This is a genomic window from Tabrizicola sp., assembly GCF_036781545.1.
Classification (GTDB): Bacteria; Pseudomonadota; Alphaproteobacteria; order Rhodobacterales; family Rhodobacteraceae; genus Tabrizicola.
Window position 1 is genome coordinate 1 of the sequence record NZ_DAIQAT010000011.1, and the last position, 49,906, is coordinate 49,906.

At 67.6% G+C, this 49,906-nt stretch carries 43 protein-coding genes; 16 read left to right on the forward strand and 27 right to left on the reverse strand.

The features are described from left to right. From V7Q39_RS03765 to V7Q39_RS03800, 8 genes are all read left to right on the forward strand, one after another. The coding region (locus tag V7Q39_RS03765) for a CocE/NonD family hydrolase C-terminal non-catalytic domain-containing protein (protein ID WP_333815082.1) at positions 1–585 on the forward strand (585 nt) is incomplete at its 5' end. A 91-nt stretch (positions 586–676) separates the two neighbouring features. After that, the gene (locus V7Q39_RS03770) at positions 677–1,786 is read left to right on the forward strand and encodes a succinylglutamate desuccinylase/aspartoacylase family protein (RefSeq protein WP_333815083.1); all 1,110 of its coding nucleotides are present in this window, start codon (positions 677–679) and stop codon (positions 1,784–1,786) included. 27 nt (positions 1,787–1,813) lie between these two features. After that, on the forward strand, positions 1,814–3,415 hold the full coding sequence (locus V7Q39_RS03775; protein WP_333815084.1) for a peptide ABC transporter substrate-binding protein: 1,602 nt from the start codon (positions 1,814–1,816) through the stop codon (positions 3,413–3,415). A 20-nt stretch (positions 3,416–3,435) separates the two neighbouring features. Next, positions 3,436–4,359, forward strand: coding sequence for an ABC transporter permease (locus V7Q39_RS03780; RefSeq protein WP_333815085.1), 924 nt, complete (start codon positions 3,436–3,438; stop codon positions 4,357–4,359). Continuing rightward, positions 4,349–5,209 (forward strand): ABC transporter permease, encoded by an 861-nt coding sequence (locus tag V7Q39_RS03785; protein WP_333815087.1) that lies wholly within the window; start codon positions 4,349–4,351, stop codon positions 5,207–5,209. Before V7Q39_RS03780 ends, V7Q39_RS03785 begins: the two co-directional genes overlap by 11 nt. Continuing rightward, complete coding sequence (locus tag V7Q39_RS03790; protein ID WP_333815088.1) at positions 5,199–6,179, forward strand: ABC transporter ATP-binding protein; 981 nt, start codon at positions 5,199–5,201, stop codon at positions 6,177–6,179. Before V7Q39_RS03785 ends, V7Q39_RS03790 begins: the two co-directional genes overlap by 11 nt. Next, positions 6,176–7,147 carry an ABC transporter ATP-binding protein gene (locus tag V7Q39_RS03795; RefSeq protein ID WP_333815089.1) on the forward strand — a complete coding sequence of 324 codons (972 nt, stop codon included), beginning with the start codon at positions 6,176–6,178 and terminating at the stop codon, positions 7,145–7,147. Before V7Q39_RS03790 ends, V7Q39_RS03795 begins: the two co-directional genes overlap by 4 nt. Beyond that, a complete protein-coding gene (locus V7Q39_RS03800; RefSeq protein ID WP_333815091.1) occupies positions 7,144–8,955 on the forward strand; it encodes a S9 family peptidase in 1,812 nt (603 codons plus the stop codon). The genes V7Q39_RS03795 and V7Q39_RS03800 overlap by 4 nt, the downstream gene beginning before the upstream one ends. Positions 8,956–9,097: 142 nt before the next feature. Here the strand turns inward: V7Q39_RS03800 and V7Q39_RS03805 are convergent, their stop codons facing one another. Beyond that, positions 9,098–9,412, reverse strand: a complete 315-nt coding sequence (locus tag V7Q39_RS03805; RefSeq protein ID WP_333815093.1) for an antifreeze protein — start codon at positions 9,410–9,412, stop codon at positions 9,098–9,100. Between the two features lie 208 nt (positions 9,413–9,620). Further along, on the reverse strand, positions 9,621–10,172 hold the full coding sequence (locus V7Q39_RS03810; RefSeq protein ID WP_333815095.1) for a DUF4202 domain-containing protein: 552 nt from the start codon (positions 10,170–10,172) through the stop codon (positions 9,621–9,623). Positions 10,173–10,286: 114 nt separating this feature from the next. On the opposite strand from V7Q39_RS03810, the gene V7Q39_RS03815 reads away from it, so the two are divergent. Continuing rightward, positions 10,287–11,309 carry an NAD(P)H-dependent flavin oxidoreductase gene (locus V7Q39_RS03815; protein ID WP_333815097.1) on the forward strand — a complete coding sequence of 341 codons (1,023 nt, stop codon included), beginning with the start codon at positions 10,287–10,289 and terminating at the stop codon, positions 11,307–11,309. Beyond that, a complete protein-coding gene (locus V7Q39_RS03820) occupies positions 11,306–11,989 on the forward strand; it encodes a 5-formyltetrahydrofolate cyclo-ligase (RefSeq protein WP_333815099.1) in 684 nt (227 codons plus the stop codon). Before V7Q39_RS03815 ends, V7Q39_RS03820 begins: the two co-directional genes overlap by 4 nt. A gap of 141 nt (positions 11,990–12,130) precedes the next feature. Here the strand turns inward: V7Q39_RS03820 and V7Q39_RS03825 are convergent, their stop codons facing one another. From V7Q39_RS03825 to V7Q39_RS03835, 3 genes are read right to left on the reverse strand one after another with little or no spacing between them, the layout of a single operon-like run. After that, positions 12,131–13,282 (reverse strand): CaiB/BaiF CoA transferase family protein, encoded by a 1,152-nt coding sequence (locus V7Q39_RS03825; RefSeq protein ID WP_333815101.1) that lies wholly within the window; start codon positions 13,280–13,282, stop codon positions 12,131–12,133. Then, the gene (locus V7Q39_RS03830) at positions 13,283–13,894 is read right to left on the reverse strand and encodes a DsbA family protein (RefSeq protein WP_333815148.1); all 612 of its coding nucleotides are present in this window, start codon (positions 13,892–13,894) and stop codon (positions 13,283–13,285) included. It abuts the gene before it with no gap. A gap of 53 nt (positions 13,895–13,947) precedes the next feature. Then, the gene (locus tag V7Q39_RS03835; RefSeq protein WP_333815103.1) at positions 13,948–14,472 is read right to left on the reverse strand and encodes a DUF721 domain-containing protein; all 525 of its coding nucleotides are present in this window, start codon (positions 14,470–14,472) and stop codon (positions 13,948–13,950) included. Between the two features lie 164 nt (positions 14,473–14,636). Between V7Q39_RS03835 and mutY the strand changes: the two genes are divergently transcribed. Continuing rightward, positions 14,637–15,680, forward strand: a complete 1,044-nt coding sequence (mutY, locus tag V7Q39_RS03840) for an A/G-specific adenine glycosylase (RefSeq protein ID WP_333815105.1) — start codon at positions 14,637–14,639, stop codon at positions 15,678–15,680. Between the two features lie 76 nt (positions 15,681–15,756). Next, the gene (locus tag V7Q39_RS03845) at positions 15,757–16,872 is read left to right on the forward strand and encodes an alkane 1-monooxygenase (protein WP_333815106.1); all 1,116 of its coding nucleotides are present in this window, start codon (positions 15,757–15,759) and stop codon (positions 16,870–16,872) included. Between the two features lie 71 nt (positions 16,873–16,943). Here the strand turns inward: V7Q39_RS03845 and V7Q39_RS03850 are convergent, their stop codons facing one another. The 6 genes from V7Q39_RS03850 to V7Q39_RS03875 all read right to left on the reverse strand — a co-directional run bounded on the left by V7Q39_RS03850 (position 16,944) and on the right by V7Q39_RS03875 (position 23,478). Then, on the reverse strand, positions 16,944–18,488 hold the full coding sequence (locus tag V7Q39_RS03850) for an acetolactate synthase large subunit (RefSeq protein WP_333815108.1): 1,545 nt from the start codon (positions 18,486–18,488) through the stop codon (positions 16,944–16,946). A 95-nt stretch (positions 18,489–18,583) separates the two neighbouring features. Continuing rightward, positions 18,584–19,621, reverse strand: coding sequence for a siderophore-interacting protein (locus V7Q39_RS03855; RefSeq protein ID WP_333815110.1), 1,038 nt, complete (start codon positions 19,619–19,621; stop codon positions 18,584–18,586). Then, positions 19,618–20,427: an ABC transporter ATP-binding protein gene (locus V7Q39_RS03860; protein WP_333815112.1), complete on the reverse strand. Its 810-nt coding sequence runs from the start codon at positions 20,425–20,427 to the stop codon at positions 19,618–19,620. Before V7Q39_RS03860 ends, V7Q39_RS03855 begins: the two co-directional genes overlap by 4 nt. After that, positions 20,424–21,455 (reverse strand): FecCD family ABC transporter permease, encoded by a 1,032-nt coding sequence (locus V7Q39_RS03865; RefSeq protein ID WP_333815114.1) that lies wholly within the window; start codon positions 21,453–21,455, stop codon positions 20,424–20,426. Before V7Q39_RS03865 ends, V7Q39_RS03860 begins: the two co-directional genes overlap by 4 nt. After that, the gene (locus V7Q39_RS03870; protein ID WP_333815116.1) at positions 21,452–22,495 is read right to left on the reverse strand and encodes a FecCD family ABC transporter permease; all 1,044 of its coding nucleotides are present in this window, start codon (positions 22,493–22,495) and stop codon (positions 21,452–21,454) included. The genes V7Q39_RS03865 and V7Q39_RS03870 overlap by 4 nt, the downstream gene beginning before the upstream one ends. After that, positions 22,492–23,478: an iron-siderophore ABC transporter substrate-binding protein gene (locus V7Q39_RS03875; protein WP_333815119.1), complete on the reverse strand. Its 987-nt coding sequence runs from the start codon at positions 23,476–23,478 to the stop codon at positions 22,492–22,494. The genes V7Q39_RS03870 and V7Q39_RS03875 overlap by 4 nt, the downstream gene beginning before the upstream one ends. A 323-nt stretch (positions 23,479–23,801) precedes the next feature. On the opposite strand from V7Q39_RS03875, the gene V7Q39_RS03880 reads away from it, so the two are divergent. Continuing rightward, positions 23,802–25,898: a TonB-dependent siderophore receptor gene (locus V7Q39_RS03880; RefSeq protein ID WP_443082486.1), complete on the forward strand. Its 2,097-nt coding sequence runs from the start codon at positions 23,802–23,804 to the stop codon at positions 25,896–25,898. Between the two features lie 35 nt (positions 25,899–25,933). Here V7Q39_RS03880 and V7Q39_RS03885 read toward each other — a convergent pair whose 3' ends face one another. Next, positions 25,934–26,830, reverse strand: coding sequence for a helix-turn-helix domain-containing protein (locus V7Q39_RS03885; protein WP_333815121.1), 897 nt, complete (start codon positions 26,828–26,830; stop codon positions 25,934–25,936). A gap of 290 nt (positions 26,831–27,120) precedes the next feature. On the opposite strand from V7Q39_RS03885, the gene V7Q39_RS03890 reads away from it, so the two are divergent. Both V7Q39_RS03890 and V7Q39_RS03895 read left to right on the forward strand, forming a co-directional pair. Then, positions 27,121–28,080, forward strand: a complete 960-nt coding sequence (locus V7Q39_RS03890; RefSeq protein WP_333815123.1) for a LysR substrate-binding domain-containing protein — start codon at positions 27,121–27,123, stop codon at positions 28,078–28,080. Between the two features lie 99 nt (positions 28,081–28,179). Next, positions 28,180–30,597 (forward strand): GcvT family protein, encoded by a 2,418-nt coding sequence (locus V7Q39_RS03895; protein ID WP_333815125.1) that lies wholly within the window; start codon positions 28,180–28,182, stop codon positions 30,595–30,597. A gap of 21 nt (positions 30,598–30,618) precedes the next feature. Here the strand turns inward: V7Q39_RS03895 and V7Q39_RS03900 are convergent, their stop codons facing one another. The 8 genes from V7Q39_RS03900 to V7Q39_RS03935 form a co-directional block, all read right to left on the reverse strand. Beyond that, the gene (locus tag V7Q39_RS03900) at positions 30,619–32,319 is read right to left on the reverse strand and encodes an ABC transporter ATP-binding protein (protein ID WP_333815127.1); all 1,701 of its coding nucleotides are present in this window, start codon (positions 32,317–32,319) and stop codon (positions 30,619–30,621) included. Between the two features lie 32 nt (positions 32,320–32,351). Next, positions 32,352–33,119 carry an ABC transporter ATP-binding protein gene (locus V7Q39_RS03905; RefSeq protein ID WP_333815129.1) on the reverse strand — a complete coding sequence of 256 codons (768 nt, stop codon included), beginning with the start codon at positions 33,117–33,119 and terminating at the stop codon, positions 32,352–32,354. After that, on the reverse strand, positions 33,116–35,080 hold the full coding sequence (gene fhuB / locus V7Q39_RS03910) for a Fe(3+)-hydroxamate ABC transporter permease FhuB (RefSeq protein ID WP_333815131.1): 1,965 nt from the start codon (positions 35,078–35,080) through the stop codon (positions 33,116–33,118). Before fhuB ends, V7Q39_RS03905 begins: the two co-directional genes overlap by 4 nt. Further along, positions 35,077–35,943 (reverse strand): ABC transporter substrate-binding protein, encoded by an 867-nt coding sequence (locus V7Q39_RS03915; RefSeq protein WP_333815132.1) that lies wholly within the window; start codon positions 35,941–35,943, stop codon positions 35,077–35,079. Before V7Q39_RS03915 ends, fhuB begins: the two co-directional genes overlap by 4 nt. Next, entirely contained in the window at positions 35,937–38,054 is a 2,118-nt protein-coding gene (locus V7Q39_RS03920; protein WP_333815133.1) for a TonB-dependent receptor, read from the reverse strand. The genes V7Q39_RS03915 and V7Q39_RS03920 overlap by 7 nt, the downstream gene beginning before the upstream one ends. Positions 38,055–38,084: 30 nt before the next feature. Further along, positions 38,085–39,026 (reverse strand): AraC family transcriptional regulator, encoded by a 942-nt coding sequence (locus tag V7Q39_RS03925; protein WP_333815134.1) that lies wholly within the window; start codon positions 39,024–39,026, stop codon positions 38,085–38,087. A gap of 123 nt (positions 39,027–39,149) precedes the next feature. Beyond that, positions 39,150–39,668 (reverse strand): hypothetical protein, encoded by a 519-nt coding sequence (locus tag V7Q39_RS03930; protein ID WP_333815136.1) that lies wholly within the window; start codon positions 39,666–39,668, stop codon positions 39,150–39,152. A 400-nt stretch (positions 39,669–40,068) separates the two neighbouring features. Then, entirely contained in the window at positions 40,069–40,659 is a 591-nt protein-coding gene (locus V7Q39_RS03935; RefSeq protein WP_333815137.1) for a L,D-transpeptidase, read from the reverse strand. Positions 40,660–40,835: 176 nt separating this feature from the next. Between V7Q39_RS03935 and V7Q39_RS03940 the strand changes: the two genes are divergently transcribed. Continuing rightward, positions 40,836–41,342, forward strand: coding sequence for a CAP domain-containing protein (locus V7Q39_RS03940; protein ID WP_333815138.1), 507 nt, complete (start codon positions 40,836–40,838; stop codon positions 41,340–41,342). Positions 41,343–41,402: 60 nt separating this feature from the next. Here the strand turns inward: V7Q39_RS03940 and V7Q39_RS03945 are convergent, their stop codons facing one another. The 7 genes from V7Q39_RS03945 to hslO form a co-directional block, all read right to left on the reverse strand. Then, entirely contained in the window at positions 41,403–41,900 is a 498-nt protein-coding gene (locus V7Q39_RS03945) for a L,D-transpeptidase family protein (protein WP_333815139.1), read from the reverse strand. 90 nt (positions 41,901–41,990) lie between these two features. After that, entirely contained in the window at positions 41,991–43,208 is a 1,218-nt protein-coding gene (locus V7Q39_RS03950; protein WP_333815141.1) for a class I SAM-dependent RNA methyltransferase, read from the reverse strand. After that, positions 43,205–45,058, reverse strand: coding sequence for an ABC transporter ATP-binding protein (locus V7Q39_RS03955; protein WP_333815143.1), 1,854 nt, complete (start codon positions 45,056–45,058; stop codon positions 43,205–43,207). Before V7Q39_RS03955 ends, V7Q39_RS03950 begins: the two co-directional genes overlap by 4 nt. Positions 45,059–45,183: 125 nt before the next feature. Continuing rightward, entirely contained in the window at positions 45,184–47,031 is a 1,848-nt protein-coding gene (locus V7Q39_RS03960) for an ABC transporter ATP-binding protein (protein WP_333815144.1), read from the reverse strand. A gap of 161 nt (positions 47,032–47,192) precedes the next feature. Then, positions 47,193–48,335, reverse strand: a complete 1,143-nt coding sequence (locus tag V7Q39_RS03965; RefSeq protein ID WP_333815146.1) for a CCA tRNA nucleotidyltransferase — start codon at positions 48,333–48,335, stop codon at positions 47,193–47,195. Next, positions 48,332–48,922, reverse strand: coding sequence for a CoA pyrophosphatase (locus V7Q39_RS03970; RefSeq protein ID WP_333815147.1), 591 nt, complete (start codon positions 48,920–48,922; stop codon positions 48,332–48,334). Before V7Q39_RS03970 ends, V7Q39_RS03965 begins: the two co-directional genes overlap by 4 nt. Then, positions 48,915–49,898, reverse strand: coding sequence for an Hsp33 family molecular chaperone HslO (gene hslO / locus V7Q39_RS03975; RefSeq protein WP_333815150.1), 984 nt, complete (start codon positions 49,896–49,898; stop codon positions 48,915–48,917). The genes V7Q39_RS03970 and hslO overlap by 8 nt, the downstream gene beginning before the upstream one ends. Between the last annotated feature and the right edge of the window lie 8 nt (positions 49,899–49,906).

Sequence of the window (49,906 nt, forward strand, 5' to 3'; positions counted from 1 at the left end):
GAACTGGACGACATCGCCCATGCCTTCCCGCCGGGGCACCGGATCGGGCTGTCGCTGTCCTCCGCCTACTGGCCGGTTGCCTGGCCTTCGCCCCAACTGGCGACGCTGACCCTCGACCTCGCCGCGACAGAGCTGGTGCTGCCCCGGCGCCCCCTGCGGGCGGAAGATGCGCAGTTGCGCCCCTTCGATCCGCCGGAACTGGCGCCGCAGAGCCCGGTGATCGACCATCCCGTCGCGCCCGCCCATCCGCGCCGGGTGACGCGGGACCTGTTGTCAGGCCGGATCACGGTGGATTTCCCGCGCTGGTGCTATGACCACGAGTTTCCCGACATCGGCATCCGCCAGGCCAGCGAAGGCCATGCACGCTATGAGATCACCGGCGACGACCCGCTGAGCGCGGCGATTGAAACCAGCTACCGGGTGGTGCAGACCCGCGCCGACGGGGTCTTCACCCATGACAGCTGCAGCCGGATGACCTGCGACGAAAGGACTTTTCATATCTGGGCGGAGACCGTGATCCGGGAGAACGGGGAAGAGATCGCCCGGCAGGAATGGCGCGAAGAGATCGCGAGGGACCATCTGTAATGACCGCCGCGCATGGCCACGTCAGGGTTGACTTGGGCCGGAGGCGAAGAGCAAGGTTTGATCAAATGGCCCTGCCAGGCCAGAGGTGTGCATGAGAACCGAGACCGTGCCCCTGACCGGGCCAAGTCCAGGCACGACGCGAACCCTGACCCGCCATCACTGGGGGCAGGCAGGGGCAAGGCCCAAGGTCTACCTGCAAGGCGGGCTGCACGCCGACGAGATGCCGGGTCCGCTGGCGCTGTATCACCTGATGCAGATGCTGGACACCGCCGAGGCCGAGGGGCGCATCGCCGGGCATGTGGTGGTGGTGCCGCTGGCCAACCCCATCGGCCTGTCGGAATGGCTCTTGCACAAGCCCGTGGGGCGGCGCGACCTGGAAGGGGCGCACAACTTCAACCGGGGCTATCCCGACCTTGCCGCCCTTGTCGGCGACGGGCTGGAGGGGCAGCTGAGGCCGGACCCGTCGGCGAATGTCGCCACCATCCGCGCGGCCTTCGGCAAGGCGCTTGCGGGCGTGAAGATCGAAACCGAGGTCGACGAGCTGCGCATCCGGCTGATGGAGGCGACGCATGACGCCGACATCGTCCTCGACCTGCACTGCGACCACCGGGCGGTGATGCATTTCTACGCCTCGACCGCGCGGCCCGAGATCACCGATCTGCTGGGCCGCTCTACCGGCTCGGTGCTGGCGCTGATCGAGGACAGCTCGGGCGGGAATGCCTTCGACGAGGCGCATACCGCCCCCTGGCGCAGCTTGCAGGCGCGGTTCGGCGCAGCGGTGCCGGTGCCCTGCTTCTCGACCACGCTGGAATATCGCGGGCAGCACGACGTGTCGGACGCGGTGGCGGCCAAGGATGCCGAGGGGCTGCTGGCCTTCCTCGCCGGTGTCGGCGCGCTGACCAGCGGCCCGGCCCCCGCGCATGGACCGGCGGAGGAAATGCCGCTGGCGGGCGCGGTGGAATTCACCGCCCCCATCGGCGGGATCGTGACTTGGGTGATGCAGCCCGGCGACCGGGTGGCAGAAGGGCAGCTCCTGGGCCATGTCACCGACCCCACGACCCGCCGACGCGAGGACATCCTCGCGCCCACCGCCGGGCTGTTGTTCCGGCAGGAGCTGTGGACCACCTGCCTCAAGGGGCAAGGGCTATGCCATGTGGCGGGGCTGGAAATCCGGCGGCAGGGCGACCTGCTGTCCGACTGAACCATAACAAGACAGGGAGTGACGCAGATGATCGGAAAGGCAAGCAGGATCGCGCGGTGGCTGGCCGGGGCGGCCACGGCTCTGGCCCTCGCCGCGGGGCCGGGGATGGCGGATGATGTGCTGGATCGCGGGGTCGGTTCGGAATGGGCCTCGCTTGACCCGCAGGTGAATTTCGATGCGGCGGCGGGCTGGATCCAGTCGGACGCCTACGAAGGGCTCGTCACCTACAACAGCAAGGGCGAGGTGATCCCCGGCGCCGCCGAAAGCTGGGAGATGAGCGACGATGGCAAGACCTATACCTTCCACCTGCGCGAGGGGCTGAAATGGTCCAACGGCGATCCGCTGGTGGCGCAGGATTTCGTCAATTCCGCCCTGCGGACGCTGAACCCTGAAACGGCTTCGGAAAAAGGCTATTACTTCTATTCCGTCATTCAGGTGAAAGGCGCGAAAGCCCTTGCCGATGGCGAGACGAAGGACCCCGCCACCTTCGGCATCACCGCCCCCGATCCCATGACCGTGGTGGTGGAGATGCTGAACCCCGCCCCGCACATGCTCGATCTGATGGGCGCCTTCCAGTTGGCGCCGCTCCATTCGCCGTCCTTCGCCGCCAATGGCGCCGCCGGGTTCATCGACCCGGCCAAGGTCGTCTCCAATGGTGCCTATGTGATCAAGGAAGTGGTTCCCCAAAGCCATGTGCTGCTGGAACGGAACCCGAACTACTGGGATGCGGCCAATGTCCACATCCCCTTCGTGAAATACCATGTGACCGAGGATGTGGCGACCGAGCTGAAGCGCTTCCGCGCGGGCGAGATCGACATCACCTATGACATCCCGCTGAACCAGATCGAGGCGCTGAAGGCCGAGATGCCGGATCAGGTCCATATCTCGCCCTCGACCGAGGTGGTCTATTACGACTTCAACCTGACGAAAGAGCCGTTCAAGAACCCCGATCTGCGCCGCGCCCTGTCGCTGGCCATCGACCGCGAGGTGCTGGAAGGCAAGATCGTCAAGGGCGAGGCGATCCCGACCTTCTCCTTCGCAGGCGGCTTCGATCCGACCTACGCCGGGCCGCAGATCGCCGAAGCCTCCATGACCCAGGCCGAGCGTGAGGCTCTTGCGAAAGAGCTTTATGCCAAGGCGGGCTATGGGCCGGACAATCCGTTGAAGATCAACATCGTCTCCATCTCGTCCGAAGATGCGATCCGGCGCGCGCAGGGCGTGGCGCTGATGTGGAAGAAGGTTCTGGGGGTGCAGGCCGTCAATGACGCGCAGGAGCGCAAGGCCTGGCTCGACAGCTTCTATGCCGGAACCTGGGATGTCTTCGCCGACGATCTCGTCGGCGATTTCGCCGGGGCGGAGACCTTTCTCGCCTACCTGCGGCCTTCGGCCGATGCGGGCTACAACTGGGTGAAGCCCGAATATGACGCCGCGATGGACAAGGCGGCGCAGATGCCGGACAAAGCCTCGCGCAATGCCGCGCTCGCGGAGGCGGAGAAGCTTCTTCTCGACGACTACATCTTCGCGCCGCTGGCGATCATCCCGACGCGGCATCTGATCAGCCCGCAGGTGAAGGGCTTTGAAAGCTCGGTCGCGGGCTACAACAACTCGCAGTTCCTGACGCTGGAGTAGGGGCTGGGCAGGCACAAGCGATGCTGCGCTTCATCGGCAAGAGGCTCTGGGATGGCGGGCTGACCCTCGCCGCCCTCGTCACGCTGACCTTCTTCGTCATGCGGCTGGCGCCGGGCGGGCCGTTCTCGCGCAGCCGCAAGATCTCGCCCGAGGTGCTGGCCAACATCCAGGCGGCTTTCCACCTCGATGAGCCGGTGTGGAAGCAGTTCGCCCGCTATGTCTGGGGGCTGCTGCATCTCGACCTCGGCCCCTCCACCCGATTCCGCGACTATTCGGTGAGCGACCTGATCCTGTCGGGCCTGCCCTATTCGCTGACCATCGGTTTCTGGGCGGTGGTGGTGGCGAGCCTCGTGGGCGTGTCGCTTGGCATCATCGGGGCGCTGCGGCGCAACCAGCCCGCGGATTACCTGGCCGGGCTGATCGGGGTGGTCGGCATCGCCGTGCCGATCTTCGTGATCGGTCCGCTCTGCCAGCTTGTCTTCGGGCTGAAGCTCGGCTGGCTGCCGGTCGGCGGCTCGGGGCAGGGGTGGCGCTCGCTGGTGCTGCCGGTTCTGGTGCTGTCGCTGCCGAACATCGCCTATATCTCGCGGCTCACCCGGTCTTCGATGATCGAGACCCTGCGCGAGAATTACGTCCGCACTGCCCGCGCCAAGGGCCTTGGCGGCGGCCGGGTGCTCAGGGTGCATGTGCTGCGCGGGGCGCTTCTGCCGGTCGTCGCCTATCTCGGCCCGGCGACGGCGGCGATCATCACCGGCTCCATCCTGATCGAGACGGTCTTTGCCGTGCCGGGGATCGGGCGGCATTTCGTCGATGCGGCGCTGAACCGGGACTATCCCCTGGTGATGGGGATCACGCTGCTTTACGGCGCGCTGCTGATCTTCTTCAACATCGGCACCGATCTGCTGCGCGGCTGGATGGACCCGAGGTTGCGCCATGGCCGTTGAGCGCCCCTTGTCCACCTTTCAGCTTCAGCTACGACGCTTCGCGCAGAACCGGCTGGCAATGCTGTCAGTTTTCGTACTGGCGCTGATCGTTCTGGCCTGTTTCTTCGGCCCCTACGCCTTTCCCTTCGACGGGGAAGAGGCGGATTTCGACTATATCGGCGCGCCCATCGACTTTTCCTCGCCGCATCTTTTCGGCACGGACGATTTCGGCCGCGACCTTCTGGTGCGGGTGCTGGAGGGCGGACAGGTCTCGCTGACCATCGGCTTTCTGGGGGCGCTGACCGCCGGGGGGATCGGGGTGCTCTACGGGGCCATCGCGGGCTATGTCGGCGGCAGGCTCGACGGGCTGATGATGCGCTGCATCGAGATCCTTTACGGCTTTCCCTATGTGATCCTGGTGATCCTGCTCAGCCTGCTGTTCGGTGGCGGCAATGTGGCGCTGTTCGCGGCCATCGTCTTCACGCTGTGGCTGACACCCGCCGTCATCGTCCGGGCACAGGCGCAGTCGCTGGCGCAGCGCGAATTCGTCCAGGCCGCGCGGGCCGGGGGGATGACCGGCCCGGCCATCGTGCTGCAGCACATCGTGCCGAACTGCATGTCCACCGTGATCGTCTACGGCTCGCTTCTCGTGCCCGAGGTGATTCTGTCGGAATCGTTCCTCTCCTTCCTCGGCATCGGCATCAAGGAGCCGCAGGCAAGCTGGGGCAACCTGATCCAGACCGGCACCTCGGCGATGGACACCGACCTGCGGCTCCTGCTCCTGCCCGGAGCGTTGCTGGTCGCGGTGCTCCTCTGCCTCAACTTCATCGCCGACGGGCTGCGTGATGCCTTCGATCCCAATGACCGATAGCCTGCTCTCCATAAGGGACCTCAGCGTCCGCTTCCGCCTGGCCGAGCGCGAGGCGCTGGCGGTGGACGGCGTCTCGTTGGATGTGGGCCCGGGCGAAGTGCTGGGTATCGTCGGTGAAAGCGGTTCGGGGAAAAGCCAGATCCTCTATGCGATGATGGGACTTCTGGCCGCGAACGGGCGGGCCTCGGGGCAGGTGATGTTCCAGGGCCAGGACCTGCTGGCGCTGTCCCCGCGCGCGCTGGACAGGGTCCGCGGACTGGCACTGTCGATGATCTTCCAGGACCCGATGACCAGCCTCAACCCCTATATGCGGGTCGGCGACCAGCTGGCCGAGGGGCTGATCGTCCACAAGGGCATGGGCAAGGCCGAGGCGCGGGCCGAGGCGGTGCGGATGCTCGACCGGGTGCGCATCCCGGACGCCGCCGCCCGTGCCCGACGGTTCCCGCATGAATTCTCCGGCGGCATGCGCCAGCGGGTGATGATCGCGATGGCGCTTCTTGCCCGCCCACGCCTTCTCTTGGCCGACGAACCCACCACTGCGCTGGACGTCACCATCCAGGCGCAGGTGCTGGACCTGATGGCCGAGCTTGCGCGCGAGACCGGGACGGCGATCATCCTCGTCACGCATGACCTGGGCGTGGTGGCGCGGCTCTGCGACCGGGTGGTCGTGCTCTACGGCGGGCGGGTGATGGAGGAGGCCCCGGCGGAGCTTTTGTTCGACGCCCCCTCGCACCCCTATACCCGCGGGCTTCTGGCTGCGATGCCCCGTCTGGAAACCGCGCTGACCCCGCGGCTGGGCACGATCCCCGGCACGCCGCGCTCAGGCGGTGCGGTAACGGGCTGCCCCTTCGTCGACCGCTGCGAGGTCCGCCTGCCGGTCTGCGCGACCGACCGTCCGCCTCTGCGCGACCTCGGCGCCTTCGGCCCCGGACGCCGGGCCGCCTGCCACCTGACGGGGGCCGCATCATGACGCTGCTCGACGTGCGCAACCTCGGCGTCGGCTACCGGGTGCCCGGCGCCGGACTGTTCTCCGCGCCCCGTCTTCTGCCCATCGTCCACGACGTCTCCTTCACGCTGGAGGCGGGCCGCACCCTGGGCATCGTGGGGGAATCCGGCTGCGGCAAGTCCACCCTCGGCCGCGCCCTCCTGCGGCTGATCGAGCCTTCGGGCGGGCAGGTGCTGTGGCAGGGCGAGGATATGGCGACGATCCCCGACCTGCGCCGCCGCCGGTCCGAGATGCAGATCATCTTCCAGGACCCGGTCGCCGCGCTCGACCCCCGGATGACGCTGGCCCGCATCGTCAGCCGCCCGCTCGCCACCTTCGAGCCCGGCCTCACCCGCGCCGAGGCCCGCGCCCGCGCGATCGAGGCCCTGGGGCAGGTCGGCCTTTCCGCCGATTTCGCCGACCGCTACCCGCATGAGCTGTCCGGCGGGCAGGCGCAGCGCGTTGGCATCGCGCGGGCGCTGGTCGGCAGGCCAAAGCTCATCGTCTGCGACGAACCCGTCTCGGCGCTGGACGTCTCGATCCAGGCGCAGGTGATCAACCTCTTGATGGACCTGCAGGAAAAGATGGGCCTCGCCCTCGTCTTCATCTCGCACAACCTGGCCGTCGTGCGCCACATCAGCCACGAGGTGGTGGTGATGTGCCTCGGCCGCGTGGTCGAACAGGCGCAGCGGTCGGATTTCTACGCCCGCCCCCTGCACCCCTACAGCCAAGCCCTGATGCAGGCCGTCCCCGAACCCGACCCGCGGCGCGAGAAGGGCCGTGTCGGCACCGCGCTGGCCGGGGAACTGCCCTCTGTCCTGGCGCCACCACCCGGCTGCGTCTTCGCCAGCCGTTGCCCGCAGGCCGCCGAGATCTGCCGGACCACGCGCCCCGATCTGCGCGAGGTCGCCCCCGGCCGCCTTGCCGCCTGCCATTTCGTCGAGGAAACATGACCGATCTTGCCGCGCTCTGGGCCGCTGTTCCGCAGCTGTCGAACATCCACGCCAGCGCCGATGGCCGCTGGGCCTTCTGGTGCCTCGCCGGCCCCACCGAGACCGAGAATGTCTGGTGCGCGCCGCTGGACGGCTCCGCCCCGCCCCGGATGCTGACCGACGGGCAGGATCACTACCTCATCCGCGACGTGGCCCCCGACGGCAGCCGCCTGCTCCTCGCCCAGTCGCTGAACGCGAACGAGCATGACCACCTCCTGCTCCTCGACCGGGAAACCGGCGCGCTTCGGCAGATCACCCCGACGCAGGACACGCATTACGTCTATGGCGGGGCGTTTGCGGCGGACCAGGGCGCAGTCTTCTTCCTCGCGGATTTCGACTATGCCACGGATCAGGTGACGGCAGGCGCCTGGCTCTGGCGGCAGGACCTCGCCACCGGCGCGCGCACCTGCCTGGCGCAGGCGGACAGCCCGCCGCATTTCTACGTCGGCCCGCTGCTTTCGCCCGATGGCACCCGGCTTCTGTGGCACCGCAGCGACCGGGCGCCCGGCGGCTACCAGCTCTGGATCGTGCCGGTGGACGGGGCCCAAGCCCGGAAGGTGCTGGACCTGGGCGAGCGCAACAACGTGCTGGCGGTCTGGCTGGACGCGGACCGGATCGGCTTCGCCTGCGACCATGACGGGCGCGACCGGCTGGGGGTGTTGACCCTGTCCACCGGCGCGGGCGACTGGATCGCCGAAGAACCGCAGCTTTACCCCCATGCGGTGCTGGCCGGGACGGGGCAGGACTTCCTCTGCATTCACCACGAAGAAAGCCACACCCGCGCCGCGCTGGTCCGGGGGCATGACCTCCGCCCGCTCCCCAACCTCTCCGGCCGCCGCAGCCTTTTGCCCCATGCCGCCCTGCCCGACGGCGGCTGGCTGGCCGAGGCCTATGACGCCGACGCTCCGCATGATCTGGTGGCCGTGGCAGAGGATGGTAACTGCCGGGCGATCTGGCGCGCCGCACCAGAACCCGCGCGCCGCCACACCGCCCCGCAGGACTTCCGCTGGACCGCCCCCGACGGGCGCGCGCTGCAGGGCTGGCTTTACCGCCCGGACGGGGTGCCCAAGGGCCTCATCGGTTATGTGCACGGCGGGCCGACCTGGCATTCGGAGGATTGGGTGAACCCGAAGATCCAGTTCTGGGTATCACAGGGCTATGCCGTCCTCGATCCGAACTACCGCGGCTCGACCGGTTTCGGTTACGCACACCGCGAGGCGGTGAAAGAGGACGGCTGGGGCGGGCGGGAACAGGCCGACATCCGCGCGGGGCTGGAGGCGGCGCTGACAACCGGCCTCCCCGGTCCGGTGGCGGTGGCGGGCAATTCCTACGGCGGCTTCTCCAGCTGGTTCGCGATCACCCGCCATTCCGACCTGGTGACGGCCGCGATCCCGATGTGCGGGATGTATCGGCTGGACATCGACTACCACGCGACCGAGATGCCGCATGGCCGCGCCTACAGCGAGGAAATGATGGGCGGCACGCCCGAGGAGTTTCCCGAGAAATACGCCAATGCCTCGCCGGGGCGCTTCATCGACCGCATTCGGGGTCATGTGATGATCGTGCATGGCCTCGCGGATTCGAACGTGGGGCCTGAGAATACGCATACCGCAGTGCGCGAGTTGACGGCGGCGGGCATTCCGCATGAGGTGATGCTGTTTCCCGATGAAGGCCACGGCGTCTTCCGCCGCCCGAATGTCACAGCCTATCTGCGCGCCAGCGCGGCCTTTCTGCAGCGCGCCTTCCACGACGGAAGGCGCGAGGGCTGAGGGTCAGAACGGGCTCTCAACCGCCACGCCGGTAGGCAGGAAGTCGTCGACGTTCCCCGTCACCACCGTCGCCCCGTGGGCCAGTGCCGTGGCGGCGATCATCAGGTCGGCCCCGCGCGATGGGGCTCCAAAGACAAGCCGGTCAGGGCTGGCCGGGGCCGCGGCAGGCCAGGCGCTTGACGTTTGAACGGGTGCGGCGACGGATCGGCTTCAGCGCAGCCTCGGCGATCAGGGCGGGGGGCTTGCCGGTCAGCACCGCTTGCGAGGTGGCGATGGCCGACTGGCTCAGCGCGGCAAGCTTCTCCGAAGACATGCGGGCGTTTTCCGACGGGGCGACGCGCCACAGGCCCATCAGCCCCAGCATCCGCATCCCGATCACCATCTGCGCCTCGGCCAGCATGGTGCCGGTCTTGAGCGAAAGGCCGATCAGCTGGGCCGGGGTCATCATCGGATACATGGTCAGGTCCTTTGCAAAAAGCGCTCTCGGGCGGCGCGGTCATGCTCGCATGAAAAGCCGACAGGGGGACGACAGGGATGCGGACCCGGCGAAATGCAGCCTGTCACCCGTCCGTTGAGCCGCCGCAAAGTCTTGCCAGATCGTTAACGCGGTTTTTCAAGTCCTTGAAATCATGGGGCCGAAAATCTGCCCGCGCGCGGGCAGCCGCTCAGGCCTCGCCGAAGGCCTGGGCGAGCGGGGCAGGCAGGTCGAACTCCTCCAACACCCGCATCCGGCCCGCCGCGGACATCTTCCGGGCCGTCTTCCGGACGATATCCAGCGTCTGCTCGGCATCGCGACCGGCGGCGAAGGGGGTGAAATGGAACTTCAGGAAGACGAAGCAGATCACGTCCTCCAGCGCCTGCACCTCGGGGTCGCGCTTGATCCCCTCCTTGCGGAGCAGGACCCCGACCCGCTCGCAATCCCCGGCGGGAAAGCCCGCCTCCGCCATGTTCCCCGCCACCCGCTCGGCATGGCGCCGCCCTTGTTCCCGCCGCCAGTCCAGATATCCCGCCTTGCCCTCGGGGTAGTCCGACCGCGGCAGGAGCCAGCGTTCCACATGCTGCCCCCGCGCCGCGACCTGCAGGACATCGGAGGCCCCGGGAAACAGCCGCGCCAGCTCGGCACTCATCCGCTGCCCGTAGACCACCGCCTCGCCCTTCGGGTCGGCGGCGTTGGCCCGGTCGATCAACGCAAGCGCGCGATGCAGACGATCGGTCATTGTGCCCCCTTCGGCCTGGTGTAAACTCATCTTCGCGGTGCCCGGTGGGAATGTCACGGGCCGATGTTCCTGCGGAACCGTTTGACGTCTGGTTGCGATGTCGGAGGGGATGGGATGGGTGACATAGTTCCAAGCTTGCGAACCCCGCTGTGCGATCTTCTGGGCTGCGAGGTGCCGATCCTGCTGGCGGGCATGGGCGGGGTTGCCCGGGCCGAACTGGCGGCGGCGGTGGCGCGGGCCGGGGGCTATGCGATGCTGGGGATGGTCCGGGAAAGCCCCGACCTGATCGAGACCGAAATCGCGGCCTATCGCGCGGCGACGAACCGGCCCTTTGCGGTGAACGTGATCCCCTCTGCGACCGAGCCGGGGCTTCTGGACCGGCAGATCTCCCGCTGCCTGGACCTTGGCGTCCGTGCCTTCACCTTCTTCTGGGACGTGATGCCCGAGGTCGTGGCCCGGGTGAAGCGCGAGGGTTGCCTGGTCCTGCATCAGGTCGGCACGGTTCAGGCCGCGCGGCAGGCCGAGGCGGCGGGGGCGGATGTGATCATCACACAGGGGATCGAGGCCGGGGGCCATGTGCATGGCCGGATCGGCGCCTTCGCGCTGGCCGAGACGGTTCTTGCCGACGCGCGGGTGCCGGTGGTGGTGTCGGGCGGCATCGGTTCGGGGCGCGGGCTGGCGGCAGCGTTGGCCATGGGGGCACAGGGGGTGCAGTGCGGGACAGCCTTCCTCGCGACCGAAGAGGCCTGGGCGCATGACTATCACAAGCGGCGGGTGGTCGAGGCAGAGGGCGGCGATACGGTGCTGACCGATGTCTTCGTGCTGAACTGGCCGAAAGGGGCGGCGGTGCGGGTGATCGGCAACAGCGTCACGCAGGCCTTCGGCGACAACCTGATGGGCCACGACCCCGACACCCTGCCGCGTGAAGCGATTGCCGAGGATTCGGGCCAGCCGCTCCTGCGTTATTCCACGGACTCGCCGATGCGCCACACCACGGGGTCGCTGGAGGAGATGGCGCTTTACGCCGGGCAGGGCGCCGGGCTGATCCGCGATGTGATCCCGGCAGGGGAGCGGCTGCAGCGGATGGTCAAGGAGGCGGCGGACTGTCTGGCGGCGCTGCCGGGATGCGGACGATGACAAGCGACGATACCCCCGGCCGCTATGCCTCGCCGCCCTGCATGGCGGCGGAGGTCGACCCGACCTATTTCGACCCCGCCCATGTGGACCCGGAACAGGCGCGCGACGTGGCGCGCTGGCGCAAGGCCGAACGGCTGCGGCTGCGGGCGGAACGCGACGCGCTGAGCGTGGCTGAGCGCGCAGCGAAGGGCGAGGCGATCGGCGGGCACCTGCTGCGGTTCCTGGAGGCGCGCTTCGGCCGTCTGGCGGGCCGTGTCTTCTCCGGCTACTGGCCGATCAAGGGCGAGCCGGACCTGCGGCCGGTGCTGGCCAGCCTGCACGCCGCGGGGGCGCGGGTCGCGCTGCCGCTGGTCGAGGTGAAGGCCGCCCCGCTGGTCTTCCGCCGCTGGACGCCGGAGACAAAGATGGTGCGCGGCGACTGGAACATCCCGGTCCCCCCACCCGAGGCCGAGGCGGTGGTGCCCGAGATCGCGCTGGCCCCGGTGATGGGCTGGACGCAGGACCGGTTCCGGCTGGGCTATGGGGGCGGCTATTTCGACCGGACGCTGGCTTCACTTTCGCCGCGTCCCTTCACCATCGGGATCGGGCTGCAGTCGGCGCGGCTGGCGACGATCTTCCCGCAGCCGCATGACATTCCGCTGGACGCGATCCTGACCGAGGACGGGGCGCAGGCGGGCTAGCGATTAGACCGTCGTCAAAAGCTGGCTGCTTGTGTGGCGGAGGAAATTGGAATGCGCGGCGGCCAGTGACATATGGCACGGGCTGGCGGTTCGTGAGGCGTGTGGGGTAGCGCGATTCCTGTGCCGTGCCGCATTGCTTCGCTAGGCAGACGGGTGTGAAATCTCCGGTTTCAGCACCTCGTCCTGATGCTGCCCCAGCCGTGGCGCAGGCCGGTCCAGCGCCAGTTCGGCGCCCGAAAAGCTCATCGGGCTGCGCACGCCCTTCATCCCCTCCGGCGCGATCTGCATCCGGCGCGCCACCACCTGCGGGTCGGCGAAGACCTCGGTCAGGTCATTGATCGGCCCGGCAGGCACGCCCTCGGCCTCGCAGGCGGCCAGCAGATCCGCCTTCGCCCAGGTCTTCGTGGCCGCCGTCAGCCGATCCGTCATCTCCACGCGGTTGGCGATCCGGTCGGCGTTGGTCAGGAACTTCGCGTCCCCGGCCATGCTGTCCAGCCCCAGAATCCGGCATAGCCGCTGGTATTGCCCATCGTTCCCCGTCGCCAGGATCAGCCAGCCATCCTTGCAATCGAAGACCGCATAGGGCGCGAGGTTCGGATGCGCATTGCCCATCAGGCCCGGTGCCTTGCCACTGGCCAGATAGTTCATCGCCTGGTTCGCCATCACGCTGGTCGCCACGTCGAGCAAAGCCATGTCGATCTGCTGGCCCTCGCCCGTCCGCCCGCGCTGTACCAGCGCGGCAAGGATCGCCGTCGCGGCATAGACCCCGGTGAAGATGTCGGTGACAGCCACCCCCACCTTCTGCGGCTGCCCGTCCGGCGCGCCCGTCACACTCATCAGGCCCGACATGCCCTGAATGATGAAGTCATACCCGGCCCGGTGCGCGTAGGGACCGTCCTGCCCGAAGCCGGTGATCGAGCAGTAGATCAGCCGGGGATTCACCTTGCGCAGGCTCTCCCAGTCGAGCCCGTATTTCGCCAGCCCGCCCACCTTGAAATTCTCGATCACCACGTCGGCGTCTGCGACCAGGCGGCGCACGGTCTCCTGCCCCTCGGCGGTGCGGAAATCGCAGGTGATCGACCGCTTGCCGCGGTTCGCCGCATGGAAATAGGCCGCGGTCTTCTCGCCTTGGCTCTCGATGAACGGAGGCCCCCAGCGGCGGGTATCGTCGCCCTCCGGTGCCTCGACCTTGATCACATCGGCGCCGAGATCGGCCAAGGTCTGCCCGGCCCAGGGACCCGCCAGAATCCGCGCCAGCTCGATGACGCGGATCCCTTCCAGCGGTGCGGCCATTTATTTTGCCAGCTCGGCGTCGAGGATCGGCTTCAGGTCCTCATAGGCCATGTTGGAATATTTGGTGCCGTTGATGAAGAGCGTCGGCGTGCCTTGCACACCGTCGGCCTCGAAATTGGTCTGGAACTGCTTGATCAGGGCTTCGGCATTGGCGGTGTCGTTCAGGCAGGCGTCCATCGCCGCGTCTTCAAGACCCGCCGAGCGGCCAAGCGTCTTCAGGTTCTCGACTACCTTCGCGGGATCGTCCGACCCGGCCCATTCCGCCTGCTTGGCGAAGAGCATGTCCTGGATGCCGAAATACTTCATCTCGCCGCCGCAACGGGCGATCAGCGCAGCCCAGAGACCGTAGCGGTCGAAATAGACCTCGCGCAGGGTGAAGTGGACCTTGCCGGTGTCGATGTAGTCCTTCTTCAGCTGGCCGAAGACGGTTTCGTGGAAATGCGCGCAATGCGGGCAGGTGAAGCTGGCATATTCCACCATCTTCACCTTGGCGTCGGGGGACCCCAGCGAGAAGTCGCCGGGGCCGGCGGCAGCCGGCGTCTCGGCGGTGGTGGTTTCCTGCGCCAGCGCCGGGGTCATCGCCGCGGTGGCGGCTGCGGCAAGGGCGATCATCGCCCGGCGGTTCAGTTTCATCATGGGTCGGCGTCCTTCATGCAGTCCGGATATCAAGATCGCGGGCGAGTTAAGATGTTTTGCGCCAGCTGTTCAAGCGCGCTGCGCAAAGAGGGGTCGGCCACGCCTTCGGCTGCGGCTTGTGCCTGGGCGGTCGTCGCGGGATCGGGGGACTTCGCGGGTTTCGGCGCCGGGGCGAATTCGGCCTGCCCCTCGGCAAAGCCGGTGGCCGCCGTCTGGGTCAGATGGATATGGCTGATCGCATTGTAGCCGTAGACGGCGTTCACCCGTTCCTTCAGCCGGGGCAGCGCCATCTGCACCATCGGCGCCTCGGCGGCCTTGACCAGAAGCGTCAGCGTCGCCCCCATCCCGCCCTTTCCGTAACCGATCTTCACCGGGCGGGTCTTGCGCGCCAGTTCCTCGCCCACCGCTTCGGCCCAATGGGTGAGAAGCCGCGCCACCGCGAAGCCGCGCGATTCCCCGGCTGAGCGCACAGCCTCTTTCATCAGCCCGAAGGCCGGCTCGAACCCGCGCATCCGGTGGTCCGCACTGGGAGTGGGAAGGGGTTTGCGGCTCATCGCGGGTCTGGAGGTCTCCTGTCCTTGGCCCACATTCTACCGCAAGGGGCCGCCCCCGCCAGAGCGAAGGCTGAAACAGGAATAAACATTGCGTCATTCGGGGGTTGTCGGATGCCCGCGCAACCCCTCTGGCCCGCCGCCCCCCGTTCGCTATCTTCGCCGGGATGCAGGACGCCTCCGAATCCCTCTCGGCGCAACTTCTCGCCTGGTACGATCGCCACGCCCGGGTGATGCCCTGGCGCGTCTCGCCGCAGGATCGCGCCGCGGGCCTCCGTCCCGACCCCTACCGCGTCTGGCTGTCCGAGGTGATGCTGCAACAGACCACCGTCGCCGCCGTGAAGGACTATTTCCACCGTTTCACCGCCCGCTGGCCCACCGTTGCCGCGCTGGCGGCTGCTGCGGATGCCGATGTCATGGGGGAATGGGCGGGCCTCGGCTATTATGCCCGCGCCCGGAACCTGCTGAAATGCGCCCGTGCCGTCGTCGCCCTGCACGGGGGCCGCTTCCCGGACAGCCGCGAGGCCCTGCTGACGCTGCCCGGCATCGGCCCCTATACCGCCAGTGCCATCGCTGCCATCGCCTTTGACGAGCCCGCGACCGTGGTCGACGGCAATGTCGAGCGGGTGATGGCGCGGATGTTCCTGGTCGAAACCCCGCTCCCCGCCGCGAAGCCCGAGCTGACCATGCTGGCTGCCCGCCTGACCCCTGCGACGCGACCGGGGGATTACGCGCAGGCGGTAATGGACCTCGGCGCCACGATCTGCACCCCGCGGTCGCCCGCCTGCGGCATCTGCCCCTGGGTAGAGGCCTGCCTCGCCCGCGCGGCAGGCGTGCAGGCCGACCTGCCGCGGAAATCCCCGAAGCCCGAGAAACCCACCCGTCGCGGCACGCTCTGGCTCGGCCACCGCGAGGGTGCTGTCCTCCTCGAACGCCGCCCGGACAAGGGCCTCCTCGGCGGGATGCTCGGCATCCCCGGCGACGGCTGGGACGGGCAGGGCGGCGAGGCCCCCGCTATGGCCGACTGGCAGGAGGTGGGGGAGGTCCGGCACACCTTCACCCATTTCCACCTGATCCTGCGGGTCCTGACCGCCCGGATCGACAGCCCGCCCACGCGCGGGGTCCTGATTTCCCGCCAGGACTTCCGCCCCGCCGACCTGCCCACCGTCATGCGCAAGGCCTGGGATCTGGCGCGGCACGAGGTGCACTGATCCCGCGCGCGACGAGCAGCCCCTGTGCCGTCTTGCCCCGTTGAGCCGCCGCGCCAATCGGCTACACTCCCGGCCCATGAGCCCGCTCCCGAAAGCCCTGCCCTTCTGGCTGTCCCTGGGCCTGCCCCCCCTCGCCGTTCTGGGCATGATGCAGGGCGGCTGGACCATCGCGCTTCTGCCGCTGGCGACCTGGTGGCTTTTCACCCTGCTCGACGCGATCACCGGGCGGACGACCGCCAACCCCGACCCGCAGACCCCCGAGGCTGCGCTGACCGCCTACCGCGCCGTCACGCTGGTGTGGTTCCCGGTCCAGATGGCGCTTCTCGCGCTGATGCTGTGGTATGTGCCGCAGGCCCCCCATCTGGATACCGGCGAGAGGATCGGGCTTTTCTTCGGCATGGGTGTCGTCTCCGGCACGATCGGGATCAACTACGCGCACGAGCTGATGCACCAGAAATCCCGCCTCGAACGTGGACTGGCCGACCTCCTGCTCGCATCGGTCCTGTATTCCCACTTCCGCTCGGAACACCTGCGGGTCCACCACATCCACGTCGGCACCCCGCGCGACCCGGTGACGGCGCGCTACAACGAAGGGTTCCACCGCTTCTTCCCCCGCGTCCTGCGGCAATGCCCGCGATCCGCCTGGGCAGCGGAAGCGGCGATGCTGGCCCGGCGTGGTCTGCCCTGGTGGCACCGCTCCAACCCGTACTGGCGCTATGCCCTGCTGCAAGCCGCTTTCCTCGCCCTCGCCCTTGCCCTGGGGGGCTGGGCTGGCCTCGGCCTGTTCCTGGTGCAGGCCTTCACCGCGATCTGGCAGCTGGAACTGGTGAACTATATCGAGCACTACGGCCTGACCCGCCGCCATCTGGGCGAGGGCAGATATGAGCATGTCCTGCCCCGCCACAGCTGGAACGCCGACCACAAGGCCTCGAACTGGCTCTTGATCAACCTCCAGCGCCATTCGGATCATCACTACAAGCCCGGCCGGCGCTTTCCCGTGTTGCAGACCTATGCGGAAGGCGAGGCGCCGCAGCTTCCTTACGGCTACCCGCTGATGACCATGGCCGCGATGGTGCCGCCGCTGTGGAAGCGGATCATGAACCGGAAGGTGAAGGAATGGCGCCGCCGGCACTATCCCGACATCGCCGACTGGCACCCTTACAACAAGGCGCTGAACCCGGTTTCGGGTTAGGGCGGAGTTTTCGAAAACTCCGGACCGGAGCCTTCAAAGGCTCCGTCGCGATTTCTTCGAAGAAATCGCCCTCACAATACCACTTCAATCAGCCGCGGACCCCTCTGCCCCATCGCTTCGGCAAAGGCCGCGTTGAACCCGGCCATGTCGCTGACCCGCACCGCCTGCACCCCGTGGCCCTCGGCCAGCGCCACCCAGTCCAGCGCCGGACCTTCCACGTCGAACATCCGCGCCGCGTTGCGCCCGACCTCGTTCACCCCCATCGCCGCCAGCTCCTCACGCAGGATCTGGTAGCCCCGGTTGGCGAAGACCACCGTGGTCACGTCCAGCCCCTCCCGCGCCATGGTCCACAGCGATTGCAGCGTGTACATGCCCGATCCGTCGCCCTCCAGCACCACGACCTTGCGGTCCGGGCAGGCGACCGCTGCCCCGACCGCGTTCGGCAGGCCGAACCCGATGGAACCGCCGGTGATCGTCAGCACGTCATGCCCAGGCCCTCGCCGCAGCGCGGGCGCAAGATAAGCCGAGGCGGTGATCCCCTCGTCCACAAGGATCGTGTCCTCTGGCATCAATGCCGCGATTGTCTCGCCCAGCTTCTCCAGCGTCAGCGGCCCGTCCGGCAGGGCGGGCCGGTCAAGCGGCACGAAATCTTCCGGACCCAGTTCTGCCTCGCCCAGTTCCTCCGCCAGCGCCTGCAGGCACCAGGCGATGTCCATCTCGCGACTGCACAGCTCGATCAGCCGGGTGTCCGGGTCATCGGGGATCGACGGCAGGCCGGGATAGGCGAAGAACCCGGCGGGCCGCGCCGTGCCGCACAGCACCAGCGCGGGCACTCCGGCCAGCAGCGCCTGGTTGTCCGGAAGGCGGTAGGCCATCCGTTCCATCTTCACCGCCCCCGCCCCGCGCCGGAAACGGGCGGCGAAGAAGGGCTGCATCAGCCGCGCACCGCAGGCCTTGGTCAGCCGCTTCGCCAGCAGGCCGAGGTCGGTGTAAAGCGCCGGGCCGTCCAGCAGCAGCACCGCGCCGGGCTGGCGCAAAGCGCGGGCGGCGGCCTTGATTTCCGCAAGCGACGGACGGTGCAGCGCCGGGGGCGGAGCGGCCACCGCAGGACCCGTCGCCGCCTCCCAGGCGGTGTTCGCGGGCAGGATCAGCGTGGCGATCTGCCCGCCCTTGGCCCGTGCCGCCCGCACTGCCTCGGCGGCGTCACCAGCGACCTTCTCCGCCGCGCTGCTGACCCGCGTCCAATGTGACACCGCCTGCGCGATCCCCACCGTGTCGCCCTTCAGCGGCGCCTCGAACCGCAGGTGATAGTCGGCATGGTCGCCCATGATGTTCAGGACACCGCTTTGCGCCTTGCGGGCATTGTGCAGGTTGGCAAAGGCATTGCCGAAGCCGGGAGCGAGGTGGAGGAGCGTCGCCGCCACTTCCCCCGTCATCCGGTAGTAGCCATCCGCCGCGCCCGAGACGCCGCCCTCGAACAGGCACAGGATGCAGCGCAGCTCCGGGTGGCGGTCGAGCGCGGCGACGAAATGCATCTCGGATGTGCCGGGGTTGGCGAAGCAGACTTTCACGCCGGAAGCCAGCAAGGTCCGCACCAAAGTCTCCGCGCCGTTCATTCGCCTCTCCCCTCATGGTCAGGGGCAGAAGACCGGATTCCGGAAGGCGACACAACCCGGCAGGACGGGCGTGCCATCGGGTTGAAGCCCATGCCTCAGATTTTCGGGGAAATCCCCGAAAACCAGCTCTTTGCCCAATAGGCTGCCGCGCTGATCTCCGACTTGCGCAGACCGCGATCCGTGAGGATCCTGCGCGCGGTTCGTGCTTCCTCGGCTTCGGCGGCAAAGAAGACCTGGCGCGCTCCGTCGGGGATCTGCAGCGTCCCGAGCGCGGTCAAGGGCGTGGCGCCGCTGTCGCGCGTGGCCCAGTGCAGGGAGACTCCCGGCGGATGGTCGAGGTGCTGGATATCTGCCGGATCGGGCACGACCAGCACGGCCTGCCCAATGGTTCCGGCGGGCATGTCGGCCAGATACCGCGCGATCACCGGCAGAGCGGTCTCATCCCCGACCAGACCATGCCAGCCATCCTGCGACTGGAGCCCGCCGCCACCGGGACCGGAAAGGACGATCTCGGTTCCCGGGGCCAAGCCGAGGCACCAGTCGGTGACGCGGCCGCCCTCATGCAGGAAGACGTCGAAGGACAAATGAGGGACGCCGTCGCGGTCCCAAAGGTGGCGGATGGTATAGACGGGCTTGTGCCAGGCAGCGCTGCCTTGGGGCCAGTCGGTGACGCCATTGGCGTCGAGACCGGGCCAGTCGGCGCCGGGCGGGCCGAAGAGCAGGCGGAAATGCAGGCCGCCGGTGGCGAAGCGTGCCAAGGCCGGGTCAGCCAGGATCACGCGGATGTAGGAGGGCGAGAGGCGCCGGACCCCAACCACCCGGGCAAGGGCATGGTTGTCCGGCCGGCCCCGCGCGCGGCGGCCCTGCCATTCCGGCACCACGCCCGCGGCGGCGATCTCCTCGGTCAGGTAGTCGCGCAGCCCCTGCAGGTGTGGCCCGTCCTGGGCGGTAATGCGCAGGCGCGTCGCCCCCGCTTCGGCCATAGCCAGCAGATCGCCACCGGAGAGCATCACCCGCAGCCCGCCCGGTTGCGGCTGGACGCCGAAGCCGATCTCTTCCGCGCGATGCTGCAGGGCGGGCAAGACGATTTCGGGCGGGATGGGCAGCAGGGCCTCGATGGAGGGAAGCGTCATGCGGCGACCCCCTGCCGGTCGACCGGGCCGCGCGGGACCATCATCGGCCGTCCGCTGACCGGGTCGGTCATCACCAGGCTGTCCAGCCCGAAGATGCGGCGGATGTTCGCCTCGGTCAGGACTTCGGCAGGGGTTCCGCTGGCATGGATGCGCCCCGCCCTCATGCCGACGATGATATCGGCGTGGCGGGCGGCCAGGTTCAACTCGTGCAGGACCATGACCACGGTGGTGCCGCGGCGGCGGTTCAGGTCGACCAGCAGGTCGAGCACGTCGATCTGGTGGCTGACGTCGAGGAAGGTGGTGGGTTCGTCAAGGAGCAGGATTTCCGTCTCCTGTGCCAGCGCCATGGCGATCCAGACCCTTTGGCGCTGGCCACCTGACAGCGCGCCGATGTCGCGTTCGGCCAGGGCGGCCGTGCCGGTCGCGTCCAGGGCATGGGCGACGGCGGCCTCGTCCGCGGCGCTCCACCGGGCGAAGAGGCCTTGGTGGGGGTGACGGCCGCGGCTGACGAGATCGAGCACGGTGATGCCTTCGGGCGCGATCGGGCTTTGCGGCAGGAAGCCCAGTCTGCGGGCGAAGGCCTTGGGCGCCAGCCGGTGCAGCGGCGCGCCGTCCAGCGTGACCTGCCCGCGCTGCGGCGGCAGGAGCCGGGCAAGACAACGCAGGAGCGTGGACTTGCCGCAGGCGTTCGCACCGACGATGGCAGTGATCCGCCCTGGCTGCACAGCGAGGGAGACGTCTTCGAGCACCGGCAGTCCGGCATAGCCCGCCCAGAGATCATGCGCTTGCAAGAGTGGCTGGCTCATGCGCCGCTTCCTTTCCGGTTTTCCCGCAGGATCAGATAGACGAGATAGGGCGCGCCCAGGACTCCGGTGACGATGCCCACGGGGTAGCGGGCGGGCAGCAGGAACTGGCCGGCGAAGTCGCAGACCAGTACCAGAAGCGCACCGATGCCGGCGGCGGGCAGCAGGATGGGGGCATCGCGCCCTGCCAGCCGGGCGGCGATCGGGCCGGAGAGGAAGGCGACGAAGGTCACGGGGCCCGCGCTGGCGGTGGCGACGGCGACAAGGCCGACGCCGCAAAGGATCACGCTGATCCGGGTCAGCGCAAGCCGGACGCCCAGCGCCGCGGCCGCATCGTCGCCCATGCGCATCATCTCGAGGTCGCGAGAACGCCAGAGGAGCAAGCCACCGCAGAGCACCAGGGTCAGCGCCAGGGGCAGCGCCTGGCCGAGCTGGGCGCCGTTGATGCTGCCGGACAGCCAGCGCAGCGCCTCGTGCAGCGACCACGAGGGCGCGCGGGCCAGCACATAGGCGGTCAGGCTTTGCAGCATGGCGGAAAGCCCGATGCCCACCAGGATCAGCCGTGCGCCGGTGACATCGCCGCGCCAGGCGAGGAGATAGATCAGCAGCGCCACGCCAAGGCCCGCCGTGACGGCATAGACCGAGACCATCGGCCCGGTGATCGACAGCACCACGATGCAGAAGACGGCAGAGGCGCTGGCGCCGGATGTGATGCCGATGATGTCCGGGCTGGCCAGCGGGTTGCGCAGGAGCGTCTGGAAGGCGGCGCCACCCAAGCCGAAGGCCGCGCCTGCCAGCACCGCCAGCAGGGCGCGGGGCAGACGCAGGCTGCCGATGGTGAAGCTCGCGCCCGCGACCTCGTCGCCGCGCAGGACCCGCCAGACCGTTGCCGGGGAATAGGCGCTCTGCCCTAGCATCAGCGTCAGGGCGAAACCGCCGACAAGCGCCAGCGCCATCAGCGCAAGCACCGCCCAGCGATGCCGCAGCCGGGCGTCACGTTGCAGGGCAATGCTCTGGGCGGTCGATCTCACAGCGCGGCCACCCTGCGCCGCCGGACGATCCAGATGAAAACCGGCGCACCGATGAAGGCCGTGACGATGCCCGCATCCACCTCGGCCGGGCGGGCGATGAGCCTGCCGGCGACATCGGCCAGCAGCAGGAGCGAGGCTCCGGAGATGGCGGCGAAGGGCAGGATCAGCCGGTAGTCGACGCCGAAGAGCAACCGGCAGGCATGGGGCACCACCAGGCCGACAAAACCGATGGGGCCACACAGCGCCGTGGTAGCGCCGGACAGCACGATGGCCGACCCGGCGACCATGATCCGCGCCAGCACGACATTCTCGCCCAGCGACTGTGCGGCATCCTCGCCAAGCGCGAGAAGGTTCAGCTTCCGGGCGGACAGCAGCGCGGTCAGCAGGCCCACGGCAAGGAACGGCAGCACCGGCAGGATCTGCGGCCAAGTCGCCCCGCCGACGCCGCCGATCATCCAGCCCTGCACCAGGCCGCCGATATCGCCGCGCGGGAGGATCACCGCCGTGGTGAACGAGGCCATCGCCGCCGACAGCGCCGCACCGGCCAGCGCCAGCTTCAGCGGAGTGGCCCCGCCGATGCCCAGACTGGCGATCGTATAAACTCCGGCGGCTGCGACACCCGCGCCGAGAATCGCCACCCAGATCTGCGGGGTGGCGCTTTCCATGCCGAACCATGCCAGCCCGATCACGACCGCAAGGGCGGCGCCTGCATTGGTGCCGAGGATGCCGGGGTCGGCCAGCGGGTTTCGCGTCAGCCCCTGCATCGCCGCTCCGGCAAGGCCAAGCGCGGCCCCCGCCAGAAGCGCCAGCGCCGTTCGCGGGATGCGCGCGGCGACGGCGGCTTCGCCCAGGGTCTCGGGTGGGCGCCGCAAGGCGGCGACGATCTCGGCCCAGGAGACATCCCTTGCGCCGAAGGCCAGGGACAGCAGAATCGCGAGGACCAGCAACGCGAGGAGCACCGCAGCCCCGGCCAGCGCCCGACGGCGGCGTGCCGCCTGCGCGGTCAGGGCGGGAGCATCGGATGCGGATGCGGTGGTCATTCCGATCCGGTGATCGCGGCGGACAAGAGGTCGGCGTAGTCCTCGATCACCCAGGGCAGCGACAAAGGCGTCGGGTTGGCCGCAGTGCCGAGCGGATCGTTGTCCAGCATGACCAGAGCGCCGCGCGCAATGGCGGGCAGCCGCGCGGTCAGGATATCAGCGGACAGCTTGTCGCGCAGGTCGGTGCCGCCATATGTCACCAGAAGATCGACGGCGGCCAGATCGTCGATCCGCTCGGCGCTGATCACGCCGTTGAATGCCCCGGTCTTGGCTGCCTCGGCCACGATGGGGGGCGAGACGAGCCCGAGGTCGTGGAAGAAGCGCACCCGCGTGTCCATGTCGGTGTAGAAGCCGACGCGGCTGAGGTCGGTTGCCAAGAGGTGGGTGACGAACATCGCGGTTTTTCCGGCGAGCTCGGGGTGGGTCGCGCGGGTTGCGGCGATCTTCGCCTCCAACTCTGCGATCAGCGCCTCGCCTTCGGCGGCCATGCCCATGCCGGCGGAGTTCAGCCGGATCGTGTCGCGCCAGTCTGTCGCCCAGGGCGTTTCGGGATAGGCGATCACCGGAGCAATCTGGCTGAGCGTCTCGTAATCTGCCGCCGAAAGGCCGGAATAGGCCGCGAGGATCACGTCAGGCTCGGTGGCGGCCACTGCCTCGAAGTCGATGCCGTCACCCTCGTCGAAAAGGACCGGCGGCTCGGCGCCCAGTTCCTCGAGCCGGGCCTCGACCCACGGCAGGATGCCATCGCCGTCGTCATCGCCGAAATTCGCCGCCGCGAATCCGACCGGGACCACGCCAAGCGCCAGAGGCACCTCGTGGTTGGACCAGTTCACCGTGGCGATGCGGACAGGCTTTTCGGTGATGACGGTGGCGCCAAACGCATGATGCACCGTCACCGGGAAATCCTGCGCGACGGAAGGCGGAGCGGCGAGGGCCGCCGCAAGCAGGGCAGCGGCAAAGATATACGGGAGTTGCCTGAACATCAGCCTGCCTTTCCTTGAATCTCGGCTGTCGATTGCGTGTGCCATGGGCGCGGGTCAATGGCCGGGGCGCCGTGGGACCGCCGCAGACAGCCGGTTTGCATATTTTCTTACAAAAAAAGTCGATTAATACAAGAACGCTCGGAACGTTGCTGCTACACGCGCCTTCAAGTCGCCGCACCGTGCCGGGTGTTCTGCGAATCTCGCAGGCATGGGCCCGGGGCCTACCCCGCCATATCCACGCCATCCGCCCCAGGGGCAGGAAAGCCGGACGCCTTGCCTGGAGAAAGAAGTTGAGACGGACAGAGACAAACTTGGTTGGTCGGTTGCGCTCGGGCACTGCGGTGCTGGCCCTGATGCTTGCTGCCCCGGCGCTGGCGCAGGAGTCCACGGAAAAGATGGAGAAGGACCAAAGCGGCATCGTGCGGCTTGGGACCATCTTCCTTCAGGTGCTGGGCCTTTCCGACGAGGATGCAACCTCGGTCGTCGCGTCGGAGCTTTGGGTCGGGGGCAAGGTTGCCACCAGCGTGCTGGACACGCCGGCATCGGTCTCGGTGATCACCGAAAAGGAGATCGAGCTGCGCAAGGCCGAGACGACCGAAGAGGTGCTGCAGTATACCGCCGGGGTTCATACCGACTACTATGGCACCGACGACCGCAACGACTATTTTCTGATCCGCGGCTTCCAGGCAACCACCTACCGCGACGGCCTGACGCTAGGGTCGATGCGCGGCGTTCGCGAAGAGCCTCTGGCCTATGAGCGGGTCGAGGTGCTGCGCGGAGCCAACTCGGCCCTGTTCGGCGCTGCCGACCCCGGTGGCTCGGTCAACTTCGTGACCCGCCAGCCGCGGTTCGAGAAGATTGCGGAAACCACGCTCGGCTTCGGCTCGCACGGGAGCAGGGAGGCCAGCTTCGATTTCGGCAACGAGATGCCCGGCAACGAGACGCTGGCCTTCCGCCTGACCGGCAAGGTCGCGAAGGGCGGCCTGGATTACGACTATTCCCGGGACGACGAGACCTTCCTGATGGGCGGCGTGACCTGGCGGCCGACCGACAGCACCGCCGTTACCCTGGTGCTGGACCACCTGGACCGAAGCGGCACCCCGAACAGCGGGGGCTATCCTCTGGACCGCGAATACGACCGCAGCGACTTCTTCGGTGAGCCCGGTTTCAACTATCACGAGGTCAACCGCGACAGCGCGACGCTTCTGGTCACGCATGACTTCGGCAACGGGCTGAGCCTGCGCAGCAACCTGCGCTACAGCGACCTGACCGACGATTTCGGCTATATCTATCTCTTCGACTTCGCGGGGCGGACCGGCACCTCGGTTGCGCGCTATTATTTCGGGGGCGACAGCAGCGCCGAGGAGTTGATCGGGAACGTCGTGCTGCAATACGACACGACCTTCGGCAACATCGCGAGCAGCACCCTGGGCGGGATCGAGTTCCGGGATGCGACCAGCCGCAGCGACAGCTTCTATGGGCTTGCCACGCCGATCGACCTGGCGAACCCCGTCTATACCGGGGCTCCGGCGACGCTGGCCTACTATGCCCGCAACCGGATGGATTATGACACCAAGTCGCTCTTCCTGACGCAGAACCTGTCGTTCAACGAGAGGCTGATCCTGACATTCGGCCTGCGCCGGGACTTCATGGACGTCGCCAGCACCGACCTGATCCCCGCCACTCCGGTGACGACCAGCGGCAGCTTTGCCGAAACCTCGGGCCGGGCCGCGCTGACCTACAAGGTCACGGACGAGGTGTCGGTCTACGGAAGCTATGTGGAATCCGTGGCGCCGCCGGCGATCGGCGTCGAGCCCGAGCGGGGCGAGCAGTTCGAGATCGGCGCGAAATATGCGCCCTCGGGCATGAACGCCCTGTTCTCGGTCGCGGTCTACGACCTGTCGAAGCAGAATGTCACCATCCCGGTGGTCCAGCCCGACGGCACGATTACGCGCGAGCGGATCGGAGAATCGCGCGTGCGCGGTATCGACTTCGAGGCGCGTGCCGAAGTGAACGAGAACCTCAGCCTGATCGGGTCCTATTCCTACATGGATACCGAGGTGGTGCGGGGCGTCGTGCGGGGCGTGACCCTGGACGGCAAGCAGTTCACCTCGGCGCCGAACCACATCGCGTCGATCTGGGCGAACTACACCTGGGCCGATGCCCTGCCGCAGGGCGACGTGACCGCCGGGGTCGGCCTGCGCTATGTCGGGTCCTACTACTTCGACGCGGCAAATACCCGTAAGAGCAGCGAAGCGTTGCTGGTGGACGGCTCGCTGGCGGTGGACCTGACCGACAGCGCGGCGCTGGAGCTGAGCGTGAGCAACCTGTTCGACGAGCAGCACATCGTGGGCTCGGGCACGGCAGACTACTACAATCCGGGCCGCGCGTTCGGCCTGACCCTGCGCAAGACCTGGTAGGTCGCGCGCCAGGCCCATCCGCCCGGCGGGTGGGCCTAGGGGGTGCGGTTCTCGCGCAGCCAGGCCGCCGGGGTGGTGCCGGTCACTTGCCGGAAGACGCGGGTGAAATGGGCCTGGTCGGCGAAACCGAAGCGGTCGGACAGATCCGCGATGGCGACCTTCTCGGTCAGGAGCGTCCGTTTCACCGCTTCGATCCGGCGCTCCTGCTGCCATTGCAGCGGCGACCGGCCCGTCGTCTTCTTGAAGGCTTGCGAGAACCAGCTGGGTGAAAGCCCGACGGCACCGGCGAGGTCGGCATTCTGGTGCCGCCTGCTGGGCTTCGCTTCGACCAGCCGGGTCAACCGCTTCATCTGCGCCGGTGTCAGCCCGCCCGAGGCGCGATCCTGCAGACCGCCCTGCGGCGGCTCGACAAGGGCGGCGACAAGGGCAACAGCCAGGCTTTCGGCGATCACCGGGTGCCGGTCGGCGACGCTGATCTCATGCTTCAGTGCCTCGCCGATATGGGCCAGCGAGGCGAGATCCTGCACTTCACGCGGCTGACGGAGCAACGTCGCCACCGCCGATGCGCCGAGTGCGGGCGTCAGCCGCTCGACCAGCCAAGACTGTTTCAGGTGCAGGTCGAGATGCGAGAAGCTGTGATCGGCGTAGAACCTGGTCCACATCGGAGTCCCGGCAGGAACATAGACCGCGCGGGCGAGGGGGCGGTGGCGTAGATCGTCGACGACCCCGCTGTCCGACCGGCCAATCTGGCTGGAAACGTCGTTGAAAAACAGCATCACCCGCGGATCGGGCGACTTGTAGAACCCCGTCGCGCCGGCCTTGCCTTCTGCTTCCCAGAAAATGCCGCACATGGCCTGATAGGCCCGCCACCGTGCCGGCGCGGTGGAACGGATACCGTCGGTGGTCCAGGTCATCGAAGGAAGAAAGCCCATTCTTGCACACCTTCATCGTCGTCTTTGCCGCATCTGTCTGTCATCCGACCGTGCCGGATATCCGATGACATCCCCGGCCTTGCTCTCTGGTCTGCTGGCAAGCTGGCCTGCCGTCGCTGGGTTCGAGCGTTCGGGAGAGGGCGGGCCTTGGGCTTCTAGCGGATGGCAAGTAATTTAGTCAAGTATTCGTGCAAGTGGCCTGCTTCGCCCCGTCCGATTTCCAGGTCAGGGGCGGCCAGCAGGGGGCCCGCAGGCTTGCGAATGCAGGTCCTCCATCATAGCCTCACGTTATGCATGTACTTCGCGGCCATATCCCATCGGCCAATGCGCTTTTCACCTTCGAGGCCGCAGCCCGGCGGCGCAGCTTCACCGCGGCGGCAGAGGAGCTGAACGTCAGCCAACCCGCGGTGTCGAAGATGATCCGCCAGTTCGAGGCGTCGCTGGGCTTCCGGCTTTTCCATCGCGACCTCCGGCCACTGGAATTGACCGCAGAGGGCAAGCGGCTTTTCGCGGATGTCGAACGCAGCTTCGACCTTTTGAACGCCTCGATCCTCGCGATGCGGCAGGGGGCGCGACGTGACACGGTCAGGGTCTCGTTCTCGGCCTCTTTCCTGCAGCTCTGGCTGCTGCCGAGGCTGGCCGATTTCACCGACAGCCATCCCGGGATCGGGCTGTCCATAGAGGAAAGCGGCCATGACGACATCGACCTCTACGCCGAGGGGATCGAGGTCTCCTCGCGTCTGGGACTGGGAGATTGGCCGGATCTGGAAGCGCGGGAACTGGTGCCGGAAGTTACCTTTCCGGTCGCGCATCCGGGGTTCATCGCCAAGACCGGCGGGCTTGCGCTGGCCGATCTCGCAAGAGCCCGGCTCCTGCATTTCCGCGAGAGGCATCGTGTGCGTTTTGGCTGGCGGGACTGGCTGGCCGCGGCGGGCGTCCCCACTGGCGCGCTGGACGAGGCGGTGGTGTTTTCGGACGCGCTCGGTTCGCTGGGAGCGGCCAGTCTTGGGCATGGGGTGGCTTTGGGCTGGTCGCACCTGGTGTTGGACCAGATCCTGGCGGGAAACCTTCAGCAGGTCGGGCCGCGGCGCCTGACTTCGGGCAAGTCGATCTGGCTGGTCAATTCGCGCCGCAAGCCGCTGTCACCCGCGGCGGAGGCCTTCACCCACTGGGTGATGCGGCGAATGGCAGCCGACCGCGCTGCGCATCCAGGAGTTTTCCTGCCGACACCACAGGATAACCAAAAGTAATGATGGGCGGTACTTTTTGTGCCGTTCCGTGCTGAAGGGCAGCGGGCTAGGCTGGACGCGGCCAAGAGTCTGGCCGGGAACGGAAGGCAGGGCAGGATCATGCAGAAACACGCGCGGGCAGTGGTCATCGGCGGCGGCTGTGTCGGGGCGGGTATCCTTCTGGGCCTTGCCCGGCGCGGCTGGTCGGACGTGGTGATGCTGGAACGCACCCGGCTGACGGCCGGATCGACGTGGCATGCGGCGGGGCTGATCCCGTCCTATACCCGCTCGCGTCCGATCGGCCTGATGATCCAGAAGTCGATCGAGATCTACGAGGGGCTGGAGGCGCTGACCGGGATGCCGGTCGGCTGGCACAAATGCGGCCAGCTGCGCATCGCCAAGTCGCAGGACCGGATGGACGAATACCGGTCCTATCTGGACACCCACCAGACCCAGGGTATCCGGGCGGAGTTGCTGGACAAGACCCGTGTGCACGAGTTGTGGCCACTGTTGCGCGCCGACGAGGAGATGCTGGGAGCGCTCTACAACCCAGACGACGGCCATATCGCCCCCGCCGATGTGACCATGGCCATGGCGAAGGCGGCGCGCGATCTGGGGGCGAAGATCCACCAGGACACCGAGGTGACGGCCGTGGCCCGCACGCTGTCGGGCGAATGGGAGATCACCACGACGAAAGGGGTGATCACGGCCGAGCATGTCATCTGCGCGACGGGGAACTATGCGCGCCAGACCGGGGCGATGTTCGGGCTGGACCTGCCTGCCATCCCGATCCTGCACCAGTATTGGATCACCGAGGCGGTTCCCGCCATTCGCGCGCGCAAGGCCGCGGGACTGCCGGAAATGCCGATCCTGCGCGACGAGCGTTTCGAGGGCTATATCCGGGAGGAAGGCGACGGGCTGATGTTCGGCCCCTACGAGCGCACGGAGCGGCTGCATCTTTTCGCCGAGAACGGCGTGCCCGCATGGTTCGGCGCCGATCTGGTCGACGAGGATTTCGACGCCGTCGCTGAAAACTGGGAAGCGGCTCTGGAGACGGTCCCGGCACTGGGCGAGGTGGGGATCAAGGCCAATGTCCGCGGCCCGTTCCAGATGACGCCGGACGAGCTTCCGCTGATGGGCAAGGCCTGGGGCGGCGCGCCGAACCTCTGGCTGGCCGAGGGCGTGCCGGGCGGCATCCTCTGGGGCGCGGCTATCGGCCATTACCTCTCGGAGCAGATCGTCGAGGGCGGCAATGAACTGGACAGCTCGGCGCTGGATCCGCGGCGCTTCGGCGACTATGCCAACAAGACCTGGCTGAAGCCGAAGATCCTGGAAAGCTGGGGAACGCATGGCATCCAGCACTACCCCGGAGAGGAGCGCGAGGCGGCAAGGCCCGCCAAGACAGCGCCGTCCTATGATTTCCTCGACCGCAAGGGTGCCGTCTGGGGGGTGCTGAATGGCTGGGAGCATCCAAACTGGTATGCGCCTGCCGGGGTTGAACAGAAAAACCAGGCGGGCTGGCACTGGACGGAAAAGGGCGTCCATGTCGGCAACGAGGTCGCCGCGGTGCGCCGGACCGCGGGTCTGGTGGAAATGACCTTCATGGCGAAGTTCGAAGTCCAGGGTTCCGGCGCAGCGGCCTGGCTGGACGGCATCCTGGCCAACCGCTTGCCGAAAGTGGGCCGGGCCAACCTCTCGCATCTCCTGTCGCCAAGGGGCACGGTGGTGGCCGAGTTCACCGTCTCGCGGCTGGCCGAGGACTGGTTCTACCTGATCGGCACGCCCTCGGCGGAGCGGATTTACTTCGACGAGCTGTCGCGCCTGAAGCCCGAGGGGGTCAGCCTGCGCAATGTCTCGGCCGAGCGCGCCGCGATGACGGTCGTGGGGCCCAACGCGCGCGCGATCCTGCAAGGATTGACCGAGACAAGCCTGGCCAACGAGGATTTCCCCTGGTTCGGGGTCAGGACCATGACGCTGGGCCTGGCCTCGGACGTGCGAATGCTGCGGATCAACTATTCCGGCGAGCTGGGCTGGGAGATCTATTGCCCGATGGAATACCAGCGCGGGCTGATCGCGCAGATCTTCGCCGCGGGAGAGGCCCATGGCCTGCAACCCGTGGGCACGCAGGCGCTGGAAAGCCTTCGGCTGGAGAAATCCTATCGCGCGATGTTCCGCGACATGAACGGCGAGCTGACGGCGCTGGAGAGCAGCCTGGAGCGGTTCCTGGACATGGGGAAAGACTTCCGCGGCAAGGCGGGTCTGTTGCCGCCGAAGCAGCGTTCGGTCACGGTGAAGATCCCGACCGAGGGGGTCAGCCTGATCGGCGGAGAGACGCTTCTGGCCAAGGGCGAGCCGGTGGGACGAATCCTCTCGGGCAGCTACAGCTATACCTTGGGCCACGACCTCGGCATCGCGCTGTTGCCAACGGGAACCCCTATCGGCGCGATCTTCGACCTGACGATCCTGGGAACGGCGCATCAGGCAGAGGTTATCGCGGAAAGCCCCTACGATCCGACCTCGGCCAGGGCCCGCAGCTAAGCACGGTCACAGACGCGGGATTCAGCCCGCCAGCCGGGCATAAAGGCCGCCCCCCGCCAGAAGCGTGCCGTGGTTGCCGATCTCGCGCACCATGCCGCCTTCCATCACAACGATGCGGTCGGCATTGCGGATCGTACCCAGCCGGTGCGCGATGACCAGTGTCGTGCGTCCCACGGCCAGCCGGTCCAGCGCGGCCTGGATGTCACGCTCGGTCTCGCTGTCCAGGGCGCTGGTCGCCTCGTCCAGGATCAGGATCGGCGGGTTCTTCAGGAAAGCGCGGGCAATGGCGACGCGCTGCTTCTGCCCGCCCGACAGCATCACCCCGCGCTCGCCGCACATCGTGTCGAGCCCCTGCGGCAAGTTGCGGATCAGCGGGCCGAGGCTTGCAGCTTCGGCAGCGGCAAGGATCTCGGCCTCGGTCGCCCCGAGGCGGCCATAGCCGATATTCTCGCGTAGCGTACTGCCGAACAGGAACACGTCCTGGCTGACCAGGCCGATCTGGCTGCGCAGGCTGTCCAGCGTCATCGCGGAAAGCGGCAGTCCGTCGATGACGATGCTGCCGGTATCGGGTTCATAGAAGCGGGGGAGAAGCGACAGAAGCGTCGATTTCCCCGCGCCGGAGGGGCCGACGAAGGCCACCGTCTCGCCTGCATGAACGGTCAGCGACACATCGCGCAGAACCGGGCGGGTGGCGTCATAGGCGAAGGACACATTCTGGAACGCGATGTCGCCGCGCAGCGCCGGGGCGGGCCGCGCATCGGGCCGGTCGGCCACCTCGGGCTCGGTCGAGAGGAGCTCGAGGTAGCGGCGGAACCCCGCGATGCCGCGCGGATAGGTCTCGATCACGGCGGCGATCTTTTCCAGCGGGCGGAAAAAGACCCCGACCAGCAGCAGGAAGCCCACGAAGCCGCCGGTGGTCAGGCTGCCATCCAGCACGAAGCCCGCGCCCAGCACCATGACGACCACCTGCACGAAGCGCAGCCCCATGTAGTGCAGCGCCGTGGCCTTGGCCATGATCCGGTAGGCATCCAGCTTGGTGGCGCGATAGGCCAGATTGTCCCGTCCGAAAAGCCGCTCTTCATGCGCCTCGTTGGCGAAGGACTGCACCACGCGGATACCACCCAGCGCCTCTTCCAGGCGGACGTTGAACTGGCCGACGCGACCGTAGATTTCCTGCCAGGTACGGGTCATCCGGCCGCCCTGCACCACGACCAGCCAGATGGTCAGGGGTACGATCACCGTCATGGACAAAGCCAGGACCGGGTGAATCCAGAACATCAGGGTGAAGGCGCCAACGAAGGTCATCACTGCGATGAACAGGTCCTCGGGGCCATGATGGGCGACCTCGCCGATCTCTTCCAGGTCGCGGGTGACGCGGGCGACCAGCTTGCCGGTGCGGGCATGGTCGAACCAGCGCCAGGACAGCCGGGTGAGATGGGCGAAGGCGCGGGCGCGCATCTCGGTCTCGATCTCGATCCCCAGCATGTGGCCCCAGTAGATGACCACGATCATCAGCCCGGTGTTCAGCGCATAGACCACCAGCAGGCCGACGGCGGCGAGAAGGGTCAGCGACCAGTCGCCCATCGGCAGGAGATGGTCGATGAAGGCGGTGATGGCCAGCGGGAAGCACAGCTCCAAGAGGCCGGACAGCACGGCCGAGCCGAAGTCCAGCCAGAAGAGGCGCTGGTGCGGGCGATAATAGGCGAAGAACTGGCGCAGCATGGCAGGGTCCCGGGTTGGCCTTGGGCAGGGGATCAGAGTGGCACGGCGAAGGGATACCCGGATCGCGTGGCAACCTCCATGGGCAGACCGTAGACCCGGGCCAGGGCCTCGGGCGTCATCAGGTCCCGGACCGGGCCTTCCAGCGCCAGCCGCCCGCCATCAAGGGCGACCACCCGGTCGCAGTAGCGCGCGGCAAGGTTCACGTCGTGCAGGACGATCACCGCCGAAAGGCCGGTCTCGCGGCTCATCGCCTGGACGAGGCCCAGCACCTCGACCTGATGCGCGATATCCAGGGCCGAGGTCGGCTCGTCGAGAAGAAGCGTCCGCGCGCCCTGGGCCAGCATCATGGCGATCCAGCCGCGCTGGCGTTCCCCGCCCGAGAGCGTGTCGACCAGCCGGTCGGCCAGGGAATCCAGCCCACAACGCTGCATCGCGCCTGTGACGGCGGCATGATCCTCGGGCCGGAACCGGCCCAGCGCGCCGCGCCAGGGATAGCGACCAAGCGCCACCAGTTCGGCCAGCCTTATACCCTCGGCCACCGGCGTCACCTGCGGCAGATAGGCGATCCGCCGCGCCAGCTCACGCGGGGGCCAGTCGGCAAGCGCGCGCCCGGCATGGGAGATTTGGCCCAAGGTGGGCCGGTTCTGCCCGGCGATCAGTTTCAGAAGCGTCGACTTGCCCGATCCGTTGCGCCCGACCAGCGCCGTGACCGCTCCCTCGGCGATCTCCAGCGACAGATGGTCGATCAGGCGGCGGCCCGGCACGTCGAAGGTCACGTCGGCAAGGGAGAAAAGGCTCATGCTGCGGTCCTGCGCAGAAGGGTAAGGAACAGCCAGGGCGCGCCGACCAGGGTGGCGACAAGGCCAAGCGGCAGGTCATAGGGGAAAGTCGCGGTGCGCGCCCCGAAGGCGGCGACACACATGAGAAGCGCGCCGATCAGCCAGCTGCCGGTGACAAAGGATGCGGCGCGGACCAGCCCAAGGCTGCGGGCAAGTTGCGGGGCCATCAGGCCGACAAAGCTGACCGGACCGACGAGGAGGCTCGCGGTACCGGTGGCAAGGCCCGCGCCGAGGATCAGCGCCAGCCGCAGCGGCGTAAGCGGCAGGCCAAGAGCGCGGCTGACCGGGGCGCCGAGCGGCAGGATCTCCAGCCAGCGGGCAGCGGCGATCAGCGCGGCGAGGAAGACGAGGGCGAGAGCGGCAAGCACTGCGGCCCCCGTAGGTGTGACCTGCGCCGTGCTGCCAGCCAGCCAGCCCAGCACCATCCAGGCGCGCGGGTCGCTGGAGGCCATGATCGCGGCGAGAACGGAGGAGGCCAGGGCACCGATGGCAAGGCCCGCGAGCAGCAGGCGCGCGGGGGCGAGGTCGGCGCGCAGCGCAAGGGCGGTGAGCGCGGCAAGCGCAAGGGCGCCGCCGAGGCCTGCGCCAAGGGCCAAGGCGAGCGGCCCCGGCGCGGAGACGAGGAAGACCGTCGCGGCATAGCCGAGCGCCGCGCCGCCGGTGACGCCCAGCACCTCTGGCGCGGCCATCGGGTTGGCGGTCAGCCGCTGCAGCACCGCGCCGGACCCGGCCAGCAGCGCCCCGGCGGCCAGCGCCGCGGTGATGGCGGTGGCGCGAAGGGGCAGGAAGGTGCCCCGCAGTTCGGCGGGGATGAAGCCCCAACCCTCCGGCCCCCGCCCTCCGAACAGCGTCAGCAGGGACAGGGCCACGACTCCCAGCAGCAGCAAGGCCAGCACCCGGCCCGGATAGGCGCTCCGGCGCGACAGGGCGTCGCCCGCCTCGGTTCCCGGCGGCACCTGCGCCGCCATGCGCGGCAGAAGCCACAGCAGGAGCGGCCCGCCGATCAGCCCGGTCAGCGCCCCCGTCGGCAGGCTGGGACCTCCCAGCGCGGCCACGGCCAAGAGCGCGCTGTCGGCCGGCCCCAACACCAGCGCCCCGGCCAAGGGGGCCACCAGCAGCCGCGCCAGCAGGCTGCGCGCGCCCATCGCGCGGGCGATGGCGGGCGCGGCAAGGCCGACGAAACCGACCAGCCCGACCTCGGCCGAGACCATGGCCGAAAGCGCGACCGCCAGAAGGATCGCCGCGGCCCGCAGGGGCGCAAGCGACAGGCCCAGCCCCCGCGCGGCCTCGGCCCCCAGCGACAGAACCATCAGCGGGCGGGCGAGCAGCGCGGCAAGCGCGAGGGCGGGCAAGAAGGCGAGGCCAAGGTTGCGCGCGCCGGTCCAGTCCTGCTGGCTCAAGGCCCCGCCGTTCCAGATCACCAGCGACAGAAGGTAGTGCCCCTGCGCCAGCGTCAGGGCCGTGGCGACCGCCGCGCAGAGCATCCCCGCCAGCATCCCGGCGATCGTCACCGTCACCGGGGCGAAGCCGCGCCGGGCGCCGATCGCCAGCACCGGCAGGGTCACCGCCAAGGCTCCGGCCAACGCCACCGGCAGGGCGCCGTTTGCCAGAAGTGCGGGGGCGAAGATCGTCGCCGCCACCAGCGCCAGCTGCGCGCCAGCCGCCGTGCCCAGCGTCGTCGGATCGGCCAGCGGATTGCGCAACACCGCCTGCATCAAGGCACCGGCAAGGCCCAGACAGGCCCCGGCCAGCAGCGCCACCACCCCGCGCGGCATCAGCCCGTGTGTTAGCAGGATCTGGTCGATCCCCAGGCTATCGACCCGCCAGGGCAGGCCGGGCCAGTCTGCCAGCGGCAGAAGCGAGAGCGCGGCAAAGGTCCAGAGACCAAGGGCCAGCACGACGGCGGTAAGAGCGATCTTCATCCCCTCCCCTCCGCCGCCAGGGCAAGCTCTGCCCCGAAGCGGAGGGCCGAGGGCAAGCCGCCGAAAGCGTTGATTTCCGGCAGCTGCAACACGTCGCCCCGCACAACCGGGGCCAGCCGATTCCACAGCACCCCCCGTTCCAGCGACCGGCGGGCCTGGACCGGCACCTCGCCTACGATCACCAGAACCGCTTCGGGAAAACCGGCCAGCCGCTCCATCGGCACCGGGGCGTTGAAGGCGAACTGCGTGCCTTCAGTCCAGGCATTTACCCGCCCCAGCCGGTACAGCGCCCCGCCGTAGAGGCTGTCGCCGCCGAAGATCCGGACATGGCGCGCATCGCCGACTTCCATGAGCAGGAAGGGCCGGTCCTGTCCGGCCAACCGCCCGGCCAGCCCGTCGAACGTGTCTTCGGCCTCGGTCAGAACAGGCGAGGCGGCGCCGGGATCGTCCAGCGCCTCGGCCAGCTCCGGCAGCACCGCGGTGAGCTTCGGCAGCGGGTCCTCTCCCGGCACATACAGCGCCTGTGACAGGACCGGGGCGATCCGCTCCAGCTGCGGCTGGATGAAGCTGTAGTAGCTGGAGGACAGGATGAGGTCGGGCGCGGACAGGCTCAGCGCCTCGAGGTTCGGCGCCCCGCGCAGGCCGAGGTCGATGATGGTCTCGGGCGGCAGCGAAGCCGAGACCCGGCGCAGGCCCTTCAACTCGGCCACGGCCAGCGGCGGATGGCCAAGGGCCATGGCGCTTTCGGCCATGGCCCAGTCGATTGCGGCGATCCGGGGGGCCGTCGCGCCCCCGGCAGGCAGCGCCCGCCCCGCGGCCATGGCACCCGCCATGGCCGCCAGGAGGGCGCGGCGCGTCACCATTTGTAGCTGAGATTCGCCTGAAGATTGCGCCCGTCGCCGATGTAGCTGGAGCTGAAGCCCACCGCCGAGATATAGGCCTCGTCGGTGACGTTGTTCAGGTTCACCTGCAGTTCCATCCCGTTATCCCAGGCGTAGCTGGCGCCCAGATCCAGAAGCGTCACCGCTTTCAGCTCGGTCGTGTTCGCGTCCGAGGACCAGCGGTCGCCGATGTAGCGCAACCCGCCGGACAGGGTCAGCCCGGCAAGGCGCCCGGTCTGAAGCTCGTGGCTCAGCCACAGGCTCGCGGCATGGCGTGGGGTGTTCGCCAGCTCATTGCCGTCGTTGTCGCCACTGATTTCGGTGCTGGCATAGGTATAGGCGCCCTTCGCCGTCCAGCCGTTGCCAAGAACCGCCAGCCCTTCCAGCTCCAGCCCGCGGATGTTGACCTTGCCGGTCTGCGCAAGCGGCGCAGGGAAGCCGGGGCCTACCACGGTGGTGCGGTCGGTTTCGGTCAGGTCATAGATCGCGGCGGTGATCAGCCCGTCGAAGGAGTCGGGTTGCCATTTGACGCCAAGCTCCCACTGCTTGCCCCGCGTCGGGCGCAAGAGGTTGCCGTCCTGATCCACGCCGATCTGCGGCAGGAACGAGGTCGAATAGGCCAGATAGCTGTGCAGGCCGTTGCCGAAATCATAGCCCAGCGACGCATGGCCGGTGGTCGCGGCATCCTTCCGGCCGAAGTCGGTGGTGCCGAAGGTGGTGACGTTGCCGCCCGACTGGCGGGTCCAGTCGTGGCGCAGACCCAGCGTCGCGCGCCAGTTGCCAAAGGACATCTCGTCCAGCGCGTAAAGCCCGTATTGCTCGGCATCCACCGTCTTGTCGGCCTCATAGGTGGTCGCGCCCACGGTGATCCCGCCATAGACCGGGGCCAGGTAGTCGATGGAATCGACGCCGGCAAAGCCGGTATAGGCCGATTCCTTGAACTTCTGCGCGTCCAGCCCGAAGGTCAGCTTGTGCTCGACCGCGCCGGTGGTGGCCTCGCCTGCCAGCCGCAGGTCAAAGGCGAAGCTGTCGAAGTCCTCGTCCTGGTCGATCCGCCCGCGGCTTACCACCGACCCGGTGTTGCCGCTGATGTAGATGTTGTCGTAGGTCCAGTCGAAATCGGTGTAGCGGAAGGTGCCGTTCAGCCTCCAACCGCTGTCGAACTCATGCGTCACGCCGAAGGACAGCGTGGTCATCTTGCGGTCGCTGCTGTTGAAATCGCTGTCGCCGAAGTTGAAGTCGCGCAGGTCGTCAAGGCTGTAGAGCCCGACGAAGCCGTTCGGAATCCCGGTGGGTGAGATCGGCGAATCGTCATGGCGGCTGAACATGAACTCCAGCTCGGTCGCGTCGTTCAGCGCGTAGCTGGCGGACAGGCCGAGATAGGCGCGCTCATTGTCGATCGCGTGGACATCCGTCCGGCTGTTGCCGACCTTGCCGGTGACGCGATAGGCGAAGCGGTCGTCCACCACGCGGTTCGCATCGCCGAAGACATGGACCGAGCCGTTCGAGTCGAAACCGAAGCCCAGCTCGGTGAAGTCGCCGTCGGCCTGCGCGCGTTTCTGCACCATGTTGACCAGACCGGCGGGAGTGCCCGCACCATACAGCACCGAAGCCGGGCCGCGCAGCACCTCGACCCGCTCGATCCCGTAAAGCTCGAAGCTCGGGGCGCTGGTCGGATACTGGGTGGACCGCATCAGCCGCAGCCCATCCAGGAACTTGTCGTTCTCCAGGTTGAAGCCGCGCAGATACAGGCTGTCGAAACGCGGATCGGCCCCGTAGTTTTCGGTGATGACCCCGGCGGAATAGGCCAGCGCCTCTGCCAGATTTGTGGCGCCCTGCTTCTCGATCAGGTCGCGCGGCACCACCGAGATCGAGGCCGGAACCTCGGCCAGCGGCGTCCCGGTCTTGGTCGTGGCGGAAGAGTTGGCGACTGGCCCTTCCAGCGGCGCGGTCGGGTTCTCGCCGACCTGAAGCGCGATCACGCCAAGGAAGGTCGGGCGGCTGTCGTCCGGCTCTTGCGCCAGCGCGCCGGTGGTCGCCAGCGCGATCAGGCTGGTGCCGAGAAGAAGCAGGCGGGAAGGATTGCGTGTCATGGTCAGGTCCGCTCCAGAAATCCCGAGCGTTTAACTCTGAAACTCTGGCCGCGTCTTGAACCGGGCTGCCGGAATTTGTTCAGGGCTGCGGAATTGCTGCCTGCGCCAGTCCGACGGTGTCTGACCGAACCGGGCGCGGAAGCGACGCGACAGATGCGCCTGGTCGGCGAAACCCACGGCCTGCGCCACCACGGCCAGCGGCAGGTCCGAACCCGCGATCAGATCGCGCGCGGCGGTCAAGCGAAGCTCGGCCTGCCAGCGCTGCGGGGTCTGGCCGGTGTGCTGCCGGAAGGCGTGGGCAAACCAGCTTTCCGACAGGCGCGCAACTGCGGCCATGTCGGCCACTGACACTGGCCGGTTCAGATGGTCCCGCACCAGCCGCTCCACCGCCGCCATCTGCCAGGGGGCAAGGCCGCCCGCCCCACCCATCGCCGCAGTCTCCGCTCCGGCAAAGACCGTAGCCAGCGTGGCCGTCAGGAGCCCGTCGAGCAGCATCGGACTGCCGCCCGGACGCCGGATTTCAGCGGCGGCCAACTGCCCGAGGGTGACGATCTCGGCCCCGGAATCGAGGAACCGCGGGCAGGACAGATCCGCGCGCACCCCGCCCGCCGCAAGCCGGCGCTGCAAGGTCCCAGCGTCGAGATGGAAATCCAGATGGGTCATCTTCGCGGAGGACTGCATCCGGCTCCACATCGGAACGTCCTGAGGCACGTAGAAGGCACGGACGACGCGGGCCGGCATATCGGGCGCGCCCGTCGAAAGCGCGATGGGCGGCGGAGCGTCGTCCAGGAAGATCACCACCCGGGGGTCTGGCGAGACATAGTGCCCGCCACCCTCGCATTCCCCATGGACCGACCAGAGATCGGCCACCGCGCCGGAAAGAGAGCGGAAGGCCAGCGGCTCAAGCGTCCGCAGCGCCCGGGTCTGCGCCTGCATCCGCGGCCGGAAATCTGCAAGGGACCCCATGGGCATGACCTTTCTGCGGCAAAGGGCGTGGCAAACCTCGGCAATGGCACAAAGCGGCGACGGTGAGTTTCTTGACAGTTTCCGTCGGAAAATGCAACCGAACTTGTCCCGCCCCTTCGGGCGGCAGGGTCAGTGCACCAGACGCAGATGGCGCTGCTTGGGGCGCGGGAACGGGTCATCCCCGGCAAAGGCGAAAGCGTCAACCTCGGCCGGATGGCGGGAGGCAAAGGCCAGCGCCGCCTGGATAAGACCGGGCTCCATCGTGCCCTCCGAGATGGTCAGCACCGCCTCGCGCGCCAGATCGGTCCGGTCGCGCCGCATCGCCTGCAGCATCTGCAGGAAAGCGACCTCGGTTCCGGTGGCATAGGCCCGGCAGGTGGTGCACAGCGGATTGGCAAAGCCGAAATCCCCCCGCCGCGCCCCCCGCAGGGACTGCAGCACCGACAGGAGGCCCATTGCGATCTGCGGGCCCCGCGCCTCGCCCCAGCGCTCGCCAGCCACCCGGAACGCCATCTGCCAGTCCTGCGTCTCGGGGCGGGCGTAAGCGGTCAGGAAGTGACGCAGCACAGCCAGAAGACCGGTCTCGAACTCGTCCAGGCCCAGTGTCTCGACAGGAACGGCGTCGGCCGAGGGAAGATGGTCATACATCGTCAGCATCCTTTCGGGTCAGGCGAGGCGCCTCTGGCACCGGCGCGGTCATCGGGGAGGGAAACCCGGGATGGCCGCCGCGCAAGGGCGGCGTGCGCCGTTCCCTGCACCAGAGACGCCTTGCCGTATCCCGCGCGCAGGCCTGCAGCCGGTGAGAGCGGTCTGGCCGGGGTCATACATCGCGGGGTTCGGGGTCATGATCAGTACTTTTCGCCGGGAATCGATCTGGCGAAAAAGCTTGATCGCGGATTGCTTACTATTTTACTCAGGCTTTTGGCAAGCCCTGTCTGCAGCCTGCGGCAATCCGTTCCAGAGAGGGCGCCAGGGGCGGCCCAGCAAACGAAAGGACCGCGAAGCCTTGCAGCCGCGCGGTCCCATGATGGCAGCCGGAGTGCCGGGGTCAGATCAGCCGCACCTGCGTGCCGACCTTGGCCATTTCGAACAGCTCTTCGATGTGTTCGTTGTAAAGCCCGATGCAGCCCGAGGACGACCGGCGGCCGATCTTGCGGGTGTCGTGAGTGCCGTGGACCCGGTAGGCGGGCCAGCTGAGATAGAGCGCGCGGGTGCCGAGCGGGTTGTCGGGCGCACCGCCTTCGACGACCGGCGGCCATTCCGGGTGGCGGGCCAGCATGTTGGCGGTCGGACGCCAGGTCGGGTTCACCACCTTTTGAATAACCGAGGTGACGCCAAGACGGGTCAGCTCTTCGTTCAGCGGCACGGAAGTGGGGTAGAGGCGATAGATCGACTGATCCTCGGACCAGAAGTGCAGCGCGCGCGAAGTGGTATCGGCCAGGATCGCGCCGTTGCGGGTGTTGTCGAAATAGTCCTGCCACTGCAACATGCGGAAGCTGGAGATATTGTTGCGCACCGAGCTGGCGGGCTCGATGAATTCGGTGCTGCCGTCCTGGGCAAAGGCCGGAAGCGCTGCCAGACCGGCGACACCCACTGCCCCACCCAGAACCACGCGGCGGTTGACCCTGTCGTTCGACATGCCGGAATGCTCCTGAAGACCCGTATTTTTGCCGCCTATAGCGCTTTTCGCGGGCAGCCGCAAATCAAACCCCCGTCAGCATCCGCCGATTGGCAGAAGCCTGTTTGAACCCGTCGCAAGCTTCCGCTAAGAGGGGCCGAATGGCCGCTTGGGGCGGCTTCGAACGGATGGACCGAATGGATAGACGTGTTTTCCTGGCCCAGGGCATGTTCCTGGCCCTCGCAGCTTGCGGGACAACCAGCGCGCCGACGGTCGGTGCGGATGGCAGGCCTCTGCCCCGGGTCTACAAGATCAAGGACGGGCGCGAGGTGTCGTTTCGTCTCCTTGATGCGATGAACACCCTGCGTGCGGCCAAGTCGCTGCCGCCGGTCGCCTTCGACGCGACCCTGAACGCCGCCGCCGAGACGCATTCGCGCGACATGTCGGTGCAGAACCGCCCCTGGCACTTCGGGTCGGACGGGTCGTCGCCGCTGGTCCGCGCACAACGCAGCGGCTTCACCGGGCGGCTTCTGGGCGAGAACATCTCGGAGACCTACGAAACCGAGCTGGAGACGCTGTCGTCCTGGATGGGGCAGCCGGATACCCGGAACGTCATCATGGATCCGCGGGCGACGCGGCTGGGCTTTGCCTGGTTCCAGGAGCCGGGCGGCAAGCTTTGGTGGACGATGCTGACCGGGGCCTGACGGGACCTGCGACAGACGGAACGGGGCCTTCGGGCCCCTTTTTTCATGTCCGGGCCGTGCTCAGGGCAGGAAGAAGATCGGCGTGCCGGGTTTGACCATGGAATAGACCACCTCCATCTCACGGTCGGTGATCGAGACACAACCCCAAGTCCAGTCGCGCTGGGAGACCTTGGTCTTCGGGCCACCATGGATGAAGATGTCGCCGCCGGGAGATTTGCCGGCCGCCTCGGCGAAGGCGATGTCGGCCTCGTTCGGGTAAGAGACGCCGAGCGACAGGTGATACCGGGAGTCCGGGTTCTTGTGGCTGATGAAATACTGGCCCTCGGGCGTCTTGCCGTCGCCTTCAAACTGTTTGTGGCCGACAGGGGCGAAACCCAGGGCGATGTCGTAGGATTTCAGCACCTTGTCGTTGTGCAAAAGATACAGCTTGCGGTCGGCCTTGTGGACCTGGACCTGCGTCACCTCGGGGCCGCGGTATTTCAGGAACTTAGACTTGGGCGCGCAGGCCGACAGACCCAGTGCCGCGACCAGCAGAAGGAGAAATCCGAAACCGCGCATATCCTTGCCTACTGCCCCTTTTTTCCCATCCCTACAGGAATCGGGGCTGTCTGCAAAGATGCTCGCCGCGCAGAGCGTATCACGGAATTGTCAGCGGCCAAGGCTGAAGCGAGCCACCAGCTCGACATGGGCGGACCAGCGGAACTGGTCGACGACCTGCACCCAGTCCAGCCGGTAGCCTGCGGCTGCAAGCGTTCGCGCGTCGCGGGCGAAGGTGACGGGATTGCAGGAAACGGCGGCGATCACCGGGATTTTCGAGTGCGCCAGACGGCCGGTCTGCACCTCGGCCCCGGCGCGCGGGGGGTCGATCACGGCTCCAGTAAAGCTGAGCAGTTCGTCAGGTTCCAGCGGGCGACGAAAAAGGTCCCGCGTCTCGGTGGAGATGCGATGCAGGTTCGGCGTATTGCGCGCGGCAAGGTCAAGGGCCTTGGTCATCCCGGCATCGCCTTCGACGGCATGGATTTCCATCGTCCCGGCCAGCGGCAGGGTAAAGGTCCCGATGCCGGAGAACAGGTCGACCACGCGCTTCTGCGGGCCGAGGGCCTGCCTGACCGCTTGCAGAAGCGCGGCCTCGCCCTCTTGCGTGGCTTGCAGGAAGGCTCCCGCCGGGGGAACGACGGTAGCGAAGCCCATCGTCAGCGCGGGGCGGTCGCGCAGCGCGACGGTCTCACCGTCCCAGGTGAGCCGGGCGAAGCCGTGGGTTTCGACCAGGCGGGCGAGATCGAGACGGAGGGCAGCGTCCAGCGGCTTGCCGCCGGTCACCACAACATCTGGCCCCCCGCGGGTCAGCGTCACCTGCAGGGAGAGTTCGGTCGTGCGCGATCCTCCGACCTGCACCAGCGCCTGTAGTCCGGGGAAAGCGGCGAGAAGGCTGGGGTGGAGAAGCTGACAGTCGGGGATTTCCACGATGCTGTCCGAGGAGCGGGCGTGGAAACCCATCAGCACGCCGGATTTGGTGCGCCGGGCGGAAAGAGTCGCGCGACGGCGGGACTGTGCGGGTGAGGTAACGAGAGGAAGGAAGGGGGCGGCAAGGCTCTGGGCGGCGAGAGCGGTCGCCACGACCTCCTGCTTCCAGGCGGCGACGAAGGCGTCGGAGGCATGTTGCAGCTGGCAACCGCCGCAGGTGCGGGCGTGGCGGCAGGGGGGCTTCACCCGGTTGGGGGAGGGCGTGATGATTTTCGGGTCCAGCAGACGGTCACCGTCCGGGGTGCCTTCGACCACTTCACCGGGCAGGGTGCCGAGCACATACAGAGGGCCGGGGGCAATGCCGTGGCCGAGATGACCCAGCCGGTCGATGGTGACGATCACTCTGCCGCTTCCGCTTCGTCTTCGGTGTCGATGAAGCCGCCGGACTGCCGGTTCCAGTAGCGGGCATAAAGGCCGTCCAGCGCCAGGAGTTCGGCATGGGCGCCCTGTTCCACGATCCTTCCCCGGTCCATCACGATGATCCGGTCCATCGCAGCGATGGTCGACAGGCGGTGGGCGATGGCCAGCACCGTCTTGCCCTGCATCACCCGGCCAAGGGCTTCTTGAATGCTGGCCTCGACCTCGGAATCCAGCGCCGAGGTTGCCTCGTCCAGCACCAGAATCGGCGCATCCTTCAGGAAGGCGCGGGCAAGCGCGATGCGCTGGCGCTGGCCGCCCGACAGCTTGACCCCGCGTTCGCCGAGGAAGGCGTCATAGCCCTTGCGGCCCTGGTGGTCGAGCATGTGGGCGATGAACTCATCCGCCTCGGCGGCGCGGGCGGCGGCGATGATCTCTTCCTCCGAAGCCTCGGGTCTGCCGTAGGCGATATTATCGCGCGCGCTACGATTGAACATCGCGGTTTCCTGCGTGACCATACCGATCTGCCGACGCAAGCTTTCCTGCGTGACCTTGCGCAGGTCGTAGCCGTCCACGGTGATCCGGCCCTCTTCCGGGTCGTAGAGCCGGAGGAGCAGCGAGACGAGCGAGGACTTTCCCGCGCCGCTGGCCCCGACGATGGCCAGTTTTTCCCCGGCGCGGATGGTCAGGTCGATGCCCCGGACACCCCCGCGTTCGCGGCCATAGGCGAAGGTCACATCGTCGAAGCGGATTTCCCCTGTCACGCGCGGCAGGGCCACGGCGTCGGGGGCGTCGGTCAGGGTATGGGGGGCGGAAAGGGTGCGCATCCCGTCCTCGACCTCGCCCACCGAGGTGTAGATCGACATGAGGGTAAAGCTGACCCAGCCCGACATCTGCGCGATGCGAAGCGCGATGGCGCCGGAGGCGGCGATATCCCCGGCAGTGGCCGCGCCCTGCTGCCACAGCATCACCGTTCCGCCGATCAACAGCACCGGAAGCACACCGGCCAGGAGCATCAGAGCAAAGCGGAACCAGGTAGAGATGACGCCGAATTCAAGGCTGCGGTCGCGAAATACCTCCATCGCGTCCAGCGCCACGCGGTCCTCGAAGGCGGCATGGGCGAAAAGCTTCACCGTCTTGATGTTGGTGATGGTGTCGACGACCTGCCCCGAGACCATGGCGCGCGAAGAGGCGCGGGCGGCCGAGTTGACGCGGATCACCGGCAGGAAGAAGCGGATCAGGAACAGGTAGGCCACCAGCCAGACCATCAGCGCGATCGCGGCCCGGTAATCGACGGCGATCAGGAAGGCGATCGAGCCGATGACCGAAGCCAGCGCGAAGCAGACCGTGTTGATCACCTCGGTCGCCACATCGGTCACGGCGCGGGCAGCCTGCATCTGCTTTTGCGCGATACGGCCCGCGAAATCATTGTCGAAGAAGGTGACGGCTTGGCCGAGGGTCCAGCGGTGCAGCCGCGACAGGACCAGAGGCATGACGTTCGGGCCGACGATGATGCTGTTCGACGCCGAGGAGATGGCAAAGGCCAGCGGCCGAAGGACAAGGTAGAAGCCGAGGAACCAGAGGATCAGCGTCCAGTGCTGCGCGAAGAAATCCGCCGGGCCGGAACTGACAGCCGCGTCGATCACCCAGCCGAGGATCAGCGCCGAGACGACCTCGGTCACGCCCGCAAGCGAGGACAGCACACCGGCCACGACCAGCATCGCCCAGGAGCCGGACAGGCACCAGCGGATGAAGGCCCCCAGCTTCTGCGGCGGGTTGCCCTGAGCCGGGCGGAAGGCGTCGATGAGGGAGCCGAGGCTTTGAAGGGCGCTCATGGGGGAGAGGTAGGCCGGTCTGCGGGGCGAAGCAAGGGGGCAAGTCTTCGTAAAACCTCGTCGTGCGACTTCGTCTTCTCCTCGGGGCTGGCGCGCGAGGAGCGACGAAGTCGACGACGAGCATTCTATTCCGCCGCTTCCTCCTCCAACCCGATGAAGCCGCCGGACTGGCGCGCCCAGAAGCGGGCGTAGAGACCATTCCGCCGCAGAAGCTCGGCATGGGGGCCGTCCTCGACCACCCGGCCGTCTTCCAGCACGACGATCCGGTCCATCGCGGCGATAGTGGACAGGCGGTGGGCGATGGCGATCACCGTCTTGCCCTCCATCACGCCGTAAAGCGCGCCCTGGATGGCGGCCTCTGCCTCGCTGTCCAGCGCCGAGGTCGCCTCGTCCAGGATCAGGATCGGGGCATCCTTCAGGATCACCCGGGCGATGGCGACACGCTGGCGCTGGCCGCCCGAGAGCTTGACCCCACGTTCGCCGACATGGGCCTCATAGCCGGTGCGGCCCTGCGGGTCCTCCAGCGTCAGGATGAAGTCATGCGCCTCGGCCTTCTGCGCGGCGGCGATCATCATGTCTTCGGTCGCGTCGGGGCGGCCATAAAGGATGTTGTCGCGGACCGAACGATGCAGCAGCGACGAGTCCTGCTGCACCATCCCGATCTTCTGCCGCAGGCTTTCCTGCGTCACCTCGGCGATGTTCTGCCCGTCGATCAGGATCGCACCGGATTCGGTGTCGTAGAAGCGCAGCATCAGCTTGACCAGCGTGGATTTCCCCGCGCCGGAGCGGCCGACGACGCCGATCTTCTCTCCGGGCCGGATGGTCAGGCTGACGTTTTGCAAGCCGCCGAACCCGCGCCCGTAGTGATGGCTGATGTTCTCCAGCTCGATCAGGCCCTTCTCGAACTTCAATGGCTTGGCGCCGGGCTTGTCCACCAGCGTGACGGGCTGGGCGATCGTCTCCATCCCCTCGACCAGCGTGCCGAGGTTCTGCACCAGCTGGGTCGAGGCCCACATGATCCAGTAGGTCATCGAGTTGATGCGCAGGACCAGCGCCACCGCGGCAGCCACCGCGCCGACCGAGGTGGTGCCATTGGCCCAAAGCCACATGGCGAGGCCGGAGACGCCAAGGATCATCAGCCCGTTCAGGAAGGTAAGCGCGATGTCCATCTTGGTGACGATGCGCATTTCCTTCTGGAAGGTCCTGCGCGCCGTCTCGATGGCATCCTTCGCATAGTTCAGCTCGTTGCCCTGGTGGGCGAAAAGCTTGACGGAATGGATATTGGTGTAGCTGTCGACCACGCGGCCCGTCACGGCAGAGCGCGCCTCGCTGGAGGCGGTGGCGGCGGGACCGGCGCGGCGGATGGTCCAGCGCATGAGGGCGAGGTAGCCGATCAGCCAGAGGATCAGCGGCACCATCAGGCGGGGGTCGGCATCGGCCAGCATGAGCAGCGCACCGACGAAGGTGGTGCAGGCGAAGGCGGCCATGTCGAAGACCTGGAACACCGCGTCGCCGGCGGCAGGCGGGGCCTGCATGATACGGTTGGCGATGCGGCCGGCGAAGTCGCTTTCGAACCAGCCGACGGGCTGACGCAGGACATGGCGGTGCGCCCGCCAGCGCATCATGGTGCCGAAGTTCGTCAGGATCGAGTTGTGCAGAAGGCCGACCGATCCCCCGGCCACCAGCGGGCGGACGAAGACGATGACCACGGCCACCAACAGGATTTCGGCCCAATGCGCGGCCATGAACGCCTGCGGGGTCTGGCCGGTCATCAGGTCGACGAGGCGGCCGAGATACCAGATCAGACCAATGTCGAGGACGCCGTTGCCGATGGAGAAGACGGCAGTGACGGCGAAGACCTTGCGGAAAGCACGGACATAATCGCGCAGGAACGGCCAGAGCCGGGTAGGGGGTGCGTCGACTTCAACATAGGGCTGATAGGGATCGACGAGGTTTTCGAGGAAGCGAAACATGTTGGGAGACCCGGAAAAAGGTGCAGAGATGGGCGACAGCGGTGCCTGCAAGCGACCGCCACGACAGGATCGGTCAACTCAGGCGAGTTGGTGTGAGATCCCGTGTTCCATCCTGGTCTCCTCTTTGGGTGGGCCATCCGTAGCGCAGTCGCGGCGGATTGTCACGCCCCTTTCAGCAGGTCGTCGCGGCTGAGGGTAAGGTCAGAGGCGAGCCAGCGGGATTCGAGGCTTTTCAGCCGCGCACCAAGGGCTTCGCCCTGGAAGGCCGGCATCAGGTCTGCGGCGGAGACGGGAAAACGCGCCGTCGCTCCACGTCGGACTTCCCTCTGCCAGCCGTCGGGAAGAGGCGTTTCCAACGCGGCGGCGCGGGCGAGGACGGCGTCCGCCCCGAGAGTTTCGCCCAGGCTCCAGCCGAGGGCAGCGGGGGATTCGGTGGACCCCAGGGCGGCACGAAGGGCAGCGAGGTCGCGGGCCTCGGATTTGGAGAGGCGAAGGCTGTCGGCCTCACCCCCCAGGACAGACAGGCGGCGCAGCCAGCGGGGGGGCTCGGCGCTGTCCAGATGGACCAGCGGGGCCAGCGCGCGGGGATCGGCGCCGGGCAGGATCTGGGCGAGAACACCGGATTGGGCCATGGCGGCGACCGATGGGGCGGGATCGCGGGCGGCGAGGAGCTTGCGGAGTTCGGCGGTGATGCGTTCGCGGGAAATCGTCTCCAGCCCCCCGGAAAGCGCAGCACAGGCGGCCAGACCTTCGGCATCGAGGCCACCCTCGGGGTCGCCATAGCAGGCGTGGAAGCGGAAGAAGCGCAGGATACGCAGATAGTCCTCACGGATGCGGGTTTCGGCATCGCCGACGAAACGGACGCGGCGGGCTTGCAGGTCTGGAAGGCCATGCAGCGGGTCGATCACCCTGCCCTGCCGGTCGGCATAGAGCGCATTCATGGTGAAGTCGCGGCGCGCGGCATCTTCCTCGATACGGGAGGAGAAGGCCACTACGGCACGGCGGCCATCGGTTTCCACGTCGCGACGGAAGGTGGTGATTTCATGCGGCCTGCCTTCGGCGACGACGGTGACGGTGCCATGTTCGATGCCGGTGGGCACCACCTTGAAACCGGCGGTTTCGGCAATGTCAGAGACGGTTTCCGGGGTCGCGTCGGTGGCAAGGTCGATGTCGGCGACCGGCTCGCCCAAAAGGTCATTGCGGATGCAGCCGCCGACAAACAAGGCGCGATGACCGGCCTGTTCCAGCACAGCGCACAGCGTCTGGCTGCCGGGATGGCCGATCCAGTCGCCCCGGATTTTCATGAGATGGGGGCCTTTGCCGCAAGGCCGTACAGGATACGTGCCGTCGCGCCCCAGATGTAATACGGACCCCAGGGCACGCTGTAGTAACGCCGGTTCTGCCCCTGCCAGCGGCGGGCCTGGATCAGGTAGTTCCGCGGGTCGATCAGATGCCACAGGGGCACAGGGAACACCTCCTCCACCTCGCCCGCCTCGGGCCGGGCGGTGAAGTCACGATACACATGGCCGACGAAGGGCGTCATCAGAAAGCCGGTCACGGTCTCATGCGGCGGCAGCGTGCCGAGGATATGCACGCAGTCCGGCGGCAGGCCGATCTCCTCCTCCGTCTCGCGCAGGGCGGCCGCCTGCAGGCTGGCGTCGGTCGGGTCAAGCTTGCCGCCGGGAAAGGCGATCTGGCCCGGATGGTGTTTCAGATGCGAAGACCGCTTGGTCAGCCAGACGCCCTTGCCCGGCTGGAAGGCCAGAAGAACTGCCGCCGGGCGCAACTTGCGCTCCGGCGGCAATTGGACGGAAGGGTTCAGGTCGAAATCCGAGGTCGCGCCCGAAGACGCCAGATATACGGCGCTTTGCAGCAGCGCCAGTTCAACCATTCTTGCCCTCGAAACCCAGCGTCTTCGGGTCCAGCTCGTAATGTGCGCCGCAGAACTGGCAATCGGCGGTGACGACGCCAGCATCCGTGGTCATCCGGGCGATGTCTTTCTGGCTGTAGATCGACATGGTGCTGCGCACCTTGTCCTCGGAACAGGTGCAGCCGAACCGCACCGGCTGGGCATCGAAGACACGTGGGCCTTCCTCGTGGAAAAGGCGCACCAGCAAATCGGTCGGAGGGACCGACGGGCCGATCATCTCCATCTCCTCCACCGTGTCGAGGAGGTGGTTAGCGCGGTTCCAGTCCTCGGATTCCGCGCCGCCCAGAATGTCGGCATGGGTCAAAAGGCCGCCCTCACCGCTGCCCTGTTCCGCCGCGACACCGCCCGTGGCAGGCATGTGTTGCAGCATGATGCCCCCGGCGCGCCAGTGCAGCGGGCGGCCCGGCTCGGCGCTTTCGCCATAGGCGAGCGCGAAGCGGGTCGGAATCTGTTCGGACTGCGCGAAATAGGTCTCGGCACAGGCCGACAGGCTGCCCCCGGCGATGGGGGTGAAGCCCTGATAGGGCAGCGTCCCCTCGCCCTGGTCGATCATCACGGCGAAATAGCCCTCGCCAATCTGCGAGAAGGGGCTGGCGTTCGGGTCAAGCCGGTCAGCGTCGTAGCTGGCATAGGCGCGGATGCGGGCAGGCCCGCCCTCTTCGCTGGGACTGTAGTAGTCGGTCGCGATCAGCCGGGCCGGGCCCTTGCCGCGCACTTGCAGCGACAGTTTCCAGCGCAGCTTGATGGCCTGCCCGATCAGCGCCGTCAGCAGCGCGGTCTCGGCCACCAGCGCCTCGATCACGGACGGATAGGCGTGCTGCTTCAGCACCTGGTCGAGCACACCATCCAGCCGCGCGATGCGGCCACGGATGCCCGAGGCGTCAAGTTGAAATGGCAGGACGGAATCGTCCCAGGCGATCTGCGTTCCGGTGGTCATTCGGGGAT

Bases quoted from the DNA above. Each gene is read 5' to 3' on its own strand.
- hslO (WP_333815150.1), bottom strand. From the start codon at position 49,898: ATGACCACCGGAACGCAGATCGCCTGGGACGATTCCGTCCTGCCATTT.
- V7Q39_RS03835 (WP_333815103.1), bottom strand. From the start codon at position 14,472: ATGAGCCGCAAACCCCTTCCCACTCCCAGTGCGGACCACCGGATGCGC.
- V7Q39_RS03970 (WP_333815147.1), bottom strand. From the start codon at position 48,922: ATGGTTGAACTGGCGCTGCTGCAAAGCGCCGTATATCTGGCGTCTTCG.
- V7Q39_RS03830 (WP_333815148.1), bottom strand. From the start codon at position 13,894: ATGATCGCCCTTGCCGCAGCCGCCACCGCGGCGATGACCCCGGCGCTG.
- V7Q39_RS03900 (WP_333815127.1), bottom strand. From the start codon at position 32,319: ATGCTGCGCCAGTTCTTCGCCTATTATCGCCCGCACCAGCGCCTCTTC.
- V7Q39_RS03855 (WP_333815110.1), bottom strand. From the start codon at position 19,621: ATGACGCTTCCCTCCATCGAGGCCCTGCTGCCCATCCCGCCCGAAATC.
- mutY (WP_333815105.1), top strand. From the start codon at position 14,637: ATGCAGGACGCCTCCGAATCCCTCTCGGCGCAACTTCTCGCCTGGTAC.
- V7Q39_RS03790 (WP_333815088.1), top strand. From the start codon at position 5,199: ATGACCGATAGCCTGCTCTCCATAAGGGACCTCAGCGTCCGCTTCCGC.
- V7Q39_RS03930 (WP_333815136.1), bottom strand. From the start codon at position 39,668: ATGTATGACCATCTTCCCTCGGCCGACGCCGTTCCTGTCGAGACACTG.
- V7Q39_RS03800 (WP_333815091.1), top strand. From the start codon at position 7,144: ATGACCGATCTTGCCGCGCTCTGGGCCGCTGTTCCGCAGCTGTCGAAC.
- V7Q39_RS03770 (WP_333815083.1), top strand. From the start codon at position 677: ATGAGAACCGAGACCGTGCCCCTGACCGGGCCAAGTCCAGGCACGACG.
- V7Q39_RS03935 (WP_333815137.1), bottom strand. From the start codon at position 40,659: ATGTCGAACGACAGGGTCAACCGCCGCGTGGTTCTGGGTGGGGCAGTG.
- V7Q39_RS03775 (WP_333815084.1), top strand. From the start codon at position 1,814: ATGATCGGAAAGGCAAGCAGGATCGCGCGGTGGCTGGCCGGGGCGGCC.
- V7Q39_RS03860 (WP_333815112.1), bottom strand. From the start codon at position 20,427: ATGAGCCAGCCACTCTTGCAAGCGCATGATCTCTGGGCGGGCTATGCC.
- V7Q39_RS03920 (WP_333815133.1), bottom strand. From the start codon at position 38,054: ATGACACGCAATCCTTCCCGCCTGCTTCTTCTCGGCACCAGCCTGATC.
- V7Q39_RS03815 (WP_333815097.1), top strand. From the start codon at position 10,287: ATGGGTGACATAGTTCCAAGCTTGCGAACCCCGCTGTGCGATCTTCTG.
- V7Q39_RS03905 (WP_333815129.1), bottom strand. From the start codon at position 33,119: ATGAGCCTTTTCTCCCTTGCCGACGTGACCTTCGACGTGCCGGGCCGC.
- V7Q39_RS03885 (WP_333815121.1), bottom strand. From the start codon at position 26,830: ATGGGCTTTCTTCCTTCGATGACCTGGACCACCGACGGTATCCGTTCC.
- V7Q39_RS03940 (WP_333815138.1), top strand. From the start codon at position 40,836: ATGGATAGACGTGTTTTCCTGGCCCAGGGCATGTTCCTGGCCCTCGCA.
- V7Q39_RS03965 (WP_333815146.1), bottom strand. From the start codon at position 48,335: ATGAAAATCCGGGGCGACTGGATCGGCCATCCCGGCAGCCAGACGCTG.
- V7Q39_RS03915 (WP_333815132.1), bottom strand. From the start codon at position 35,943: ATGGTGACGCGCCGCGCCCTCCTGGCGGCCATGGCGGGTGCCATGGCC.
- V7Q39_RS03925 (WP_333815134.1), bottom strand. From the start codon at position 39,026: ATGCCCATGGGGTCCCTTGCAGATTTCCGGCCGCGGATGCAGGCGCAG.
- V7Q39_RS03780 (WP_333815085.1), top strand. From the start codon at position 3,436: ATGCTGCGCTTCATCGGCAAGAGGCTCTGGGATGGCGGGCTGACCCTC.
- V7Q39_RS03875 (WP_333815119.1), bottom strand. From the start codon at position 23,478: ATGTTCAGGCAACTCCCGTATATCTTTGCCGCTGCCCTGCTTGCGGCG.
- V7Q39_RS03805 (WP_333815093.1), bottom strand. From the start codon at position 9,412: ATGTATCCGATGATGACCCCGGCCCAGCTGATCGGCCTTTCGCTCAAG.
- V7Q39_RS03945 (WP_333815139.1), bottom strand. From the start codon at position 41,900: ATGCGCGGTTTCGGATTTCTCCTTCTGCTGGTCGCGGCACTGGGTCTG.
- V7Q39_RS03890 (WP_333815123.1), top strand. From the start codon at position 27,121: ATGCATGTACTTCGCGGCCATATCCCATCGGCCAATGCGCTTTTCACC.
- V7Q39_RS03785 (WP_333815087.1), top strand. From the start codon at position 4,349: ATGGCCGTTGAGCGCCCCTTGTCCACCTTTCAGCTTCAGCTACGACGC.
- V7Q39_RS03895 (WP_333815125.1), top strand. From the start codon at position 28,180: ATGCAGAAACACGCGCGGGCAGTGGTCATCGGCGGCGGCTGTGTCGGG.
- V7Q39_RS03960 (WP_333815144.1), bottom strand. From the start codon at position 47,031: ATGTTTCGCTTCCTCGAAAACCTCGTCGATCCCTATCAGCCCTATGTT.
- V7Q39_RS03955 (WP_333815143.1), bottom strand. From the start codon at position 45,058: ATGAGCGCCCTTCAAAGCCTCGGCTCCCTCATCGACGCCTTCCGCCCG.
- V7Q39_RS03820 (WP_333815099.1), top strand. From the start codon at position 11,306: ATGACAAGCGACGATACCCCCGGCCGCTATGCCTCGCCGCCCTGCATG.
- V7Q39_RS03850 (WP_333815108.1), bottom strand. From the start codon at position 18,488: ATGAACGGCGCGGAGACTTTGGTGCGGACCTTGCTGGCTTCCGGCGTG.
- V7Q39_RS03825 (WP_333815101.1), bottom strand. From the start codon at position 13,282: ATGGCCGCACCGCTGGAAGGGATCCGCGTCATCGAGCTGGCGCGGATT.
- V7Q39_RS03810 (WP_333815095.1), bottom strand. From the start codon at position 10,172: ATGACCGATCGTCTGCATCGCGCGCTTGCGTTGATCGACCGGGCCAAC.
- V7Q39_RS03795 (WP_333815089.1), top strand. From the start codon at position 6,176: ATGACGCTGCTCGACGTGCGCAACCTCGGCGTCGGCTACCGGGTGCCC.
- V7Q39_RS03845 (WP_333815106.1), top strand. From the start codon at position 15,757: ATGAGCCCGCTCCCGAAAGCCCTGCCCTTCTGGCTGTCCCTGGGCCTG.
- V7Q39_RS03870 (WP_333815116.1), bottom strand. From the start codon at position 22,495: ATGACCACCGCATCCGCATCCGATGCTCCCGCCCTGACCGCGCAGGCG.
- fhuB (WP_333815131.1), bottom strand. From the start codon at position 35,080: ATGAAGATCGCTCTTACCGCCGTCGTGCTGGCCCTTGGTCTCTGGACC.